This window comes from Streptococcus sp. NLN64, from assembly GCF_015831295.1.
Classification (GTDB): Bacteria; Bacillota; Bacilli; order Lactobacillales; family Streptococcaceae; genus Streptococcus.
The window spans coordinates 1-47,142 of the sequence record NZ_JADXDQ010000011.1; the positions used below are offsets into that span (position 1 = coordinate 1).

At 43.2% G+C, this 47,142-nt stretch carries 36 protein-coding genes, 1 tRNA gene and 2 rRNA genes; 37 read left to right on the forward strand and 2 right to left on the reverse strand.

What is annotated here, in order from left to right; all coding sequences use genetic code 11:
* The 22 genes from I2503_RS02780 to fusA form a co-directional block, all read left to right on the forward strand.
* Window positions 1–207 (forward strand): 23S ribosomal RNA (locus tag I2503_RS02780); the annotation flags it as partial.
* A gap of 427 nt (window positions 208–634) precedes the next feature.
* Window positions 635–750: ribosomal RNA gene (gene rrf, locus I2503_RS02785) — 5S ribosomal RNA — on the forward strand.
* Between the two features lie 9 nt (window positions 751–759).
* Window positions 760–833: transfer RNA gene (locus tag I2503_RS02790), tRNA-Asn, on the forward strand.
* A 180-nt stretch (window positions 834–1,013) separates the two neighbouring features.
* Entirely contained in the window at window positions 1,014–3,059 is a 2,046-nt protein-coding gene (locus I2503_RS02795; RefSeq protein ID WP_196966943.1) for a hypothetical protein, read from the forward strand.
* A gap of 364 nt (window positions 3,060–3,423) precedes the next feature.
* Window positions 3,424–3,906 (forward strand): LPKTxAVK-anchored surface protein, encoded by a 483-nt coding sequence (locus I2503_RS02800; protein ID WP_196966944.1) that lies wholly within the window; start codon window positions 3,424–3,426, stop codon window positions 3,904–3,906.
* Window positions 3,907–3,941: 35 nt separating this feature from the next.
* On the forward strand, window positions 3,942–4,622 hold the full coding sequence (locus tag I2503_RS02805; RefSeq protein ID WP_196966945.1) for a hypothetical protein: 681 nt from the start codon (window positions 3,942–3,944) through the stop codon (window positions 4,620–4,622).
* 106 nt (window positions 4,623–4,728) lie between these two features.
* Window positions 4,729–5,556 carry a class B sortase, LPKTxAVK-specific gene (gene srtB, locus I2503_RS02810; protein WP_196966946.1) on the forward strand — a complete coding sequence of 276 codons (828 nt, stop codon included), beginning with the start codon at window positions 4,729–4,731 and terminating at the stop codon, window positions 5,554–5,556.
* 371 nt (window positions 5,557–5,927) lie between these two features.
* The gene (locus tag I2503_RS02815) at window positions 5,928–7,193 is read left to right on the forward strand and encodes an LPKTxAVK-anchored surface protein (protein ID WP_196966947.1); all 1,266 of its coding nucleotides are present in this window, start codon (window positions 5,928–5,930) and stop codon (window positions 7,191–7,193) included.
* Window positions 7,194–7,297: 104 nt separating this feature from the next.
* Window positions 7,298–11,677, forward strand: a complete 4,380-nt coding sequence (locus I2503_RS02820; RefSeq protein WP_196966948.1) for a PolC-type DNA polymerase III — start codon at window positions 7,298–7,300, stop codon at window positions 11,675–11,677.
* A 14-nt stretch (window positions 11,678–11,691) separates the two neighbouring features.
* Complete coding sequence (locus I2503_RS02825) at window positions 11,692–12,930, forward strand: aminopeptidase (RefSeq protein ID WP_196966969.1); 1,239 nt, start codon at window positions 11,692–11,694, stop codon at window positions 12,928–12,930.
* Window positions 12,931–12,939: 9 nt separating this feature from the next.
* The gene (locus I2503_RS02830; RefSeq protein WP_196966949.1) at window positions 12,940–13,179 is read left to right on the forward strand and encodes a GlsB/YeaQ/YmgE family stress response membrane protein; all 240 of its coding nucleotides are present in this window, start codon (window positions 12,940–12,942) and stop codon (window positions 13,177–13,179) included.
* Between the two features lie 1,882 nt (window positions 13,180–15,061).
* The gene (gene rsmA, locus I2503_RS02835) at window positions 15,062–15,934 is read left to right on the forward strand and encodes a 16S rRNA (adenine(1518)-N(6)/adenine(1519)-N(6))-dimethyltransferase RsmA (RefSeq protein WP_196966950.1); all 873 of its coding nucleotides are present in this window, start codon (window positions 15,062–15,064) and stop codon (window positions 15,932–15,934) included.
* Window positions 15,935–15,942: 8 nt separating this feature from the next.
* Window positions 15,943–16,812, forward strand: a complete 870-nt coding sequence (gene rsgA, locus I2503_RS02840) for a ribosome small subunit-dependent GTPase A (protein ID WP_196092047.1) — start codon at window positions 15,943–15,945, stop codon at window positions 16,810–16,812.
* Window positions 16,809–17,474 carry a ribulose-phosphate 3-epimerase gene (rpe, locus tag I2503_RS02845; protein ID WP_196966951.1) on the forward strand — a complete coding sequence of 222 codons (666 nt, stop codon included), beginning with the start codon at window positions 16,809–16,811 and terminating at the stop codon, window positions 17,472–17,474. The genes rsgA and rpe overlap by 4 nt, the downstream gene beginning before the upstream one ends.
* Window positions 17,467–18,102 (forward strand): thiamine diphosphokinase, encoded by a 636-nt coding sequence (locus tag I2503_RS02850; protein WP_196966952.1) that lies wholly within the window; start codon window positions 17,467–17,469, stop codon window positions 18,100–18,102. The genes rpe and I2503_RS02850 overlap by 8 nt, the downstream gene beginning before the upstream one ends.
* A 3-nt stretch (window positions 18,103–18,105) precedes the next feature.
* Window positions 18,106–19,356: a DNA recombination protein RmuC gene (gene rmuC / locus I2503_RS02855; RefSeq protein ID WP_196966953.1), complete on the forward strand. Its 1,251-nt coding sequence runs from the start codon at window positions 18,106–18,108 to the stop codon at window positions 19,354–19,356.
* Window positions 19,346–20,290 (forward strand): 3'-5' exoribonuclease YhaM family protein, encoded by a 945-nt coding sequence (locus I2503_RS02860; RefSeq protein WP_196092051.1) that lies wholly within the window; start codon window positions 19,346–19,348, stop codon window positions 20,288–20,290. The genes rmuC and I2503_RS02860 overlap by 11 nt, the downstream gene beginning before the upstream one ends.
* Window positions 20,291–20,530: 240 nt before the next feature.
* Complete coding sequence (gene purR / locus I2503_RS02865) at window positions 20,531–21,367, forward strand: pur operon repressor (RefSeq protein ID WP_196092052.1); 837 nt, start codon at window positions 20,531–20,533, stop codon at window positions 21,365–21,367.
* Complete coding sequence (locus I2503_RS02870) at window positions 21,364–21,939, forward strand: hypothetical protein (RefSeq protein WP_196966954.1); 576 nt, start codon at window positions 21,364–21,366, stop codon at window positions 21,937–21,939. The genes purR and I2503_RS02870 overlap by 4 nt, the downstream gene beginning before the upstream one ends.
* A 239-nt stretch (window positions 21,940–22,178) precedes the next feature.
* Entirely contained in the window at window positions 22,179–22,592 is a 414-nt protein-coding gene (rpsL, locus tag I2503_RS02875) for a 30S ribosomal protein S12 (protein ID WP_135038061.1), read from the forward strand.
* A gap of 18 nt (window positions 22,593–22,610) precedes the next feature.
* Window positions 22,611–23,081: a 30S ribosomal protein S7 gene (gene rpsG, locus I2503_RS02880; RefSeq protein ID WP_135038063.1), complete on the forward strand. Its 471-nt coding sequence runs from the start codon at window positions 22,611–22,613 to the stop codon at window positions 23,079–23,081.
* Between the two features lie 342 nt (window positions 23,082–23,423).
* Window positions 23,424–25,502, forward strand: coding sequence for an elongation factor G (fusA, locus tag I2503_RS02885; protein ID WP_196966955.1), 2,079 nt, complete (start codon window positions 23,424–23,426; stop codon window positions 25,500–25,502).
* A 509-nt stretch (window positions 25,503–26,011) separates the two neighbouring features.
* On the opposite strand, the gene I2503_RS02890 is transcribed toward fusA, so the two are convergent.
* Complete coding sequence (locus I2503_RS02890; protein WP_196966956.1) at window positions 26,012–26,593, reverse strand: response regulator transcription factor; 582 nt, start codon at window positions 26,591–26,593, stop codon at window positions 26,012–26,014.
* A 252-nt stretch (window positions 26,594–26,845) separates the two neighbouring features.
* Here I2503_RS02890 and I2503_RS02895 point away from each other — a divergent pair, with 252 nt between their 5' ends.
* The 9 genes from I2503_RS02895 to I2503_RS02935 all read left to right on the forward strand — a co-directional run bounded on the left by I2503_RS02895 (window position 26,846) and on the right by I2503_RS02935 (window position 38,784).
* Window positions 26,846–28,045, forward strand: coding sequence for an MFS transporter (locus I2503_RS02895; protein WP_196966957.1), 1,200 nt, complete (start codon window positions 26,846–26,848; stop codon window positions 28,043–28,045).
* A gap of 349 nt (window positions 28,046–28,394) precedes the next feature.
* Window positions 28,395–29,480 carry a hypothetical protein gene (locus I2503_RS02900; protein ID WP_196092101.1) on the forward strand — a complete coding sequence of 362 codons (1,086 nt, stop codon included), beginning with the start codon at window positions 28,395–28,397 and terminating at the stop codon, window positions 29,478–29,480.
* Window positions 29,480–30,670, forward strand: a complete 1,191-nt coding sequence (locus I2503_RS02905) for an ATP-grasp domain-containing protein (protein ID WP_196966958.1) — start codon at window positions 29,480–29,482, stop codon at window positions 30,668–30,670. The genes I2503_RS02900 and I2503_RS02905 overlap by 1 nt, the downstream gene beginning before the upstream one ends.
* A 9-nt stretch (window positions 30,671–30,679) precedes the next feature.
* Complete coding sequence (locus I2503_RS02910; protein ID WP_196966959.1) at window positions 30,680–31,870, forward strand: biotin carboxylase; 1,191 nt, start codon at window positions 30,680–30,682, stop codon at window positions 31,868–31,870.
* Entirely contained in the window at window positions 31,860–33,035 is a 1,176-nt protein-coding gene (locus I2503_RS02915; protein WP_196966960.1) for an MFS transporter, read from the forward strand. Before I2503_RS02910 ends, I2503_RS02915 begins: the two co-directional genes overlap by 11 nt.
* 414 nt (window positions 33,036–33,449) lie before the next feature.
* Window positions 33,450–35,210, forward strand: coding sequence for a PTS mannitol transporter subunit IICB (locus I2503_RS02920; RefSeq protein ID WP_196966961.1), 1,761 nt, complete (start codon window positions 33,450–33,452; stop codon window positions 35,208–35,210).
* Window positions 35,211–35,235: 25 nt separating this feature from the next.
* A complete protein-coding gene (locus tag I2503_RS02925) occupies window positions 35,236–37,188 on the forward strand; it encodes a BglG family transcription antiterminator (RefSeq protein WP_196966962.1) in 1,953 nt (650 codons plus the stop codon).
* A gap of 2 nt (window positions 37,189–37,190) precedes the next feature.
* A complete protein-coding gene (locus tag I2503_RS02930) occupies window positions 37,191–37,628 on the forward strand; it encodes a PTS sugar transporter subunit IIA (protein ID WP_196966963.1) in 438 nt (145 codons plus the stop codon).
* Between the two features lie 13 nt (window positions 37,629–37,641).
* On the forward strand, window positions 37,642–38,784 hold the full coding sequence (locus I2503_RS02935) for a mannitol-1-phosphate 5-dehydrogenase (RefSeq protein ID WP_196966964.1): 1,143 nt from the start codon (window positions 37,642–37,644) through the stop codon (window positions 38,782–38,784).
* Between the two features lie 306 nt (window positions 38,785–39,090).
* Here I2503_RS02935 and I2503_RS02940 read toward each other — a convergent pair whose 3' ends face one another.
* Window positions 39,091–40,314 carry an MFS transporter gene (locus I2503_RS02940; RefSeq protein ID WP_196966965.1) on the reverse strand — a complete coding sequence of 408 codons (1,224 nt, stop codon included), beginning with the start codon at window positions 40,312–40,314 and terminating at the stop codon, window positions 39,091–39,093.
* Window positions 40,315–40,552: 238 nt separating this feature from the next.
* Between I2503_RS02940 and gap the strand changes: the two genes are divergently transcribed.
* The 6 genes from gap (at window position 40,553) to I2503_RS02970 (ending at window position 46,916) form a co-directional block, all read left to right on the forward strand.
* Window positions 40,553–41,560 carry a type I glyceraldehyde-3-phosphate dehydrogenase gene (gene gap / locus I2503_RS02945; RefSeq protein WP_196092111.1) on the forward strand — a complete coding sequence of 336 codons (1,008 nt, stop codon included), beginning with the start codon at window positions 40,553–40,555 and terminating at the stop codon, window positions 41,558–41,560.
* A 391-nt stretch (window positions 41,561–41,951) separates the two neighbouring features.
* Complete coding sequence (locus I2503_RS02950; protein ID WP_196092112.1) at window positions 41,952–43,151, forward strand: phosphoglycerate kinase; 1,200 nt, start codon at window positions 41,952–41,954, stop codon at window positions 43,149–43,151.
* A gap of 61 nt (window positions 43,152–43,212) precedes the next feature.
* Entirely contained in the window at window positions 43,213–43,749 is a 537-nt protein-coding gene (locus I2503_RS02955; RefSeq protein ID WP_196966966.1) for an aromatic acid exporter family protein, read from the forward strand.
* A gap of 69 nt (window positions 43,750–43,818) precedes the next feature.
* The gene (locus I2503_RS02960) at window positions 43,819–44,190 is read left to right on the forward strand and encodes a MerR family transcriptional regulator (RefSeq protein ID WP_196092115.1); all 372 of its coding nucleotides are present in this window, start codon (window positions 43,819–43,821) and stop codon (window positions 44,188–44,190) included.
* Between the two features lie 13 nt (window positions 44,191–44,203).
* Complete coding sequence (gene glnA / locus I2503_RS02965) at window positions 44,204–45,550, forward strand: type I glutamate--ammonia ligase (protein WP_196966967.1); 1,347 nt, start codon at window positions 44,204–44,206, stop codon at window positions 45,548–45,550.
* A 613-nt stretch (window positions 45,551–46,163) separates the two neighbouring features.
* On the forward strand, window positions 46,164–46,916 hold the full coding sequence (locus I2503_RS02970; protein ID WP_196966968.1) for a CPBP family intramembrane glutamic endopeptidase: 753 nt from the start codon (window positions 46,164–46,166) through the stop codon (window positions 46,914–46,916).
* Window positions 46,917–47,142 lie beyond the last annotated feature (226 nt).

A 47,142-nucleotide genomic window follows, 5' to 3' on the forward strand; every position in this document is an offset into this window, starting at 1 on the left:
CCAGTTGTCTCGCCAGAGGCACAGCTGGGTAGCTATGTAGGGAAGGGATAAACGCTGAAAGCATCTAAGTGTGAAACCCACCTCAAGATGAGATTTCCCATCAGCAATGAATAAGAGCCCTGAGAGAAGATCAGGTAGATAGGTTAGGAGTGGAAGTTGTGTGAGCAATGTAGCGGACTAATACTAATAGCTCGAAGACTTATCCGAAGTCAAGAAATGACAAACTCAAATGCAAGTTGAGGTTAGACTTGAGACTTTCTAAGTGGAGTTGAATACAGCCTCGCTTCTGTGGAAAAAAGATAAATCTTCCTAGTGTCTAAAGACACTTCGTCTGATTTCCTATTTTTCCTTTGAAGCGCCAGCAAGCTGGACGGCTTTAATATCCTGTATAGCTATTCAATTTTGAGTGTTCTTAACACTCAGAGATAGATTTTTCAAAAATAATTTGGATGAGATCAAGGAATCCAGTCGAGGTCAATCTAAGGATTACCGAGACAAGGAAAAGTCCAAATGATTCGAGAAAAATAAAATTTTAACATTTTTTTGGAAGATGGCAAGAAGTCAAGATGAGATAAATCTAAGGATTATCGAATCGCAGACGACACAGCCAGGGCCAAAAAAATAGAAAATTTAGTTAAGTGACGATAGCCTAGGAGATACACCTGTTCCCATGCCGAACACAGCAGTTAAGCCCTAGAACGCCGGAAGTAGTTGGGGGTTGCCCCCTGTGAGATATGGTAGTCGCTTAGCTTTTCTTTATCCGCCATAGCTCAGTTGGTAGTAGCGCATGACTGTTAATCATGATGTCGTAGGTTCGAGTCCTACTGGCGGAGTTCTGACCCCTTATGGGGTCTTTTTTGTCCAATTTTTTCATCGAATTTACAAGCTTTAAAGATAGGTTTCATTTTCATATTTGTTTGACTTCGCAAGAGGTCTTTTTTTGACTCTTGTTTTTCCTCCCTTTATAATAGTAGTAACGAATTGGTTTCGAAATTGAGAATCGAGGTGAGCATATGACGCAAGGAAGACGGAATAAGTCTAGATGGAATCGAAAAAAACAGGCTCAATTGACTGGCCTGGCTATAGTAGGATTGGCTTTGGGCACGGGAGCCTATGTTGTTCAAGCTACAGGACCGGATGCGGCCATTCGTAGCTTTTCGCAAGCTGTTCAGGCAGAGGACTATGAGAAGCTAGCTAAGCTCTTGTCTACGCCAAGTAGTAAGTGGACAAGCAAGGACGCTCAGGGCTTTGTGGGCTACCTTGAGGATAATGGTTTAAAAGTGGAAGACATTTTAGAGGAACTGAAGGATCAAAAGGCTGGAGCCAAGGTTTACCAAGATGCTGGTGGAAACAAGGTTTTGGGTTTGGTTGAGGATGGTAAGACACTTTTCTTTTTTGATACTTACCGCGTGTCCTCTTACCCTGTTGCGGTACAGGTAACCTCTAATCTCGAGGCCCTAACGATAGACGGCCAGACCGTGCCTAAAAACCAAGCCACTGATTTAGGACGTGTTAAACTTACCAATCAACCTCTAGCCCTTTTAGCCTCAACAGAGTTTGGTCGGCTGGATACAAATCTTCTTTTGCCTTTTGAAAAAGCAAAAAGCAACCAACTGGAGATGGATTTGACGGCTGTGGAAAAAGAGCTGGTTGCCACACTACCGGGCCAGGCAAGCGATTATTCCCAGGTCAAACTCATGGTGAATGGTAAAAAGGTTGCGGATGGATTGAGTAAAAAGTTGCTGTTGCTGGAAGATCAGAAACTGGAGATTCATGCTTCCTTCTATTATATGGGCAAAGAGTTTACTACTGAATCCAAAACGGTTGAAGTTTCGGCAGCAAGTGATCAAGTTGAGGTTGCCTTGGATTTTGGAGCTAGCGTCAAATCAGCCATGAAGGAAGCACAAGTTCAGGCTTCGGAGGAAGCTAAGGCTGCAGCAGCCAGTGTATCAGCGTCCCAAAGTCGAGAAAGGGCAGCACAGGCATCTGCCTCCCAAAGCAAAGAAGCGGAAGCTCGGAAATCTTCAAGCACTTCTAACTCCTCTAGTTCAAGTAGCACTAGCAGCACTTCTTCAAGTAGTGGGGAAGAAGAAACACAGACAAGCACATCAAGTAGTGGAAATGAAGGTGTGGTTTTAGACTCAGTTCCAACCAACTTAATCGGGCGCTGGCAGACTGAGGATGGCTTCCTTGAACTCAACGCAGATGGAAGTGGTCAGATTCAGTTAAATGGACGGACTGCTCGCTTCCAGATTAGCCAACTGCAAGACCAAGGACAAGGTGTCTATCAAATTCTTGAAGGGGATCAAGTATGGAATGTTATTAGTCCCGAATCCTGGATGATTGATGGAGGTCAAGATGTCGCAATCGGACTCCGCTTGAAAGATGGACGCTTAGAGACCCTTCGTTGGGTTCAGGACCGAGGCCCGGTTAGTGACTTTAGTCAAATCACAGCTAGTCAACGTTACCACCGACAATCAAAAGAAGGAACTAGCGCCTCAAGTAGCGAAGCAAGTTCAAGCAGTGCTGTGACTGCTGAAAGTTCTGTCGAGCAAAGCACAAGCTCTACAAGTAGCAGTTCTGCAAGTCCGAGCACCGCAAGTAACCAAGAGGAGAGGGATACTTCTTCATCCTCTAACTTTAGTTCAAGCAGTCAAGCAAGCGAGACTGAAACGAGCACGACAAGCAGCAACCAGGGGTCAAATCAAGAAGTTCAATGGAGCAATCAAAAACATCAAACCCTACAGAGCTATCTAGATAGCCTGGATTCAGGCAGCTATACCTGGGTCACCCCAAGTACTCTTGACGCTACTGATTCCAAGAAGGTGGATTTAGTTTTTGAGGATGGCCAGACCTTGTCTGACCAGGATCAAATTCTAGATATTTTTGATTACAGAGCCAATGAGGGGGATAGCACCTTCCGTTACTTCTTTATCAAAAAAGAAGATGGCAGTGTGCAAATCCTTCGCAGCCAGAATCTACAAGGGCCAAACTACCAAGTCGAAGTCGTTTCAGATAAACCTCTCACCCATTTATTCGAAGAATTGATCAAAAAGTAGGAAGATTTTCTTAAAATCAACTTAAAATACTTGACTTTCGAGAAGCAAGTTTATATAATCAATTTTGTTACAGATAAGTCGGAAATCCAGTAACACCAAGGGATTTCAACCCCTGGTTTACTTTCTAAAGCAACCTTAATTTTCATGAAAATTTCACGAAATCCATCCATATATGAGGTTCTTCGTAAAAATTTTTGATTTTAAGGAAAAGTTAAGAAAAAACTTGACATCCGATTTATTTATGTATACAATAGAATTGCTATAGATAGTGCTGTAGAGTTTCTTGTTGAAGAAACCTGCTGCGAAAACTGTCGAAGCAATAAATTTTTTAGAGTCATAAGACTTAAAAAAGAAAGGTTTTATTATGAAAAAAATTCTTACTTCAACACTAGTTCTTGCAGCAGCTGCTTTGACAGTGACAACAACTGTATTAGCTGTTGAGAATACTCCTGCACAAGATGCTTTTAATGCAAGCCAAGGATATACTCCAGAAGAAATCGCTGCATTCAAGAAGTATCGTGAGGAAGCTATTGATAATGGATATAACAAAGATCAAATTGACGCTATCAAAAAAGAAGCAGCTCAAAATGGTCGTACCATTGATCCATCTCTAGATCTTGAAAAACAAGTTGATCAAGTACGTGCAAACTCAGCTGATTACGATAACATCAAAGGTTCAACATACTCTTCAACTTCAGCCGAAGAGACTTCAACTTCATCATCATCTGATAACGCTTCAAAAGAAACAAAATCTACTGAAGTTGCTGTGAAGGAAGCTAAAAAAGCTGCTAAAGCTTCTGCAAAAGAAGGACAAAAAGTACTTCCTAACACAGCTGCAGTTAAATAATTTTTGAGTAAATATTTATAAAGAGGTAACGAACTATGAAAAAACTACTTTTCTCTACAGCTGCACTTGCAGCACTTGTATTAGGTGCGTCTGTCGTTTCTGCAGACGTTCAAACAGGAACTACTGAAGGTTCAACTAATGGACGTAACATGTATTCTCAAAATCCATTGAACCAAAAATCATATGTTTCACCACGTGATGCAATGGATGCAGCGACAATGGTTGTTGATGGACATGCAGAAGATATTGCTAACGAAGCTAAACAAACAGCTGCCGTTGTTGAAGCTCAGAAAGCTTTGGATTCAGCAGTGAATGCTGAAGCTAATCATCAGTATGCTGAAAATGTAGCCACAGCTCAAGCTAAGTATGATGAAACTCTTGAACAAGCTAAAAAAGAAACACGCAATAAATATTTAGCACAATTGAGCCAACGATACATTGAAGCTGCTAAAGCTCAAGGTAACTTCCATGAAGAATCACCTGAGCAAGCTAATAAACCAAACAAAATGCGTATCGAAGAAGATTACGAAAAGAATACAGGTAAGAAAATTAACCTTGATGACCGTTCAGAAGCATCTAAATCAACTGAAGAAGCTGTAAAATCTGCAGTTGAAGCAGCTAAGAAAGATGCAGCAAAAGCAGCTAAAGCAGGTAAAAAAGACGCAGCTAAGAAAGACGGACAAAAAGTTCTTCCTAACACTTCTGCTGTCAAATAATAAGACTGACAATCGAATAGATTAGTTGTGCTGAAAGCGAGAGACTAGGCAATGGATTATTCCGCTTTAGACTCTCGCTTTTCTTGTATTGTTTTAGAGGTTAGAAATGAAAAAACATTTACGTTCCCTTTTAGCTGGATTAATTCTTCTTTCAAGTCTTTTACTAATTCTCGTTGGTTGTAGTTCTTCTTCGTCAAACAGTAGCGAAGAGACTTCATCAAGCTCTCAATCACAAACAGAACAAGCAAAACAGGAATCTACTTACCAACCTACTGAGGAAGAAAAAGCTTATCTTCAAGCTCGGTTTGAGCCTTTGCTTGCTACCAATCCAGATACTATAGCTTATGTTTATGCACCAGGTACAAATTTGGATGAACCTGTTGTCCAGACTACAGATAATGAAACCTATTTGGACAAGACTTTTGATGGTGGTAATGAGCCATTTATGGGAACTGTCTTTATGGATATGGACAACAAAAAAGACTTTAGTGATCGTCTAACTTGGTTGTTCGGACATGCTCGAGGAAGTCAAGCTCCAGATAGTCGCATGTTTAACGATGTCAATTTTTACAGCGAGAAAGAATTCTTTGATGCTCATCCTTATGTAGTTGTTGAAACTCCAGAACGGACCTTCTATTATGAAGCAATCGCTATGATTATCGTTCCTGAAACCACTGCTTTTTATCGTACTTCCTTTGATTCTGATCAAGACTTTGTAGAACAGCTTGAAAATGTCTATAAAGACGCTCAGATTAAAAAAACAGGTGTGACTATGAAGGCGGATGATCGTTATTTGGTTCTTTCAACTTGTCGTGAGGAAGATCCTTCCATTCGTGCAAATCTTTATCTTCGCCAAATTCCAGACAGTGAAGTTCAAAGCTTTGTTCAAGAAAATGCTGAAAAATTGGTTTATACACCAACACGTGAAGAGTAATAATACATTAGATATTTATTCATAAATAACATGAAACTAGAGAGCCTATCCGCTTTCTAGTTTTTTTTTTGATGGGAAAGGTGTCAATTTTTAAAAGATAGGTAGTACGGTAGTACCAGTATATCAAGATGATGAATTTTGTCTAGACCATTGTGAAGTAATGGGGTTAGGACTAAATCACGCTTTACTCAATTAGGATTGGTCTTAAAGTTCATTTTGGATATAAGAAGAAAACGTATTTTTAAACTTGTCGTTTCATTTTTTAGCTTGTATTCAATTTAGTTTGTGCTACAATAGAATTGTAGTAGGTTGTTTCTTTTAGAGAAATCCTATAAATTGTTTATGGCTTTGGCCTAGAAAGTGAGAAGATTATGAAGAAAAAATTGTTGGTTTCGACCATGGCTCTTGCTGCAGTTGCGGTCGTAGCTGTAGCGACAGAACCTATCGCATCTGTTGGTGTAAATAATACTGTTGTAGCCAATGAAGTTTCTGCTTCAATGATTGTGAATCCTGTAGGAGTTGGTGATACTATTCTTTCTGGAACTGGTGTTGCTAATGATAACCTAACTATTCAAAACTTGGCAACGGGTCAATTCTATTCTGCAGTGGTAGCAGCTGACGGTACATGGAGTGTTCCTGTAGATGCAGCAGTGGAAGGTCAAAAATTCCTTGTAACAAGTAATTCACTTCCATTTACAAATCCTAAGAAAACTGTGCCTGTAGTGGTTGCTCCTGCAGAAGGTTCAAAACCAGAAGAAACAAAACCAGAAGAAACAAAACCAGAAGAAACAAAACCAGAAGAAACTGTTTCATTTGATGTCTATGATGTTAAAGCAGGTTCTGTAGTTGTATCTGGTAAGGGAGTTGCTGGAGAGAGCGTTTCTGTAGTGGCTCAATTACCAAACAACGCTACGAAAAACTATAGTGCTGTAGTTGACGCAGATGGTAATTGGAGTGTTTCTGTGGATGCAGCAGAAGGTGGAACTATTTATACTGCAATTGGATCAGTGACGCAAACCAACGTGTCAAAAGCTGTTGACGGAGTAAAACCAACACCAGAAGCGGGGACACCAGAAGCAGTGAAACCGGAAGCTGAAAAACCAGAAGCTGAAAAACCTGAAACAACAGTTGTATTTAATGTCTATGATGTTAAAGCAGGTTCTGTAGTGTTATCAGGTAAAGGTGCTGCTGGAGAGAGTGTATCAGTTGTGGCTCAATTACCAAACAAGTCTACTAAGAGTTATAGTGCTGTAGTTGATGCAGATGGCAATTGGTCAGTAGCTATCGATAAAGCTGAAGCTGGAACTGTTTATACTGCAATTGGATCAGTAACTCAAACATATGTTTCAAAAGCTGTTGATGGTGTTAAACCACAGCCAAATGTACCTTCATCATCTAATAAGAATGATAGCTCAAAAGATGCTAATAAGACATCATCAAGCAAGTCTTCATCAAGCAAGTCTTCTTCAACAAAGGCTTCATCATCAGCTACTTCTTCATCAAGTAAAGCATCTTCATCTGAAAAAGGTTCAAAAGAATCTAAATCAACTGACGCTGCTGTAAATGATGCTAAGAAAGCTGCTAAACCAGCTAAAGAAGGACAAAAAGTTCTTCCTAACACTGCAGCTGTAAAATAATTCTTGATTACTATCAGTAATTGAGTGGAAAGACCAGATTTCGTCTGGTCTTTTTTTGTCCTCATCCTTCCTCTGTGTTAAAATAGAGGGATACAGGAGGATGCATGGAAAATACATTTCAGCTTTTAATGAATCAGATTGCTTTGCCGGGGGAGTTCTTGCGTTCTTCCTTGTTTCAGGGGGCGGAGCTGGATTCGGTGATCCTACATGAGAAGAGTCGGGTTTGGGAGTTTACCTTTGTCTTTGATCGGGTTTTGCCGATTGAGGCTTATCGGGTTCTCAAGCAGCAATTATCAGAGGAGTTTTCCAAAACCGGTAATCAGGCACGTTTCCGGATTCGGGCGCGTGAGATAGTTTTAGAGCCGGGTTTAGTAGAGGCTTATTATCGAGAGGCTTTTGAAGAGGGGCCTTGTTCCAGTCAGGGATTCAAGTCTCTCTTTAAGGATTTAGAAGTAGTTTTAGATGAGGGAATTCTCTACCTCAAGGGGGCTGCTAATCTGGATATGGACCATTTTACCCAGAAGTATCTTCCGTGTTTGGAGGAGGCTTTGGAGGACTTTGGTCTGGGTCAGTTGACCTGCCAGCTTCAGGTGGAGGAAGCCTTATCTGAGGTGGAGCGGACTTTCTTTGAAGAGGAGCGGGCGCAAGCGCTTTTGGCGGCTCAGGAATCCTTGGCGTCTCTGGAAGAGTCTCTTCCTAAGGAAGCTCCAGCGCCTGCACCGGTTCCGGATTATTCGCAACGGTCGACGTCGACTGTGGCTTTGGACAAGTCTAAGATTACACCTATGATCGATGTGCAAGGGGAGGAACGGGGACTAACCTTTGAGGGTTATGTCTTCGCCTTGGAGCATAAGGTTATGCGGACGGGTCGAGTCTTGATTTCCTTCAAGATGACGGATTATACGTCGAGTTTTGCTTTGCAAAAATGGGCAAAAAATGAAGAGGAAGCTAAAAAGTTTGAGATGATCCGCAAAAACTCTTGGCTTAGGGTCCGGGGGAATGTGGAGTTGAATCAATACACGCAGACTCTGACCATGAATGTGCAGCAGGTTAAGGAAATTAGCCATCATCCTCGGAAAGATTTGATGCCAGACGGCGAAAAGCGGGTGGAATTTCACGCGCACACCAATATGTCGACCATGGATGCTCTGCCAGAGGTGGAGGAATTGGTGGCAACAGCCAGTCGGTGGGGTCATGAGGCCTTGGCCATTACGGATCATGGGAACGTGCAGAGCTTCCCGCATGGTTATAAGGCGGCTAAGAAGGCTGGTTTACGTCTGATTTATGGGATGGAGGCCAATCTGGTCGAAGACCGGGTTCCGATTGTATACAATGAGCAGAATCTTGAGTTGTCAGATGCGACTTATGTGGTCTTTGACGTGGAGACTACAGGTCTGTCGGCTGTCTACAATGATCTCATCCAGGTGGCGGCGTCTAAGATGTACAAGGGGAATGTGATTGCTGAGTTTGACGAATTTATCGACCCAGGTCATCCCTTGTCGGCCTTCACCACGAATTTGACTGGAATTACCAATGACCATGTGCGGGGGTCTAAACCTCTGGAGCAGGTTCTAAAGGAGTTCCAAGAATTCTGTGGAGATGCTGTTTTGGTAGCCCACAATGCAACCTTTGACGTGGGCTTCATGAATGTTAACTATGAGCGGCACGGCCTACCTTTGATTAGCCAGCCGGTGATTGACACCTTGGAGTTTGCGCGGAATCTGTATCCAGAGTATAAGCGGCATGGTTTGGGTCCCTTGACCAAGCGCTTCCAGGTTGCGTTGGAACATCACCACATGGCCAATTACGATGCGGAAGCAACCGGTCGCCTGCTCTTTATCTTTATCAAGGATGTAGCAGAAAAGTTTGGGGTTACCAATCTTGACCAGCTTAACAAACAGGTGATTAATCCATCCTCTTATCAGAAGGCACGGGTCAAACATGCAACCTTATATGTCCAGAACCAGACGGGCTTGAAAAATCTTTTCCAATTGGTTTCCTTGTCTAATACCCAATATTTTTCGGGTGTTCCACGGATTCCTAAGTCCGTATTGGAAGATTATCGGGAAGGCTTGCTGATGGGGTCAGCCTGTCAGGAAGGGGAGGTGTTTGACACCCTTCTCAGCAAGGGACTTGAGAAGGCGGTAGAAGTGGCTGCCCAATATGACTTTATTGAGGTCATGCCTCCTGCCCTTTACGCTCCGCTGTTGGCTCAGGAGCAGGTTCAGAGTGAAGCGGAGATTCAAGACCTGATTCGGCAATTGATTGAGGTTGGTCGTCTAGCTGGCAAGCCTGTTCTAGCGACGGGGAACGTCCATTACTTGGAGCCAGAGGATGCCATTTACCGTGAGATCATTGTTCGTAGTTTAGGCCAAGGAGCCATGATTAACCGTCCGATTGGCTACGGTGAGAAGGCAGAGCCAGCTCCACTACCCCAAGCTCATTTTAGGACAACCAATGAGATGTTGGATGACTTTGCTTTCCTAGGTCAGGAGTTGGCTTATGAGATTGTGGTGACCAATACTCAGAATTTCAGCCGTCAATTTGAAGCGGTGGAAGTTGTTAAGGATGATCTTTATACGCCTTATATTGAAGGGGCAGAGGAAGAAGTTGCCCGCTTGACGTATGAGAAGGCCTTTGAAATGTATGGGAATCCGCTCCCGGACATCGTCGATTTGCGGATTGAAAAAGAACTCAAGTCTATCTTGGGAAATGGCTTTGCCGTGATCTACTTGAGCTCGCAAATGTTGGTGCAACGGTCGAATGAGCGTGGCTACTTGGTTGGTTCCCGTGGTTCTGTAGGGTCCTCTTTTGTTGCGACTATGATCGGAATCACTGAGGTCAATCCCTTGTCGCCTCACTATTATTGTCCAGGTTGTCAGTATAGTGAATTTATCACGGATGGTTCGGTTGGTTCTGGATTTGACCTCCCTAATAAGGACTGTCCGGAGTGCGGTCTTCCTTTGAAAAAGGATGGGCAGGACATTCCCTTTGAAACCTTTTTGGGCTTTGATGGGGATAAGGTTCCCGATATTGATTTGAACTTCTCTGGAGACGACCAACCCAGTGCCCACTTGGATGTCCGAGATATCTTTGGAGCGGAATATGCCTTTCGGGCTGGAACGGTTGGTACGGTGGCAGATAAGACCGCTTTTGGTTTTGTCAAAGGCTATGAACGCGACTATCAAAAGATGTATTCGGAGGCCGAAGTTGAGCGCTTGGCGATTGGTGCTTCGGGGGTTAAGCGGACAACGGGGCAGCATCCGGGCGGGATTGTTGTAATTCCCAATTATATGGATGTCTATGATTTCACGCCAGTGCAGTATCCGGCGGATGATGTGACGGCGGAGTGGCAGACGACCCACTTTAACTTCCACGATATCGATGAAAACGTCTTAAAATTGGATATTCTGGGACACGATGATCCGACCATGATTCGGAAACTGCAAGACTTGTCCGGAATTGATCCGCAGGAAATTCCGGCGGATGATCCGGGAGTTATGGCCCTCTTCTCGGGAACCGAGATTCTAGGGGTAACGGAGGATCAGATTGGTACCTCAACGGGGATGCTAGGAATTCCGGAATTTGGAACCAACTTTGTCCGGGGAATGGTGGATGAGACCCATCCGACAACCTTTGCGGAGTTGTTACAGCTATCTGGTCTATCCCACGGAACCGATGTTTGGTTGGGAAATGCTCAGGACTTGATTCGCCAAGGAATTGCGGATTTGTCAACAGTTATCGGCTGTCGGGATGACATCATGGTTTACCTCATGCACAAGGGCTTGGAACCAAAGATGGCCTTTACTATTATGGAGCGCGTGCGGAAGGGACTTTGGTTGAAAATTTCCGAAGAAGAACGGAATGGGTATATCGAGGCTATGAAGGAGAACAATGTACCCGAATGGTATATTGAGTCCTGTGGAAAAATCAAATACATGTTCCCCAAAGCCCATGCGGCGGCCTACGTGATGATGGCCCTCCGGGTAGCCTACTTTAAGGTTCACCATCCCATCTATTATTACTGTGCCTATTTCTCGATCCGTGCCAAGGCTTTCGAGTTGAAAACCATGTCCGGTGGACTAGAGGCTGTCAAGGCTCGGATGGAAGACATCCGTGAAAAACGGAAAAATAACCAAGCTACCAATGTCGAAAACGATCTTTACACAACCTTGGAATTGGTCAATGAGATGTTGGAGCGTGGATTTGTCTTTGGCAAATTGGATCTTTACCGTAGCCAAGCGACTGAATTTTTGATTGATGGGGATACGCTCATCCCGCCCTTTGTTGCCTTGGAAGGCTTGGGAGAGAACGTTGCCAAACAATTGGTGGCAGCGCGTGAAGAAGGGGAGTTCCTCAGTAAGACGGAGCTTCGCAAACGCGGCGGCCTCTCATCTACCCTCGTCGACAAAATGAATGAAATGGGCATTTTAGGAAATATGCCTGAAGACAACCAATTGAGCCTTTTTGATGATTTGTTTTAGGCTCAAGAAAGGAAATAGGAATGGAAAATTTTGAAAATCTTTTGAAAAAGTATGCTCATCTCTTAATCAAACGTGGGCTAAATGTGCAAGAAGGACAAATTCTTTTAATCAATGCGGAAGTGGAACAGGCAGTCTTTACACGTATGCTTGTCGCGGAAGCCTATGCCCAAGGTGCAGGTCATGTCGTGGTTCAATGGAGCGATCAAGCCATCCAGAAAGAAGAGCTGCTCCATGCGGATGAGACGTTTTTGACAGAGATTCCGGATTATGTTATCGCCCGCATGAACTATCAAATTGAACACCGCGTGAGTCGTTTAGCACTTCGCTCCATCGATCCAGATGGTTTAGCAGGTGTTCCTGAGGACCGGATGGCGATGTCGGTTCGAGCAGCCAACCAAGCTTTGGCTCCCATGCGGGAAGCAACCCAATCCAACAAAGTTTCTTGGTTGGTAGCGGCAGCTGCTGGTCAAGCTTGGGCGGAGAAAGTATTTCCAGACTTGAGTTCAGAAGCCGCAGTAGAAGCACTTTGGGATCAAATTTTTAAAACTTGTCGAGTTTATGAAGAAGATCCAATCCAAGCCTGGATTGACCATGAAGAAAAATTGGAATCGAAGGCAGCCATTCTCAATGCTGAACAGTTTACAGCCCTCCATTACCAAGCTCCAGGCACAGATTTAATTTTGGGTATGCCTGAAAACCATCATTGGGAAAGTGCTGGTAGCCGGAATGAAGCAGGGGATTATTTCTTGGCTAATATGCCGTCTGAAGAAGTATTCTCTGCTCCAGACTATCGCCGAGCAGACGGCTATGTAACCAGCACTAAGCCTCTTAGCTACAATGGCACCATTATTGAAGGCATCAAGATTCACTTCCAAGATGGCCAGATCACCAAAGTAGAGGCTAGTCGCGGTCAAGAGACACTGGAAAAACTCGTCTTTGAAAATCGTGGGGCTCGTTCATTGGGAGAAGTGGCCTTGGTTCCACATCAAAGTCCAATTTCTCAATCAGGCATTATTTTCTACAATACTCTTTTTGATGAGAATGCTTCAAACCACTTGGCTATCGGTTCTGCCTATGCCTTTAGCGTTGAGGGTGGAACAGAGATGACTGTGGAAGAACGACAAGCAGCAGGTTTGAATCAGTCTGACGTCCACGTGGACTTTATGATTGGTTCAGGTCAAATGGACATTGATGGTATCCGAGCAGACGGTAGCCGTGTTCCAATCTTCCGTCAGGGTGAATGGGCTATTTAGGAGGATTTTATGATCGTTTCCCTTCTTACAGGTTTTTTGACAGGCCTAGTAGCTACAGCTTTAACCAATCGTGAAGACCGCATGGGCTGTATTGGCAATATCCTTGTTGGCTGGTTGGGCTCCTGGTTAGGACAAACCTTATTTGGCAACTGGGGCCCTCAACTTTGGGGAGTTCCCTTTGTCCCAGCCATCCTCGGATCTTGTATCCTACTCGTTCTTTTCGTCAGACGGAATGATTTTAGGGGATAGAGAGTGGGACAGAACTAAATTTATTAAAATTTAGTTCGTAGTCCCACCTCCGCAAAGTTGATTAGGTTGTTTTCGGAGCTTAACGGGCGAACGAAAACACCAATCAACCACTGCGTCAAAGTGGTTTTACTATCCAAATAGGAAAGTTGAGAATTTTGTATCAGTCTCCTACCAAAAGGGGAGCGACTATGTGATAAGTTATTCATAGGTTTTCCCTTTATTTCTTCGACGGAAGGTGGTAAACTAAAAATAGAAAAAGGGAATATATTTGTGAATTTTATTGTAATTTTCTTTCTATAATTACAATCTAATTCTTTAGCGCAGTGGTTGATTGAATTGCTCCATCGCTTTGATAGCTCTGAACAATTCTAATCAACTGTGCGGGGGTGTGACGACAAAATTGCATTTTTTCAAAATGACCAATTTCGGTCACACTCCCATCCCTCAGCAGAACCGTATAGAACGGTAGCTCAAGTGAAACAGTTAAGAAATAACCGTCTACCAGGCTAAAAGTACGACGGTTATTTCTTTTTGTTTTGATTGCGGTAGTCGAGATAGAGGCTAAGGATTTCGAATGCTATAAATAAAAAAGCAGTTCCTTAGCGAAACTGCTGTAGATACTTGTAGGCGAAAAATGAATTTGAGAATTCAAACCGATAATTTTTTGCCTTTGTCCAAACTATCTGCTATAGTTGTTATGAGAGAGGTTGAGTTCCCGCTCAACCTCAAGTAGACCGTTTTACGCTTAGCTATTGTTGATGATTGGTGAACCAACTCATCAACAAACGTCAAATTCTATTTGGAATTTGACTAAGCTATGCACTTGTCACAAGATAAAAAAGATCGTTTCATCTTGTGACTACGATTGGGACGAATGATATTCGACAGTTAGCCGCTAATCAATCAATCAAGTTCATAGCGGCTGGCTGTCATTTTTTATTTTTGTTGTTAATAAACGCCAAAATAAGTGATAATTGTGGGAGAATGTTCATCCCGAAAAGAAGTATGGTTCTAAAGTTATCTATTCTAGAAGTAAATTTTGTTACAGTGTGTAGTTGGTGTTTTCATATATTTTCCATGCTTGGAATAAATCTTCATTAGCGCGAAATAGAAAGTAACTTTAGATTCCGTATACTCCAAGTTTTCCCTTTACTTCTTCGACGGAAGGTGGTAAACTAAAATTAGAAAAAGGGATGAGTTGGTGCTCATCCCTCGGCAGAACCGTATAGAACGGTAGCTCAGCATGAAAAGTTAAGAAATAACCGTCAACCTCGCTAAAGTCAGACGGTTATTTCTTTTTGTTTTGGTTGTGGTAGTCGAGATAGAGGCTAAGGATTTCAATCAACAGGGAAAGAAATTCGATAGTCAATCCGACTAGGTAAAACCAGTCCAAAAGAAATTCTCCTCTCTATAGATTTTTGACAATGTGCTCATAGGCAACACCCCCTTCTATAGATATGGAGCTACCGTCTGCGCGTTATCCGAACACGCCTCGTTAGAGATACTTTTCTGCTGGTCCAGTATAGCACGGTAAGTGGTGCTTTAAACCTAAATGTTCTGAATGGTAGTCAATTTGTTCTGAACGGAAGAAAAAACAGATTTTTGTGATTTTTATTTAAGCATATAAACCTTAGGTTATGGTTTGTAATTGTTATCCATTTAATATTAAAAGAGATCTTTCAATGATCCCCTCCTTCTCGATTATTTATTGGCTCTGTTTGGTTTGGATTGGAGAATAGGGTATAATAGTAGTAAAAGATTTATACTCATTATATTTCAAAATATGTCTTTGTTAAGCCTCTTCGGTGAACCTCTAGTTCAACCTTCATCGGCTTGCCTAGACAGATTTCGAAATCTTTCGAGTAACAGATGGGATATAGATATGAGGATAGCAGATTATAGTGTGACGCGTGCTGTTTTGGAGCGTCATGGTTTTACCTTTAAGAAATCATTTGGGCAGAACTTTTTGACGGATACCAATATTTTGCAGAAAATTGTGGATACTGCTGAGTTGAGCAAGGAAGTGAATGTCATTGAAATTGGGCCAGGGATTGGGGCTTTAACCGAATTTTTGGCTGAACAAGCGGCTGAGGTGATGGCTTTTGAGATTGATGAGCGTTTGATTCCGATTTTGGGGGAAACCTTGGCAGACTTTGACAATGTTCAAGTGGTACAGGCTGATATTCTCAAGGTAGATTTGGCGGAGCAGCTAAGCCGTTTCCGCAATCCAGACTTGCCCATTAAGGTTGTTGCTAATTTACCTTATTACATCACGACTCCGATTCTCATGCATCTCTTAGAAAGTGGCATTCCCTTTGCGGAATTTATTGTTATGATGCAAAAGGAAGTGGCGGATCGCATTTCGGCGCAGCCGGGGACTAAGGATTATGGCTCCTTGTCGGTCGCTGTCCAGTACTATATGGAGGCCAAAGTGGCTTTCATTGTTCCACGGACAGTTTTTGTTCCTGCGCCGAACGTCGATAGTGCGATTTTGAAAATGACACGTCTCCCTCAACCGGCCGTAGAAGTTTCAGATGAGGATTTTTACTTTAAATTGGTCAAGGCCAGTTTCCACCATCGTCGGAAGACACTCTGGAATAACCTACAGGCTTATTTCGGTAAGGATCCAGAAACCAAGGACTGGCTTAGCCGTTCTTTGGAAGCGGCGGGGATTGCGCCAAGCGTGAGGGGTGAAACCCTAGGCTTGGAAGAGTTTGCCAGCCTAGCGAGAGCGCTTGAAGAGCAGAAAGGATAAGAAAGAATTTGCAAGGACGCATTATTAAGGCCTTGGCTGGTTTCTACTATGTAGAAGCGGAAGGTCAGGTCTATCAAACCCGAGCTCGGGGAAATTTTCGAAAAAAAGGCCAGACTCCCTATGTAGGGGATTGGGTAGAATTTTCTGCAGAGGAGCAATCTGAGGGGTATATTTTAGCGATTTCAGAGCGTAAAAATGAGCTGGTTCGACCACCGATTGTCAATATCGATCAGGCGGTTGTTCTGGTTTCTGTTCGGGAGCCGGATTTGAATTTGAATCTGTTAGATCGATTCCTAGTTTTGCTGGAGCACAAGGGGATTTCCCCCATTATCTATTTGACGAAAACAGATTTATTGGCGAATCCCGCAGAGCTGGATTCTATCCGAGAGGTCTATACTGGTATTGGTTATCCCATGGTCAGTCGACCAGAGGAGTTAGAGCCCTTGCTTCATGATAAGCTGACGGTCTTTATGGGTCAGACCGGGGTGGGGAAATCGACCTTACTGAATCGTTTGGCGCCGGGGCTGGATTTAGAGACGGGAGAGATTTCCTCCAGTCTTGGTCGGGGTCGCCATACGACGCGGGCTGTAACCCTTTACGATCTCTTTGGAGGTAAGATTGCGGATACTCCAGGTTTCTCTTCTCTTGATTATGAAATTAGTCAGCCAGAAGACTTGAACAATGCCTTTCCGGAAATTCGAAGGTTCAGCCATGACTGCAAATTCCGGACGTGTACCCATCGCCACGAACCAGCTTGTGCTGTACAACCAGCCGTGGAGGAAGGTGCTATTGCGACCTTCCGCTTTGACAATTACTTGCAGCTCCTGAGTGAAGTGGAGCAGCGCCGTGTGACCTACAAAAAGGGAGGAAAAAAATGAGAAAATTCTTCATTGCCCCATCGATTCTAAGTGCAGATTATGCGAATTTTGAGACCGATATGAAACGGATTGAAGCTAGCGGTGCGGAGTATGTGCATATTGACATTATGGATGGTCATTTTGTCCCCAATATTAGTTTTGGGGCAGGTGTGGTAGCCAGTCTCCGTCGTCACAGCCAACTCGTTTTTGATTGCCACCTGATGGTTAGCAACCCTGAGAGTCATCTGGAGGAGTTTGCGCGTGCGGGGGCGGATATCATCAGCATTCATGTGGAAGCAACTCCTCATATTCATGGAGCCTTGCAACGAATCCGGCAATTGGGGATGAAGGCCAGTGTGGTTATGAATCCTGGAACACCGGTTTCAGCCATCGAACATGTGCTGGGCTTGGTTGATCAAGTCTTGGTCATGACGGTTAATCCTGGTTTTGGAGGTCAAGCCTTTTTGCCGGAGACTTTGGAGAAGATTAGCCAGTTGGCAGCCTTGCGTGAGTCTAAAGGCCTAGACTTTGACATTGAAGTGGATGGTGGTATTGATGACAAGACGATTGGGCTAGCGGCAGAGGCAGGAGCCAATGTCTTTGTAGCGGGTAGTTACTTATTTAACGGGGGTCTGGAAGAGGGGGTGGACAAGCTCCGCCAGACGTTACGTGTAAATGACTAAGATTGTAATTGTCGCAGGAGGGCCTTTAGGGCTCTCTTTGCCACTTGAGGACCAGGTGACCATTGGGGTTGACCGGGGTTGTTTAACCTTATTGGAAGCAGGTTTATCGCTTGATTGGGCTGTTGGTGATTTTGATTCGGTGACGATTGAAGAGCGGAACCGTATTTTTGAGCATGCCCAGCATGTGGTGGAGTTGGCGGCAGAGAAGAATGATACCGATTTAGAAGTAGCCCTTCGGGTGGTGCTGGAATATTTTCCGCAGGGAGAAGTAACGGTTTATGGGGCCTTGGGAGGCCGCTTGGACCATAGTTTGGCCAATTTGTTTTGGCCTAGTCAGGCAGAATTCGCTCCTCTCCTAGATCGGGTTCAGCTGGTGGACGACCAGAATCGGGTCCTATACCGCGGTCCTGGCTGGCAGACCGTGGCGCCCCTAGTTGGATTCACCTATGTTTCCTTCATGGTGGAACCGGATAGCCCTTTTGAGATAGAGGGAGCTCGGTATCCGCTTAATGCCTCTAATTATTTTTATAAAAAAATTTATGGATCAAATGAGTTCTTAGACCGTCCGATTCGTCTGCGGGTGGAAAAGGGCTATGCTATTATCATCTATTCACGGGACAGGAGGTGAACCATGGAGCTGGTGCTGATACTATTAGGAATTGTGAATATTTTCTTGGGCTACCAGCTTTATCAAGCGTTGCAGCGGGGGCGCGAGGAGGAAAAGCGGGAATGGGATAACCACATTGACCGCTTGTCGGACCAACTAGATTTTCGTTTTACGGAGTTGGCCAAGGATGCCCAAGTACGTGAAGGTAAGTTGGAATTGCAGCTGACCGACCGTCTGGTTAGTCAGCAAGCCAACATCCAGGAAGAAATGCAGGACTTGCGAGCGGAGGTTCGGACCAGTCTGGCTCAAAATAGGGAGCAGACGGAGCAAGGAATGCGTCGCTTGCAGGAGTCTAATGAAGCCCGCTTAGAGGCTATGCGGCAAACCGTGGAAGAGAAATTGGAAACGACTCTGCAAAGTCGCTTGCGCACTTCTTTTGAAACCGTCTCCCAGCAGTTGGAGAGTGTGAATAAAGGCTTGGGTGAGATGCGGACTGTGGCTCAAGATGTGGGCAACCTCAACAAGGTCCTCTCCGGCAGTAAGAGTCGAGGAATTCTAGGGGAGATCCAGCTGGGTCAAATCTTAGAAGATATGTTGGCGCCGCATCAATATGAGCGGGAGTTTGCCTTAGTACCAGAATCACGAAATCGGGTGGAATACGCAATTAAGTTTCCAGGACCGTCCGGGCAGGAGGTCTACTTACCTATTGATGCCAAATTCCCTCTGGAATCCTTTTACCGTCTGGAAGAGGCTTTTGACCAAGGTGACAAGGAGGCGGTGGCCCAGGCACGTAAGGACTTGTTACGGGCGGTCAAGGGATTTGCGCGTGACATCAAAACAAAATACATTGCGCCACCGCGAACCACAGACTTTGGGATCCTCTTTCTACCAACGGAGGCCCTTTATGCAGAGCTGGTTCGAGATCCACTCTTTCTGGATCAGTTGCGCAAGGAAGAACAGGTGGTTCTGGCTGGACCATCGACCTTGGCAGCCCTGCTCAATTCGCTAGCTGTTGGATTTAAGACCCTTCACCTACAGCGCAACGCAGAGGATATCAGCCAAGTCCTGGCTGCGGTCAAAAAGGAATTTCAAAACTTTGGCCGGGTCTTGGACAAAACCCAAGAACAACTGCGCACCGCAAGCGGCAGTCTAGACCAATTGATAGGAGTCCGCAGCAGAGCCATTGAGCGCAGCTTGCGGCAGATTGAATTAGAAGAAGAACTAGACCTTGCCAACTTGCTCTCATGGACAGAGGAGGGAAAACATGAAAATTAATCAAATGAAAAAAGATGAGTTCTTTGAAGGATTTTACCTCATCAAAAAGGCAGATTTAAGGCAGACTCGGGCTGGAAAAAATTACTTGGCTTTCACTTTCCAAGATAATACAGGGGAGATTGAAGGCAAGCTTTGGGATGCTCAAGAGAAAAATGTGGAAGATTTTCAAGCTGGACGCGTGATTTTTATGCGTGGACGGCGGGAAGTTTACAACAATACTCCACAAGTTAATCAGCTTTCGATCCGCCTAGCTAGGGCTGGTGAACCAACAGATCCGGCTCTCTACAAGGAAGAGCCACCGGTAGACCCGGTCCAATTACGGGAGTATGTTTCGGAATGCATCTTCCAAATTGAAAATCCAGTCTGGCAGCGCGTGGTTCGGGCTCTTTTTCAAAAGTATGACCAAGCCTTCTATACCTATCCAGCAGCTAAGACCAATCATCATGCTTTTGAAACAGGATTAGCCTTTCACACGGTAACCATGCTGCGGCTGGCCCAGTCTATTGTTCAGATCTACCCTCAACTAAATTTGAGTTTACTGATTTCGGGCATTCTCCTACATGACTTAGCCAAGGTGCTTGAGTTGACAGGCCCAGACCATACTGAGTACACTGTACGTGGGAATTTGATTGGCCATATTGCCTTGATTGATGAAGAAATCACCAAGGTCTTGGTGGAGTTAGGTATCGACGATGAAAAGGAAGATGTTGTTCTTCTTCGCCATGTGGTCCTCAGCCACCATGGCTTGTTGGAATACGGTAGCCCGGTCCGACCACAGGTTATGGAAGCTGAAGTTATCCATATGATTGATAACATGGACGCCAGCATGATGATGATGACAAGCGCTTTAGACAAGGTAGGTCCTGGTGAAATGACTGCCCGTATTTTTGCTTTGGACAACCGAAACTTTTATAAACCGCTATTGGAAGACTAGCCCAGACGAAGTGGGATTTAGGCAGAGCAATGGTGGAACGGATGGTGATACCTGTCAAAGATTGTTCTTGGATTTCAGGGGATGCATAAATTCCGAAGGATGCTAGGGGAAAATAAGCGAAGTTTTCTATTTATTCTTCTTCAGCCCCTCCTGAAAGACCAGAGGAAATGAAAAAAAGCCGAACGTTTTTACATGTTATGTGATATAATTGTAAAAAACAAGAAAAAATAGGTTGAAGAAATGAAATTAAGAAGAAGTGAGCGGATGGTTGTGATCTCCAACTATTTGATTAACCATCCGTATGAGTTGACTGGTCTTAATACATTTGCGTCCAAGTATCAAACGGCTAAATCTTCTATTTCTGAAGATATTGTGATCATTAAGCGGGCCTTTGAAGAGATGGAAGTTGGTCATATCGAGACCATCACAGGTGCTGGCGGGGGTGTCATTTTCAAGCCTTCCATTTCTAAAGAAGAGAGTCTCCAGATTGGAGAAGAGTTGCGGGAGCAATTATCAGCCAGTGATCGGATTTTGCCGGGAGGTTATATTTACCTGTCCGATCTCTTGAGCAACCCAATATTGTTGAAGAGCATTGGTCGTATTATTGCCAAGGCCTTTCAAGATGAGCCTATTGATGCAGTGATGACCGTCGCGACCAAAGGGGTTCCCTTGGCCAATGCGGTAGCCAACGTCCTGAACGTACCCTTTGTCATTGTCCGGCGGGACTTGAAAATTACGGAAGGTTCGACGGTCAGCGTCAATTATGCGTCTGGTTCTAGCTCACGGATTGAAAAGATGTTTCTTTCCAAGCGGAGCTTGCCGGCTGGCAGCCGGGTACTGATTGTGGATGATTTCCTCAAAGGCGGCGGAACCATTCGTGGGATGATTAGCCTTTTGGATGAGTTTGATTCCAGCTTGGCAGGTGTTGCCGTTTTTGCTGACAATGCCCAAGAGAAGCGTGAAGCTTTTGATTACCGCTCCCTCTTACGGGTGACCAAGATTGACGTGGATGCGATGCAGGTAGATGTTGAACTTGGAAATATTTTTACAGAAAGTACAAATGAGGTTACAGAGTGAAGCAGTTTTTAGATCGGTTTGACCAGAGCTCCATTTGGGTGCGCATATTTATTTTGGCCCTCTTGATGCTGGTCTTGATGATGGGCTTAGCAGTTGCACGCAGCATGCAGCGAGGTCAACAATCCCAAACAAGAATCACAGCACCGTCCTCCTCCTCCTCTTCTTCCTCTAGCAGCAAATCGCCAGAAGAAGAAGCCTTTGAAGAGGCAGAGGATCTTGTGAAAAAAGTTGAAGAAGAGCAGAATGAGGGAAACCTACGTGCGGCTAAGGAAAAGGTTGATGCTCTTCCAGACGGAGATCGGAAAAATGACTTGAACAATCGGTTGCAAGCTGTCGCGACTGTCTTGGGCTTGGATCTTCAAACCTTGAGTTCTTCCTCAAGTTCACAAGAGGCAGCCCCAGCGCCTTCTTCTGCCGCGCCAGTTGCGCCGGCAGCGCCAGCGGCTAGCCAGGTAACCACCTATGTGGAGCAACCGCAGCCAGCTTACTCTGTTCCAACCTATGAGACACCGCAACCGGTGGTTCCGGCAACGGAGAGTACGACGGCAGGTGAAAGCACTGTTATAGAATAGGGAACAAGACTAGCTCTTTTGATGTCAGAGGAGCTAGTTTTTTGCGCTTTTTCTTTCTATTTTTATCAAAAAACAATTGACAGAAGCGGAAGGATTTGCTACTATAGTTGACGGTACTTTTTACTTTTGGTCTCTCAAAAGTGTACAGAGACGTGCTGACAAATGTTGCAAAAGTACACCGTCTCAGGGCTGTCACCGGTGCCTGATATCCAAAAATAAAAAATTACAGGAGAATGTAGATGCCTACAATTAACCAATTGGTTCGCAAACCGCGTAAATCAAAAGTAGAAAAATCTAAATCACCAGCTTTGAACGTTGGTTACAACAGCTTGAAACGTGTCCCAACTCGTGAAAACTCACCACAAAAACGTGGTGTTGCGACTCGTGTTGGTACCATGACACCTAAGAAACCGAACTCAGCTCTTCGTAAATTTGCTCGTGTACGTTTGAGCAACTTGATCGAGGTGACTGCTTACATCCCAGGTATCGGACACAACTTGCAAGAACACAGTGTGGTGCTTATCCGTGGTGGACGTGTAAAGGACCTTCCAGGGGTACGTTACCATATCGTCCGTGGTGCTTTGGATACAGCCGGTGTTAACGATCGTAAACAAGGTCGTTCTAAATACGGTACTAAACGTCCTAAAGGATAAGAAGGGGGATAAGAGAGAATGAGTCGTAAAAACCAAGCGCCTAAGCGCGAAGTATTAGCAGATCCACTTTACAATTCTAAATTGGTAACACGTTTGATCAACCGTGTTATGATGGACGGTAAACGTGGTACAGCGGCATCTATCGTTTATGGTGCCTTCGATCAAATCAAAGAAGCAACTGGTAATGATGCACTTGAAGTCTTCGAGCAAGCATTGGAAAACATCATGCCTGTTCTTGAAGTACGTGCGCGCCGTGTTGGTGGTTCTAACTACCAAGTCCCAGTTGAAGTTCGCCCAGAGCGTCGTACAACTCTAGGTCTACGTTGGTTGGTACAAATCGCGCGTGACCGTGGTGAGCACACAATGCAAGACCGTCTTGCAAAAGAAATCATGGACGCAGCAAACAACACTGGTGGAGCTGTTAAGAAACGCGAAGATACTCACCGTATGGCTGAAGCTAACCGTGCCTTCGCACACTTCCGCTGGTAAGATAGGATATTTTAGCGTTAAACAAATGCTAGCCAAAATAGGAAAATGGACGCAGCAATTTCGGTTGCTAGGAGATTTTATCTTTTTGGCAGACATTTGTAGCTAAAATTCAACTAAGATTAAGATACCAAGAGTGAGCCTGCCTACGAAAAATAGGAAATCGAAGCAGAATGCTTTGCGTTCAATGAGAGTTATCTTTTTTCGTTGCAAGCAGGCCACTCGGGTTCAATTAGAAGGTACGAGGATGTACCAGCATAATTCAGGAGAAGCGGGTGGGTCTTACCTATCTGCTTTTCTTGGAATATGGTATAATATTAAAAAAATAAATTATAGGAGAGACAAATGGCTCGCGAATTTTCATTAGAAAAAACTCGTAATATCGGTATCATGGCTCACGTTGATGCTGGTAAAACTACAACTACTGAGCGGATCCTTTACTACACTGGTAAAATCCACAAAATCGGTGAAACCCACGAAGGGGCTTCCCAAATGGACTGGATGGAGCAAGAACAAGAGCGCGGAATCACAATCACATCCGCTGCGACAACTGCTCAATGGAAAGACACACGCGTTAACATCATCGATACCCCAGGACACGTGGACTTCACAATCGAGGTACAACGTTCCCTTCGCGTTTTGGATGGTGCGGTAACCGTTTTGGATTCCCAATCTGGTGTTGAGCCACAAACAGAAACTGTATGGCGCCAAGCTACTGAATATGGTGTTCCACGTATCGTATTTGCCAACAAGATGGATAAAATCGGTGCGGACTTCCTTTACTCAGTAAGCACTCTACATGACCGTTTGCAAGCAAACGCACACCCAATTCAATTGCCAATCGGTGCTGAAGATGACTTCCGCGGAATTATTGACTTGATCAAGATGAAAGCTGAAATCTATACCAACGACCTTGGTACAGATATCCTTGAAGAGGACATCCCAGCTGAATACCTTGAGCAAGCAGAAGAATACCGTGAAAAATTGGTCGAAGCAGTTGCAGAAACTGACGAAGACTTGATGATGAAATACCTTGAAGGGGAAGAAATCACAAACGAAGAGTTGAAAGCAGCTATCCGTAAAGCTACCATCAACGTAGAATTCTACCCAGTTCTTTGTGGTTCTGCCTTCAAGAACAAAGGGGTTCAATTGATGTTGGATGCAGTCCTTGACTACCTTCCAAGCCCACTTGATATCCCAGCTATCAAAGGTATCAACCCAGATACTGAAGAAGAAGAAACTCGTCCTGCATCTGATGAAGAGCCATTTGCAGCTCTTGCATTCAAGATTATGACAGACCCATTCGTTGGTCGTTTGACTTTCTTCCGTGTATATTCAGGTGTCTTGAACTCAGGTTCTTATGTTATGAATACCTCAAAAGGTAAACGTGAGCGTATCGGACGTATCCTTCAAATGCACGCAAACAGCCGTCAAGAAATTGAAACAGTTTACGCTGGTGATATCGCTGCCGCTGTTGGTTTGAAAGACACTACAACTGGTGACTCATTGACAGATGAGAAAGCTAAAGTTATCCTTGAGTCTATCAACGTTCCAGAACCAGTTATCCAATTGATGGTTGAGCCAAAATCTAAAGCAGACCAAGATAAGATGGGGATTGCCCTTCAAAAATTGGCTGAAGAAGATCCAACATTCCGCGTTGAAACAAACGTTGAAACTGGTGAAACAGTTATCTCTGGTATGGGTGAGTTGCACTTGGATGTCCTTGTTGACCGTATGAAACGTGAATTCAAGGTTGAAGCGAACGTAGGTGCTCCTCAAGTATCTTACCGTGAAACCTTCCGTGCTGCTACTCAAGCACGTGGATTCTTCAAACGTCAATCTGGTGGTAAAGGACAATTCGGTGATGTTTGGATTGAATTTACACCTAACGAAGAAGGAAAAGGTTTCGAATTCGAAAACGCAATCGTCGGTGGTGTGGTTCCTCGTGAATTCGTACCAGCCGTAGAAAAAGGTTTGGTTGAGTCAATGGCTAACGGTGTTCTTGCAGGATACCCACTTGTTGACGTGAAAGCTAAACTTTACGATGGTTCCTACCACGATGTTGACTCATCTGAAACAGCCTTCAAGATCGCTGCATCTCTTGCATTGAAAGAAGCTGCTAAGACTGCTCAACCTGCGATCCTTGAGCCAATGATGCTTGTAACCATCACTGTTCCAGAAGAAAACCTTGGTGATGTTATGGGTCACGTTACAGCTCGTCGTGGACGTGTTGACGGTATGGAAGCACACGGTAACAGCCAAATCGTTCGTGCTTATGTACCACTTGCTGAAATGTTCGGTTATGCAACTGTTCTTCGTTCAGCATCACAAGGACGTGGTACCTTCATGATGGTATTTGACCACTACGAAGATGTACCTAAGTCTGTACAAGAAGAAATCGTTGCGAAAGCAAAAGGTGAATAATCACTAAAATAAAGAAAGAGGAAGATGAAGACTTCCTCTTTTTTGCTGCAAAAAAACCGAGAGTTTCCTCTCGGCAGAAAACCAAGTTTCCCTCAAAGTAGGATCGTGGAAGTTCAGTAAAGGTTTGGTTGTGGTTGCGGTCAAGATGTTTAGAAAACTAGCGTAATGGTCACAACCGAGGAAATAGAAATCACTTTGATAGGCTACTTGGTTTTCAAAGACAGTTTATCAGATGATTGGGGATTTGTAACAGGAATGTTCTAAAATGTCGTGAAAACGTCCTGAAATGCATGGAAGGGGTCTGGACTTCTGAGTTGTTCTGACTAAAATTTCTTGTATTTAATACTCATTACATTTCAAAATCTGAATGTGTTAATCCTCTTCGCCGAACCCTCAGTTCTGTCTTCATCGGATTGCCTTTTCAGATTTCGAACTGTTTCGAGTATAAGAATGTGACGTAAGATAAATGGATCAGAAATTTCCATTTGAGCCGGACATTCACTTTTGAACTATAAAATTCCCAACTCAATAGCCCGTAAGACGGAGCCTAAGCTAGAATTTGTTTCTAACTTGTCTTGAATATGGGTGAGGTGATTGTTTACTGTTCGACGGCTGATGTTTAGTAAGGCTGCAATTTCAGTTTGGGTATGATTTTGACGTAATTGATACAAGATGTCTATTTCTCGAGGCGTCAAGTTTGTTTGCAAATTGACAGTAGAATAAGGGAAGGATGGCAACCCAGAGAGAATATCTGAAATGCCGTTTGTTATTTCTTTCATGCTGAGATCTTGGTGGAGATACCCGTTTGCTGCACATTCTTGACTTTTTAAGAAATAGTATTCGCGATAATGAGTTGAAAAAAGTAGCACTGCTTGTTCAGGAAAATGTTGACGAATTACCTGGCAAGCAGAAAATGCCCGTCGTTCAGGTCGAGTTATCTCAAGGATAACCATTCTAGGATGTCTCTGGGCAATGATATCTAAATAACTATCAGTCCAATCCTTTAAGTATAGATCAAATGTTAGGTCTTTGTAGATGTGAGAGAGAGCTTGGGCTAAGAACTCACGACGGCCTATGAAGAGTATGGTCATAATATGCTCCTCCTAACGTACTATATTTATAATAGTGTATCACAAGGATTAGGAAATAAAAAGTTTATTTGTAAAACAATTCAGAATTTTGCACAAATGACTCATGACAGAAATCTTGGTGTTTGATACACTTAATTTCATATATTTCGATCAAGCTATTTTTGCTGAAGATATTTGGTGTTTTACTTGGAGGAAAAAAACTGCCATTTTATATGCAATTAGACTGTTTAGACTGGAAGGTGGTGACTTTACATGAAGAAGAAACGGGCTAATCTAACCCCTAATTTTTATCGACTTATCCTAAGTTCAGCGAGCAGGAATATTGCGGATTCTTTTTACCTGATTGCGTTATCACTTGGTTTAGTTCAGGTTTATCAGGTGGATGCTGCGAGTCTATCCCTCTTTACTCTAGTTGGGATGTTACCACGTTTGTTTGCAGCTGCTTATGGACCTTATTTACAAGCTATTCGAAGGAATCGCCTAGCAATATTGAGTTTGCAGTTGGTCCAGCTTGCCATCATGGCTGGTATTCTACTCTGTTTGCTACAGGCTTGGCCACTGCCATGGATGGTGAGTTTGAATTTTCTTTTTAGCTTTGTGACTGTCTGTTTGAATAACCTGCAGATGAAGGTCATTCCCTCTGTCCTGGATAATAATGATGAATTGCTTAACAAGTCAGTAGATATCCAATATTTGGCAGGAAATGTCTTGGATATTACCAGTAACTTTGTTGCATCTGTACTTTTAGGATTCATTTCTTACTTGGTCTTGATGCAGCTCAGTTTGCCCTTCTTTATCGCGGCCCTTTATTTCCTATTCCGCCTGCGTATTCCAGATTCTAGGGGGGATGAGATGGAGGAAGATGTTGAGGGAGTGAAAATCGATCGAGCTGCGTCATTTAAGGCTTTATCAGAATCTAAGGATTCTTTCTATATTGTTTTGACAGAAGCTGTCTTGAGTGGTGGAACGGATTTGTTGCTGACTCTTACACCGATTTACCTGATTTCTCAAGGTTATTCGGTAGCCTATCTGGGTTTGGTTTTAGGGCTACAACGTGGGGCAGATCTTCTGGGGGCAATCCTTGCACCTTACGTCAAGATGGATCCTCGAGTCTTTTTTCCTTTAGATTATATTTTGTCAGGGCTGTCCTTTGTTTTGGTATTTTTGATACCAATTCCTCAATTTAAACTGTTCTTCCTCTTCCTGGGATTTGTAATTATCGGGATCTCCGGGAATATGTTTAACAAACTAATTTATGCAAGTTACAATCATGATGAGCTATCCTTGGTGAATTCAGCTATTGTGACACTCTATACCTTCTTTGCCATTCTCAGCCTGTTAATCCCTAGCATATATGATAATATCCAAATACTTGGACTGGTCATCAATGGAGCGACCATCCTTGTAGGAATTTGGCTTTTTTCAAAAATATCTAACTTTGTATCGAAATGATTCAACTAGTTATTTATAGTATTATTTATCAGAAAGTTTTCACTAACTAAAATTAAGGGGGTGGTACTTGAGACCAGCCTCTTTGGAAATAAATCCTAGTGTAATGATTCAATTTTCGATGCTTTATGTTCTCCTATTGGGAGTGAATATTACTTTCCAGAATATGAATGATTCAAATTTTATGTAGAGAAAATACGCTCACCATTTCAAATTGATGGTCGCCACCCATCTATTACTCTAATTTCTGAAGTTTCAAAACACATTGTTAAAGAGATGGGGGAAGAGATCATGTCAAAAGGTCAGGGAGAGTTGTTTTCAATCAACTGTGTAAATGAAAAGGGGAGCATCAATGGGAAATGCTATCTTTCGTGACTTATTTCAAAAAGTCTATCAAGCTCAACAATTATCTTCTTCTCCACTTGTTCGCAGCGATGAGTATCTATTTACCTTCTCACCTATTCAAGACGAGGTTGGGAGTTTTACGACTAATGAGTCAGGTATTTTTATGAAGGAGCAAGCCTGCTTTCGTACAACCTATCCTTCAAATTTAGTCAATCCATTAGCAGCACCTTTTCAAAACTTAATTGGATTATTTTCGTTTGAGCCTGTTAGGTATGTGCAGATTATGCAGAAATTTGTGGACGAAATTTTGGAACTACAGGTTTCAAATGAGGATATTTTTGTTATTGCTCCCGATATTGAGGCTGTTCAAAAGGAACTGCAGCAGTTAGATGTTGGTCTTATAACGATTCCTAAGGACCGTTTGTATTGCAATCTGCCAATTGAAGGAACGCATTATTATGTAAAGTTTTGTATCCGATATCACGAAGGCTTGGTGACGATTATGAACTATGTTTTAGTGGATTACCATGGAAAGTCCTTGGTTAAATTGGACAGTGTCTTCTTTCCACGTCGGATGGAAATGATTCAAGAGGGTGTTGCTTCCATCTATGAAACTTGTGTGTGGAAGTCTCGCTATGAACGAATGTTTCAGGAGACTAATAGTCATAGCTTAACACACTTTATATTGAGTCAGAGCGAGGCGTTAACAGAACTTCTATCTGCGGTCGGAGATGCGGGGCATAAGAAACAGGCCTATGTGGTGAAGAAATTGGCGCGGGAGTTATTTGTTGAGATGGATTTAGCTGATTTAAGCTTTGAGTTGTTTATAGACGCTTTTCCTGAATTAAGCCCATTTTTGCATCCGATGTATCAGCAGTATCAATTGACAGTAGAAAATGCCTTAATGAGAATTCGGAGAAGTAAGAAAGTTATTTCGGCAGAATATGCCCTAAATACTTGGGGACTTCCTCTTAAACTTTTTCAAAAATGGATAGATCCTGAACTGGAGTTGGAACAACCGAAAGAGAATTTTGCTTATCATCGGGATTGGTCGCGGAATCAATATGCGAATCCGCTAGAAAGTTATCGCTAATGAGAATTGGATTATTGCACCCCTTTAGCTTGGGGTATACAACAATTTATGATTGTTTACAATCAGGAGATGATTATGCTCTATTTATTGATAGGGGTAAACGAGAGGCTTTTGAGAAGGAAAAACCTGCCAATGTAACTTTGGTTATGGTTGAAAATTATCAAGAAAATATTGAGATGGTTTGTGGAAACTGGCTAGAAAAGGAGCATTTGGATGCCTTGCTTGCCTTAGATGAATTTGATGTTGAAGTGGCAGCTCGCTTGAGGGAGAATTATGGAATTCCCGGTCAGAGTGCTGCATTGACCAAGGTTTTTCGAAACAAAAATGTGATGACCGAACGCGTACGGGAGTTAGGTTTCAGGGTTCCGAATAGTACTAGGGTTCAGTCATTTCAGGAAGCAGAAGAGTTTTTGAGAACTCATGGAAAAATAATTGTTAAGCCTTTAGCTGGCGCAGGTTCAGTAGACACATTTCCTTTAGAGGCAAGTGAGGGAGTAGGAAGACTTGAGGACTTGGATTTTCCATCTTTGCTCCTACAAGAGTATATTGAAGGAGATATTTACCATATTGAGGGTCTCCTTGCTTCTGGTCAAGTCATCTATTGTGAGCCTTCTCGCTATCTTTATAATCCATTACTTATAAAGGAAGGGATTTCGGCTGCTGCTGTTTCATTGGAGCAGAACCATCGTGACTATGCTCCCTTGAGAGACTATGCTATTCATTTGGCTAGGTCACTCGATTCCAAAGATACTTATTTATTTCACTTGGAAGTTTTTTATACTGGTGAAGAGATCATTTTCTTGGAGATTGCCTGTCGAATGGGAGGTGCACGGATTCGCCAAAATCTGGAAAGGAAGTTTGGGCAGGATCCCTTTGCTCTGTTACTGACTGCGGTAGGTAAGCATAATCTTCCTGAATTACCAGAGCATTTTCCGGCAGTAGGATGGCTGTTGACTGCTAAAAAATCAGGTGTACTACAACGAATTCCCGATTTAACACCTGAAAAATTAGAGGAGTTTGGAATTTATGATACGATTTTATATACGAAAATCGGTAGAAAAATCCAATCTGCCCAGCATAGTGCAGATGCAGTACAGGGACTGTCCTTCGTTGGAAAGGACTTTGAAACAGTTCGTCGCCAGCTATTAGCAGCTGAAGCTTGGTGTCTCCAAGAAACTCATTATTTTTAGGAGGTTCTCATGAAGTATTTTGTTTACCGCTATTCTCCTATTACTGTACAGGTTCCATATTCTGAAAATCTTGCAATTGTGTGTCCTCCTGCACTTCGATCGGCCTATGTCGATCGTGGCTTTCCCACAGAACAAATTTTTGTATTAGACGATTTCGAGCTTTGGACTCTTTTAGATTTTTTTGACAGCCGTTCGGATATCGAAGACCTTTTTACCCTGGATGAAGATCTCATGGATATTGTTGCGTTGGTTCATTCATTCCTGTCAAAAGAAAAAGGGCGGTGGCGTTTAGGTTTTCTGTACAAGGATAAAAAGCGCATGCGACAACAAGTAGAGGGACATGTAAATCAGCCCCGACTATTAAATCCACAAGAACCGTTACCATCTAATTTTATGGTAAAAGCCCGAAACGGGTCAGCCGCAAAAGGGGTATCTCGTTTAACTTCTCTCCCAGAAGGGTTTGATACAAGTCAACAACTCCTTGAAGAAGTTTTTGAACATGATTATATGTTTACTTGTGATGGACTGGCCATTGATGGGACTATTCGCTACTTCTACAGCCATGAATATCTTGGAACTGTCTTGGATAGTCGTGAAAAGTATTGCACGGTTATTCGGACAAACTCTCGGTATGCAGATTTAGATTTTATTCAGCGGTTACAACGGGAGACACAAAAAGTCTTAGAGGCTTTAGGGACTGAGCGCGTGCACCCTTTTCACGCTGAATTTTTTTACAACTCAAAAACGGATGAGCTCGCTTTTTGTGAAGTCGGTAAACGCTTTGGCGGTGGGAATATCCCACTTCTCATTGAAACTGCTTTTGGTGTAGATGTCCTAAAAAGGTACTGGGAACTTCAGTTAGAAACTGAACACATGGATGTGACACAAAGGGCTGATACGGAAAGAGGTATAGAAGAAGGAGAATCAAGCTCCGGTGGAAGACCTCCGATAGAGGATACGACTTCGAAGTTGGTCATTCCGGCAACTGTTGCTGCCTCCATTTTATTTCTACAAAATGGTAGAGAGCAAACGAAGCCGGAACCTCCCTATTCACTCACTTATTTCAGAGAATACCCTGACAGATATCGAGCAGCTAAGTCTGTTGGTGAACTACGATTTTTACTGAGCTTACTGTTGAAAAACGAAGACGAATGGCAAGAACTGTTACAGTGGTTAAGAGGATATCTGGATGAAAGCTGAACAACGAAATATTTTTCGCTTATTGGTGAGAGGGCAGATAAATCATTTTGGAAATGTCATTTTTGACTATGCTAACCGATTGTTGATCAGTCGCCATCCAGTTAGTGCTCCTTTTCTCATGATGCTGTATCAGTCCAGTGAATCTTTAGCCCAATTAATCTTCAATCTCCTTGGCGGACATGTTGCAGATTTTCACAATAGAAAAAGAATCCTCCTCGTGACAGACTTGATTGCAGCACTAGCAACGTTTGTTCTCTTTCTGGTTTATAACCCAGAAAATATATGGGCTTTGATTCTTGTAAATACCCTGTTAGCCATCTTATATAGTTTCAATTCGCCTGCCTATCGGGCGGTTATTCGAGATTTGTTATCTAAAACAGCTATCTTTCAATACAATTCATTATCCAAGTTGATCGCAGAAATAGTGAGTGTGGCATCTCCACTTCTAGCTCTAGTCGTGGTTTCCCAACTTGGATTTCGATATGCCATGCTCATTAACTCATTTTCATTTCTAGTTTCCGCATGGTGTGAACATCGTTTTGAAATCTTGCATAAGACCGAAAGTTCAAAATCAAAATTAGGACAGGGTCTGAAGGATGGTTTGGTCTACATCTATAAGGATAAACAAATATTTTATGTGCTCGTCACGGCGGCCCTGATTAATTTTCTAGATGCTATCTATACCTTTTATCTACCGTTTACACCGATTTTTTCAGGATTTGACAATATTTATGCCTATATTTTGATCGCACAGTCGGTTGGTAGCATTCTAGCCTCCCTGATTGTGACCTGGTTCGGTAAGAGGGAATTGGGACCAAATCACTATTTTTATTTTTTGATTATAGGGTCTCTAGCTTGGATTGGGTTAGGCTTCGTAGGACGGTCCCAATTATTGATTTTGGTGCTGTGTGGTATTTTTTCTGGAAGTGTAACCATCTTTAATATTTTCTTTATGTCACATATTCAGACAAGCATTCAACCCAATATGTTAGGACGCGTGTTTAGCATTATTTTCACAATGGTCGGAATCTTCGTTCCCCTAGGCAGTATGGTTGCCTCTTGGATTAACTTGCAAAATTGGTCCGTATTTATGTATATTGGATTTGCCCAGCTAATCCTTTGCTTTGGAGTACTAAGGCTGTTTACAAAGATGGCAAAGAGTTGAGGAAAAAAGAAGTAAACCTTACATCATAAAAAGATATTACCTTAGACATGAATGTGATTTTATAGTCTTTTAGTTTGCTTTTAGTACAAGGCGGCGATTCGTAGACAGCTCAAAATCTCTGGGGGAGATTTTGAGCTTGCCGATACAACTTTCGAAGAAAGTTTCAAATAAGTACGGCAAGACGAGCTAACACAGTAATAAAAGATAAACTAAAAGAGTATATGAAGCAATTCCCATTCTGATTTTGTAGCACTTATCAGTTTAAGAGGCACTTGGCTTTTTTCAAAAATAGTGAGAAATCGGTGAGTTCGCCGATTTTTTGCTGTGTCACAAAAAGTGTGACAAGATTTGAGTTCTCTGTCTGGTTTTTTGTCGGTATACTAAGGATAGAAATCAAAGATGGGAGGTCGTGTCATGGAATCGCAATCGTTTCGTGTACGTCTACAGAAGTTAGGGACAACCTTGTCCAATATGGTTATGCCTAACATTGGTGCTTTTATTGCTTGGGGTGTCTTAACCTCATTATTTATTGAGACAGGTTGGTTGCCAAATGAGTCTTTTGCGACAATTGTTGGGCCAATGATTACCTATCTCTTGCCTCTTTTAATTGGATATACTGGAGGTTTTAACGTCTATGGTCAACGGGGTGGGGTTGTTGGTGCTATCCTTACAATGGGGGTCATTGCAGGTACTACGGTTCCGATGTTCATTGGTGCCATGGTGGTAGGACCTTTTGGAGCTTGGGCGATTAAGAAATTTGACCAAGCTGTGCAGCCGAAGATTCGTCCAGGTTTTGAAATGTTGGTGAACAACTTCTCAGCTGGATTACTTGGATTTGCCTTAATGCTCTTATCCTTCAAGATTGTGGGGCCTTTTGTTGAGAGTATGACGGCGATGATCGGAGATGGGGTAGAAGCCATTGTGGCGATGAAACTCTTGCCTCTTGCCAATATCATCATTGAGCCAGCTAAGATTCTTTTCTTGAACAATGCGTTGAACCATGGAATTTTCACACCACTGGGTGCTGAGCAAGTGCTTGAGACTGGTAAATCCGTCCTCTTCTTGCTTGAAGCCAACCCTGGACCAGGTTTGGGTATCCTCCTAGCCTATGCCTTCTTTGGCAAGGGTTCTGCTAAATCTTCTTCCTGGGGTGCGATGATTATCCACTTCTTCGGTGGAATCCATGAAATTTATTTCCCATATGTGATGATGAAACCCGCCCTCTTCTTGGCAGCGATTGCCGGAGGTGTGTCAGGTACTTTTGCGTTCCAACTCTTGAATGCAGGTCTTGGTGCAGCAGCATCTCCAGGTTCCATCATTGCCATCATGGGGATGGTGCCTAAGGGAGATGGCTACCTTGCCAACCTCCTAGCTGTCTTGGCCGGCGTTTTTGCGGGTGCTCTAGCTTCCTTCTTATTCGCATCCCTTATTTTGAAAGCCGATAAGTCTGAAGGAGAAAGTTTGGAAGAGGCGCAAGCTGCTAGCAAGGCTGCCAAAGCAGCATCAAAAGGGCAGCCTTTAGCTCCGATTGCTGAGGAAATTTCTTCCGCAACAGTAAAACAAATCATTTTCGCCTGTGATGCAGGGATGGGTAGCTCCGCAATGGGGGCTTCTCTCCTCCGTGACAAGGTTAAAAAAGCTGGCTTGGATATTCCAGTTTCCAACAAGGCCATCTCATCCTTGGAAGACACAGAGAACACCTTGATTGTTACTCAAGAGGAATTGGCCGATCGTGCTGCTCAACGAACTCCACGGGCCATCCATGTTGCTGTAGATAACTTCCTAACCTCTCCAAAATATGATGATATTGTCAGCAAGTTGGCTGGAAAGCCAGCGGTCATTTTTGAAGCGGATCCACGACCAGAAGCGCAAGGGCAAGTAGACCTAAACTATGTGGATGAAGTGGTCTTCCCTTATGACCAAGCTCAAGGATCTGCAACCATGGGACAGGCAACGCTCAGTGCCATCTTTAAAAACCGTGGCATCGGAATTCCAGTTGCGACTGTACCTCTAGCAGATTTGGCTGAGCACAACGCTAAAAACATTTTATTGGTCAGCACAATTGCTAATCAGGCTGCAGTTCAACAAGCTGCTCCAGAAGCTCAACTCTTGGTGGTGGATAGCTTGGTAACCACTCCGGAATATGACAAAATGGTGGATCGCATCCATCAATAAGTAAAAAGTTTAGTATAATAAAGCTATGATACTAAGCAAACGTGAAGAAGACCTTCTGAAAGCTTTCCTCCAAGTAGGGAAGCTTTCCTTGAAGGAAATGACAGAAATTTTACAGGTTTCAACTCGAACGGTTTATCGAACCTTATCCGATTTGACTCCTTATTTGGAAACTAAGGGTATCGAACTTGTTAAGGATGGGAGAAAATACTATCTTGAGGGAGATTTGTCTCAACTGATTGATTTAGGTGGTCAAGAAGCCTATAGTCCTAGCCGCCGTCAACTTTTGATAACCTATGATCTTCTCTTGGCAGATCAGGCTTTGACCAATGACAGTCTGCAGGAGACCTATTTGGTCTCCAATGTGACTGTGATTCAGGATATTGCTGCTATAGAAGCTAGACTGAAAGATTTTCAACTCTCCCTATCCCGCTCTAAGGGCTATAGTTTGCTGGGAACTTCGTCTCAAAAACGCAGGATCTTAGCGATTCTTTTAGCCAATGCGATCAGTGTTCAAGATTTTTGGTCGGATAACTATCCTGAATTTTCTGTTTTAGACCCTGCTATTGTTTCGGCTTGTCGGACTACTTTTGAGAACTTAGCTTCGGTACTTGGGGAGGTAGATCCTAAGCTCAAGCAATTTCTGATTCTGCTTCTTTCTCTAGCAGATAATCAGGGGCAGTTGGATCAGCAGTTTGAGTTGTCCAAGGAAGCTTTAGAGTTTTCCCAGAAACTCTTTCGTCAGCTGTCGTCAGCGACCAAGCAGTTTTACAATTTACAGGAAATTATTTACTTTGCTTCCATGGTGGATGAATTGATTATCCGCCGTCAGGAAGTGCCACTCTTTCGAGAGAGTTTTGACAGTCGTTTTTATTACAGTGTCACTCAATTGATTGATTCGGTCTCGCGTTTCAGTAAAAGTGATTTTATGAAGGATCAATTGCTTTTTTCCTTTTTGTTTAATCATATAAGGTTGAGTTTAGCAGTCCCAGTCTTGTTTCCAGAGGGGAAAACGGCGAATATGGCCTTTTTGACCAGGCAGGGGAATCCCTTTTTACACCGACTGGTTAGTCTCTTGATACAGGAACTCTTTCCAACTTATATCCACAATGAGTATGAGTATGAATTGGTCACTCTGCACTTTGCCGCCAGCCTGCGGCGTAGTCCAGAAATTTTCCCGATCCGCTTATTGCTTGTGACGGATGAACGGCCCCTCTCAGCTAGCGTTTTGGTTTCCAAAATTAAAACTATCGCTCCCTTCGTCGAAGGCATTGAGGTGAGGAGTTCCAGCAAATTAGAGGGCTTAGAAATGGATGTTTATGACTATTGTTTGACCACTAAACCCCTCGCGCAGCAAGAATTTCAGTTGATATCGACCTTTCCGAGTACTCAGGAAATGCTAGACTTGCAGGAAACGCTGCAGAAGGTTCAGGAGAATCGCACGGTGCGGGAAAGAGTGGTGATTGAGGAGGAGAAGGCCTATGATTTGCCGGCTTATTTGGAAGCCAGCCGCCATCTCTTAGATCAATTTCGCTTGTTGGAATTGTCTTCACAACCCTCTTTTGAAAGGGCGGTGGAAATAGTTGTGGGACAGCTGGATGGGGTTTTGGATTCGCAGTATGTCAGCCAAAAGCTCTTGGATCGCTTTTATCAAAGTCCTTTGGCGATTCCGCAGACCAATCTAGCCCTCTTGCACACTCAAACGAGTCGGGTTGAGACCAGCCAATTTGTGATTGCTCAATTGTCTAATTCTGTCTATACTCCATCTATGAATCAGGAAGAGGAGGCGGTTCAGAGGCTACTGTTGATGCTGACTCCAGTAGGTGAGCGGGAAGAAATACGGGATTTAATGACGGCTATCAGTCAATCGATTATTGAAAACAAGCTCTACACAGAAATTTACCGGACAGGTAACCAGGAAATTTTGTATCAATTGTTGAATACAATCTTTGCAGAAAAAATGAAAAAAATCGGAGAATAATTATGGAACTTCAAAATAAGCTCATTCATTTAAAGCAAACTTTTGCCACTAAAGAAGAAGCCATTCGCTTTTGTGGACGCCAGTTGCAAGAGGCGGGTCATGTCGAAGAAGCTTACATCGAAGCAATGATTCAACGGAACCAAGACCTCTCCGTTTATATGGGGAACTTTATCGCGATTCCACATGGAACCGATGCGGCTAAGAAAGAAGTCTTATCATCTGGAATTACCATTGTCCAGGTTCCTGCAGGTGTGAATTTTGGAACGGAAGAGGATCCTAAGATTGCGACTATTTTATTTGGAATTGCAGGACTTGGGGATGATCATTTGGAAATGATTCAAAAAATATCCATCTTCTGTGCGGATGTCGATAATGTTGTGAAATTGGCAGATGCTCAAAGTGTGGAAGAAATCAAGCAACTTCTAGAAAGTGTAGCTTAGGGAGGGAAAAGCTATGAAAAAAGCAGTTCATTTTGGTGCAGGAAATATTGGTCGTGGTTTTATTGGTCAAGTATTAACTGATAATGATTTTGAAATCGCCTTTGTAGATGTCAATGAAGAAATCATCAATGCTCTTAATGAGAAACAATCTTATACGATAGAGATTGCCCAAGAAGGTCAGCCTAAGATTCAGGTTTCACGGGTTCGTGGGATTAACAACGGTCAGAACCCTGACCAAGTTATCCAAGCAATTGCGGAGGCGGACTTGGTGACAACTGCTATTGGTCCGAATATCCTTCCGTTTATCGCAGAAGTGATTGCGCGTGGTTTAGAGGAGCGTTTAGCACAGAATCATCATCGAAATGTGGATATTCTAGCTTGTGAAAATATGATTGGTGGCTCTAGTTTCCTAGCTAAGGAAGTGGATGGCTATCTATCTGAAGAAGGACGGGCTTATGTGGCTAAACATGTTGGTTTCCCAAATGCAGCCGTTGACCGGATTGTACCAGCTCAAAGTCATGAAGATCCTCTTTATGTAGTGGTAGAGCCATTTAAAGAGTGGGTTGTTGAAACCAAGGGAATGAAAAATCCAGAACTACGTTTAGAACAGGTTCATTATGAAGAGGACTTGGAACCTTTTATCGAACGCAAACTCTTCTCGGTGAACTCCGGACACGCGACTTCAGCTTATACTGGAGCTAAGGCTGGGGCTAAGACCATTCTGGAAGCCTTGCAAAACCCAGAGGTTAAAGGACAAGTTGAATCCGTTTTGGCTGAAATTCGCAGCCTGCTTGTAGCCAAATGGGGCTTTGAGGAGACTGGTTTGGAAGAGTATCATAAGGTCATCATCAGTCGTTTTGAAAATCCTTATATTGTTGATGATATTGCGCGTGTAGCACGAACACCTATCCGCAAATTGGGTTACGATGAGCGTTTTATTCGTCCAATTCGTGAATTGGCAGAGCGTAACTTATCCTACCAACACCTACTAGAAACCGTTTCTGCAGTCTTTGTCTATCAGGATGTAAACGACCCTCAATCCGTTGAATTGCAAGAACTCTTAGCTACAAAACCTGTCAAAGAAGTGGTTCTAGAAGTGACAGGATTAGAAGAAGGCGAAGTTTTAGAGGCCCTTATAGCCCAGTTGGAAAAATAAAGAACAGAACATAGAATGAGTCCCGTCACCCAGTAAACGTGTGACGGGTTTTTTTGTGGGTGAAATAGGGTTCAGACTTTGCTGACTTCGTTATTGAGAAAGGTACCATTTTCCTCAGGAATTAGTCTGGGATGTGAAAGTGGCCTGTTTAATTTTTCAAATATAGTCTTTTAGTTTGCTTTTAGTACAAGGCAGCGAGTCGTAGGCAGTACTAAAGTACGGCAAGACGAGCTAACACAGTAATAAAAGATAAACTAAAAGAGTATAATAAGAAAAAGGCAAAGGTCCCCCATAGGGGCCTATGCCTTATTTTGTTTTCTTGTAAGTTTCTGGGAGTGTGAGGATCATGGCGAGGTAGATCACAGGCACCGCGAGGTAAAAGAGGGCGGAAGGCCAGAAGCCGAGGTGGCCATAAATCCAGCTCCAGAAGTAGTTTAAGATTGTATAGAGTCCGTAGGTAATTCCCCAGATGATTCCGAACATGAGGGTCGCTTTTTGCGGATTCATATTAGGGAGTTCATGTGGGATATTGAGGTAGACGGCATATTGGTAAAAGATTAAGAAGCCGGTTGCGAAGAAGAAGAGGTAGCCAACCAAAGGTAAATGGAGGAGGGCGATACTACTAATTCCAGCGGCCATGGTTGCGATAGCCAAGATGCCAAGTTGGATTAAGTAAGGCTTGCGCGGTCGGTTAACAGGGCTCTTGAGACGAACCAGGGTTCCTGCGATCCCCCCACCGGAGATGGCACAAATCATGTAACCGGAAGTAAAGAAATCAGGGAATTCTTTAGCCAACTGTCCAGGGATTGAGTTAAGGGACATAACATAAAGAATCAAAAAGGCAGCAAATCCAACTGCAAAGCGCCAGACAAAAGGATCTTTGAGAGCTTGGCTATAGGAGTAGCTAGCAGCTGCATCTTGGGCTTGTGTGCTTCCTGTTTCGAAGTCTTGGGCCTTGAGCAGCCATACAATAAAGAGGACTAAGGCTACAAAGGCAACGGCTGAAAGGGTTAGACGCCAATCCAAGCGAAGGGTGTCTGCCCAGAAGACAAAGGCAATTGCAATAATAAAGGCACCGATGTTATAGCTGGCTGTTATCAAGGAGGAATAGAAAATCTTATTTTCTTGACTTACAAAGCGAACCACGATGGGGTTCATGTAGACCATAATCATGGAGCCACCTAAGGCCATGATCATGCGAGCCAAGATATAAAGCCAATAATTTGGCATCCAAACGGCTACTAAGGCAAAACAGAGTAGTCCGATGGCAATTTGGGCAGCGCGCTTAATCCCAAACTTGACAAGAATAGCCGCAGCTAAAAAGTTTGCGACAACGCGAGCAACGGTAATGGTATAGTTCACCATTTCAGAGATGGTTGGGTCAACACCTTTATCTCCGAAGAAGCTAGCCACAATTTGTGGACCCAAGGTCGAGCCACCAACCCAACTGGCGGCAAAGGTAATATAAGCAAGTAAGAGGGTGTAGAACATGAGAATACCCGTCTTTTTCGATATGGATTTACTTTCCATAAGAACCTCCTTTGTGAATGATAACGCTTACAGAAATAAATATAGCACCTTGACGGGGGAGAGTCAAAGAACTTGACTCGAAAAAAGCTTGGAGCATAGAGATTTTGGGAAGTCGTTATTCCCATCTTGCCTTTTTTCCAAATTCGGTATATAATAGATGTGTTGAAAGAGCTTGTAGGTTTACAAGTTACTCTTTTCACAATAAATCTTTTTGATTTTCATAAGGAGGAAATCACGAATGGTAGTTAAAGTTGGTATCAACGGTTTCGGACGTATCGGACGCCTTGCTTTCCGTCGTATTCAAGAAGTTGAAGGTGTTGAAGTAGTACGTATCAACGACCTTACTGATCCAGTTATGCTTGCACATTTGTTGAAATATGACTCAACTCAAGGTCGCTTCAATGGTACTGTGGAAGTTAAAGAAGGTGGATTTGATGTAAACGGAACTTTTGTTAAAGTTTCTGCAGAACGTGATCCAGAACAAATCGACTGGGCTAACGATGGTGTTGAAATCGTTCTTGAAGCAACTGGTTTCTTCGCATCTAAAGAAGGTGCTGAAAAACACCTTAAAGGTGGAGCGAAGAAAGTTGTTATCACTGCTCCTGGTGGAAACGACGTTAAAACAGTTGTATTCAACACTAACCATGACATCCTTGATGGTACTGAAACAGTTATCTCAGGTGCGTCATGTACTACAAACTGTTTGGCTCCAATGGCAAAAGCTCTTCACGACAACTTTGGCGTGAAACAAGGATTGATGACTACAATCCACGCTTACACTGGTGACCAAATGCTTCTTGACGGTCCACACCGTGGTGGTGACCTTCGCCGTGCACGTGCTGCTGCAGCAAACATCGTACCAAACTCTACTGGTGCGGCTAAAGCAATCGGTCTTGTTATCCCTGAATTGAACGGTAAACTTGACGGTGCTGCACAACGTGTTCCTGTACCAACAGGTTCTGTTACTGAATTGGTTGCAGTTCTTGATAAGAACGTAACTGCTGACGAAGTAAATGCAGCTATGAAAGCAGCTTCTAACGAGTCATACGGTTACACTGAAGACCAATTGGTATCACAAGACATCGTAGGTATGTCATACGGATCATTGTTTGACGCAACTCAAACTAAAGTGCTTGATGTTGACGGACAACAAATGGTTAAAGTTGTATCTTGGTACGACAACGAAATGTCATACACTGCTCAATTGGTACGTACTCTTGAGTACTTTGCAAAACTTGCAAAATAATCATTGAGTGAGAAAACCTGCCCTCGGGCAGGTTTTTTTGGCTCCTTGTCTTGTTGTGTGGAAGTTTATACTCGAAACAGTTCGAAATCTGAACAGGCAATCCGATGAAGGCAGAACTAGGGTTCGGCGAAGAGGATTAACACATTCAGATTTTGAAATGTAATGAGTATTAGGAGATGGAAAGTGAGGGGGAAGAGTGTTTCAGAGGAGTTTTCGTGCAGTTCAGTTTGCGATATTCAAAAGTAGAAGGGTTCAGCGGTTTTCCTTGAAAGGCTCAGATGTCGTCTTGTCGGAATGAAAAAGAAAGGACAAGTTTTTGTTTCCTTTCTCACAAATGCTTTAAGTGTGATATAATGGGATTGTATAAAAAATTAAAAGGGGTTTTTGTATCATGGCAAAAATGACTGTAAAAGACGTTGAATTGAAGGGCAAAAAAGTCCTTGTTCGTGTGGACTTTAACGTACCTTTGAAAGATGGCGTTATTACAAATGACAACCGTATCACAGCGGCCCTACCAACGATCAAGTACATTCTTGAGCAAGGTGGCCGTGCAATCTTGTTCTCTCACCTTGGTCGTGTGAAAGAAGAGGCTGATAAAGAAGGAAAGTCTTTGGCTCCAGTTGCAGCAGCACTTGCTGAAAAACTGGGTCAAGATGTTGTCTTCATTCCAGGTGCAACTCGTGGTGCTGAGTTGGAAGCAGCGATCAATGCGCTGGAAGATGGTCAAGTACTTCTTGTTGAAAATACTCGGTTCGAAGATGTAGATGGTAAGAAAGAGTCTAAGAACGATCCTGAACTTGGTCAATACTGGGCTTCTCTTGGAGACGGAATCTTCGTAAACGATGCCTTTGGTACAGCTCACCGTGCACACGCATCTAACGTGGGTATTTCTGCCAATGTAGAGCAAGCAGTAGCTGGTTTCCTTTTGGAAAACGAAATTGCATACATCCAAGAAGCTGTTGATAACCCAGTTCGTCCATTTGTAGCGATTCTTGGTGGATCAAAAGTTTCTGATAAGATTGGCGTTATCGAAAACTTGCTTGAAAAAGCAGATAAGGTCTTGATTGGTGGAGGAATGACTTATACCTTCTTCAAGGCTCAAGGTATTGAAATCGGTAATTCACTTGTTGAAGAAGATAAATTAGATGTTGCTAAAGCCCTTCTTGAAAAAGCGGATGGTAAATTGATCTTGCCAGTGGATTCTAAAGAAGCAAATGCTTTTGCAGACTACACTGAAGTTCGTGATACAGAAGGTGAAGCAGTTTCTGAAGGCTTCCTTGGTTTGGATATTGGTCCTAAATCAATCGCTAAATTTGATGAAGCTCTTACTGGTGCGAAAACTGTGGTCTGGAACGGACCAATGGGTGTCTTTGAAAACCCTGATTTCCAAGCTGGTACTATCGGTGTGATGGATGCTATTGTGAAGCAACCAGAAGTGAAATCAATCATCGGTGGTGGTGACTCTGCTGCTGCAGCCATCAACCTAGGTCGTGCAGATAAATTCTCATGGATCTCAACTGGTGGTGGTGCTTCTATGGAATTGCTTGAAGGTAAAGTACTTCCAGGTTTGGCAGCCTTGACTGAAAAATAAGAACACTAGAAAAGGTTGGGGAGGACGGTTGTCCTCCCCCTTTTTAATTGGGTGATCTTTTATGAATATACTACGTTATTTTAAACGCTATCGTTTTAACCCTAAGAAATTTCGGTTGGGCATGCGGACTTTCAAGACAGGTCTTGCAGTTTTCTTGGTCTTGCTCCTGTTTTACCTTTGGAGTTGGGAAGGAATGCAAATTGCGGCCTTGACGGCGGTTTTTAGCTTGCGGGAGGATTTTGATCAGAGCGTCCATTTTGGGATGTCCCGTATCATCGCCAACAGCATTGGTGGTTTTTATGCCCTTCTCTATTTTGTTTTGGAGCGGGTGTTCCCCTCGAATCCTCTGGTTCTGCTTTTGGGAGTTCCAATCGGTGTCATGTTAACTATCATGACTTGTGTTGCGACAAATACAGGTGGAGCCATTATTGGGGGGGCGGCTGCTTTTCTGATTATCAGTTTGTCCATTCCTTATGGAGATTCTGTACTCTACGTTTTTACCCGCGTTTTTGAGACTTTTTTTGGCGTTTTTATTGCCATTTTAGTCAATTACGATATGGATCGAATTCGAGCTATTCTCTTAAAAAAGCCACGTTAGATTTTCTGACATGACTTCTTGACAGATGCTTTCCCCCGCTTTATAATGGATAACAGAAAGGTTCCGATGATGAAAGAAAAAGAATTACGTCGCCATTTAGCCGTTTTTCCCATGTCAAGTGTAAGGAAGTTGACGGATCTCTCCGATCGTCAAATTCGGTACTATGAAGAACACGGTTTGGTCAAACCAGAGCGAAATGAAGGGAATCGCCGCCTTTTTTCTTTAAACGATATGGATCGTTTATTGGAAATTAAGGATTTGCTGGCGGAGGGTTATTCGATTGCGGAGATTAAGAAAAATTTTTATCAGAGGGAGCAAAAATCTCGGCAGAAGATGAGCGAAAAGGCTGTTCGAAGAGCCTTGCACAGGGACATTGTGCGGGAAGGGCCGTTTCAGTCTGGGCCGAGTCAGTTTGGTTCCTTAGGGCCTAACCATTTTTAAGAAGGAGTTTCCTATGTCTGTCACTGCAGAACAAATACGTCGAGAAGTCAAAGAGAAAAATGTAACCTTTATTCGGTTGATGTTTACCGATATTTTGGGAACGATGAAGAATGTCGAAATTCCGGCTACGGATGAGCAGTTGGATAAGGTCCTCAGTAACAAGGCTATGTTTGATGGGTCTTCGATTGAGGGATTTGTGCGAATCAATGAGTCTGATATGTACCTCTATCCAGATTTGGACACCTGGATTGTTTTCCCGTGGGGAGATGAGAATGGTAGTGTTGCAGGTTTAATTTGTGACGTCTATACGACAGAAGGAGAACCTTTTGCGGGAGATCCACGTTCCAATTTGAAAAAGGCTTTGAAGCACATGCAGGAAGTCGGTTTTTCTTCTTTCAATTTGGGGCCTGAGCCAGAGTTTTTCCTCTTTAAGATGGATGAGCAAGGCAAGCCAACCTTAGAAGTGAATGATAAGGGGGGGTATTTTGATTTAGCCCCAACAGACCTGGCGGACAATACCCGTCGTGAAATCGTGAATGTTTTGACCAAGATGGGGTTTGAAGTGGAAGCGAGTCACCACGAAGTGGCGGTGGGCCAACATGAAATCGACTTCAAGTATGATGATGTCTTGCGGGCTTGTGACAAGATCCAACTGTTCAAACTGGTTGTTAAAACCATTGCACGCAAACACGGCATGTATGCAACCTTCATGGCCAAGCCTAAACATGGGATTGCTGGTTCCGGTATGCATTGCAACATGTCTCTATTTGGTCCGGATGGTCAAAATGCCTTCTTTGATCCTGAAGACCCAAACGGCATGCAATTATCAGAAACCGCCTATCGTTTCTTGGGTGGCCTCTTGAAACACGCTTATCACTACACTGCTGTGATGAACCCGACCGTTAACTCCTACAAGCGTCTTGTACCTGGCTACGAAGCCCCTGTTTATATTGCCTGGGCAGGTCGAAATCGTTCGCCTCTTGTGCGCGTTCCGGCTAGTCGTGGAATGGGTACTCGCTTGGAGTTGCGTTCGGTGGACCCAATGGCCAATCCTTATATTGCAATGGCTGTATTGTTAGAAGTTGGTTTGGACGGAATCGCCAACCGAATTGAGGCGCCAGAACCAATCGAGTCCAACATCTATACTATGTCACCGGAAGAACGTAAGGAGGCTGGAATCACAGACTTGCCATCGACTCTTCACAATGCTTTGAAAGCCTTAACGGAAGATGAGGTCGTGAAAGCAGCTATGGGTGAACATATCTACACCAACTTCTTGGAAGCTAAACGTATTGAATGGGCTTCTTATGCGACCTATGTCTCTCGCTGGGAAATTGATAACTACCTAGAGTTGTATTAATGATTAATGGGCGATGATTGAAGGGGAGCCTTGGTCCTATTCCGATTCGCTTGAGACCTTCATTCAATAGTTGAAAGCTTTCCAGGCTCAGCAGTCTGGAAAGCTTTTTCCATAGAATCCGGAAAAGACCTGAGCTAGCTTTTTATACTCCCAATTTCAAAATCAGAATACTCGCGGAATTTCAAAAAATGAAGAGGGAAGCCGATGATGGTAGGTCAACAGGTCTGGGAGACCTGTTGGATATTAAGGATAGGGCGTGGAAACACGCAATGAATCAGTTCATCAAGGAGACTTGACAAAGTCAGATTTTGAAATTCAATGAGTGTTAGAATTTGATATAATGGGAAAAAGATTACTCAGGAGCCTAGAGGCAACTTGGTACGGAGAGAATGGCGATGGGCTACGAAAATTTCTGTTCTGAATACTTGTTGCGTTCGGGGTGACTTTGAGACTCATTGCAATGGCTCAGGATATATAGTCTTTTAGTTTGCTTTTAGTACAAGGCAGCGAGTCGCAGGCAGTACTAAAGTACGGCAAGACGAGCTAACACAGTAATAAAAGATAAACTAAAAGAGTATAGTATGCAATAGTAGGTAGATAGAAGGTGTAAGATATGCAAAAAATCTGGCAACAGATTCATCCTCCAATCTCACTGAAGTATTTAAATGGCTGGGATTTAGTGATTTTAGCACTGATTTTCTTTGGGGATGCCATCTGGATTTCAACGGAGGCTCTCATGGATGGTACAGCTGGAGATCCGGAGATGTTAAATGTTTCAGCGGCGGATAACTGGAATGCTATTCTGGGAATTTGTTGGATTTTGCTGGGAGCAGCTGCCTATCTCTGGTTCCGTCATTTTGATTGGAAACAGTTGAAAATGAAGCTGGAATGGTCTCTGTTTTGGAAGCCCATTCTCATTTATCTTGGAGCCGCTATTGTCTGCGATTTTTCCTTCTTGTTACTGGGCTTGATTCCAGCTCTTCAGTTGGAGTTCACGCCGCTGAACTACTTGTCAGATCTGCGCTTTGACTGGGAAACTTTGTGGGGTAATTTCACTTATTTAGATGTATCCACCATCCTCTTCTCTCTCGTGAATGGATTTTATGAAGAAGTTTTTTTCCTTGGCTTGCTTTTGTCGACAAGGATGGAGAGGAGAAGGTGGGTTCTTCTTTTTTCAAGTCTGGTTCGCGTTTCGTTTCACACCTATCAAACGATTCCAGTAGCTCTGGTGATTGGGATATCTTATGGACTCTTCTTTTACTATATCTACACCCGCAAAGACCAGAATATTCTTCAATGTTCTCTAGCGCATGCCTATGGAGATATGGTTGGCATCAATCTCTTTTTTCTTTTTGTTTCAATGTAAGAAATAAAAAGGATTTATCGAGTTAGGATATAGTCTTTTATTTGAAAATAACACAGTAAAAAAGCGCAAAAAAACACTATCTGTGTTATACTTAAGGTGAACATATTTAAAAATGTCTTAAGGATGTTGCCGCATCCCTAATGCTTTTACTGCTTCATAAGTTTGATGTGTTTTCAAAAGTTTGTAGACAATTCTTAGTATCTTATGAGCACAAGCGATAACAGCC

Excerpts from the sequence above, each read along its gene's own strand:
- I2503_RS02795 (WP_196966943.1), top strand. The coding sequence starts at position 1,014 with ATGACGCAAGGAAGACGGAATAAGTCTAGATGGAATCGAAAAAAACAG.
- I2503_RS02800 (WP_196966944.1), top strand. The coding sequence starts at position 3,424 with ATGAAAAAAATTCTTACTTCAACACTAGTTCTTGCAGCAGCTGCTTTG.
- I2503_RS02805 (WP_196966945.1), top strand. The coding sequence starts at position 3,942 with ATGAAAAAACTACTTTTCTCTACAGCTGCACTTGCAGCACTTGTATTA.
- srtB (WP_196966946.1), top strand. The coding sequence starts at position 4,729 with ATGAAAAAACATTTACGTTCCCTTTTAGCTGGATTAATTCTTCTTTCA.
- I2503_RS02815 (WP_196966947.1), top strand. The coding sequence starts at position 5,928 with ATGAAGAAAAAATTGTTGGTTTCGACCATGGCTCTTGCTGCAGTTGCG.
- I2503_RS02820 (WP_196966948.1), top strand. The coding sequence starts at position 7,298 with ATGGAAAATACATTTCAGCTTTTAATGAATCAGATTGCTTTGCCGGGG.
- I2503_RS02830 (WP_196966949.1), top strand. The coding sequence starts at position 12,940 with ATGATCGTTTCCCTTCTTACAGGTTTTTTGACAGGCCTAGTAGCTACA.
- rsmA (WP_196966950.1), top strand. The coding sequence starts at position 15,062 with ATGAGGATAGCAGATTATAGTGTGACGCGTGCTGTTTTGGAGCGTCAT.
- rpe (WP_196966951.1), top strand. The coding sequence starts at position 16,809 with ATGAGAAAATTCTTCATTGCCCCATCGATTCTAAGTGCAGATTATGCG.
- I2503_RS02850 (WP_196966952.1), top strand. The coding sequence starts at position 17,467 with ATGACTAAGATTGTAATTGTCGCAGGAGGGCCTTTAGGGCTCTCTTTG.
- rmuC (WP_196966953.1), top strand. The coding sequence starts at position 18,106 with ATGGAGCTGGTGCTGATACTATTAGGAATTGTGAATATTTTCTTGGGC.
- I2503_RS02860 (WP_196092051.1), top strand. The coding sequence starts at position 19,346 with ATGAAAATTAATCAAATGAAAAAAGATGAGTTCTTTGAAGGATTTTAC.
- purR (WP_196092052.1), top strand. The coding sequence starts at position 20,531 with ATGAAATTAAGAAGAAGTGAGCGGATGGTTGTGATCTCCAACTATTTG.
- rpsL (WP_135038061.1), top strand. The coding sequence starts at position 22,179 with ATGCCTACAATTAACCAATTGGTTCGCAAACCGCGTAAATCAAAAGTA.
- rpsG (WP_135038063.1), top strand. The coding sequence starts at position 22,611 with ATGAGTCGTAAAAACCAAGCGCCTAAGCGCGAAGTATTAGCAGATCCA.
- fusA (WP_196966955.1), top strand. The coding sequence starts at position 23,424 with ATGGCTCGCGAATTTTCATTAGAAAAAACTCGTAATATCGGTATCATG.
- I2503_RS02890 (WP_196966956.1), bottom strand. The coding sequence starts at position 26,593 with ATGACCATACTCTTCATAGGCCGTCGTGAGTTCTTAGCCCAAGCTCTC.
- I2503_RS02895 (WP_196966957.1), top strand. The coding sequence starts at position 26,846 with ATGAAGAAGAAACGGGCTAATCTAACCCCTAATTTTTATCGACTTATC.
- I2503_RS02900 (WP_196092101.1), top strand. The coding sequence starts at position 28,395 with ATGGGAAATGCTATCTTTCGTGACTTATTTCAAAAAGTCTATCAAGCT.
- I2503_RS02905 (WP_196966958.1), top strand. The coding sequence starts at position 29,480 with ATGAGAATTGGATTATTGCACCCCTTTAGCTTGGGGTATACAACAATT.
- I2503_RS02910 (WP_196966959.1), top strand. The coding sequence starts at position 30,680 with ATGAAGTATTTTGTTTACCGCTATTCTCCTATTACTGTACAGGTTCCA.
- I2503_RS02915 (WP_196966960.1), top strand. The coding sequence starts at position 31,860 with ATGAAAGCTGAACAACGAAATATTTTTCGCTTATTGGTGAGAGGGCAG.
- I2503_RS02920 (WP_196966961.1), top strand. The coding sequence starts at position 33,450 with ATGGAATCGCAATCGTTTCGTGTACGTCTACAGAAGTTAGGGACAACC.
- I2503_RS02925 (WP_196966962.1), top strand. The coding sequence starts at position 35,236 with ATGATACTAAGCAAACGTGAAGAAGACCTTCTGAAAGCTTTCCTCCAA.
- I2503_RS02930 (WP_196966963.1), top strand. The coding sequence starts at position 37,191 with ATGGAACTTCAAAATAAGCTCATTCATTTAAAGCAAACTTTTGCCACT.
- I2503_RS02935 (WP_196966964.1), top strand. The coding sequence starts at position 37,642 with ATGAAAAAAGCAGTTCATTTTGGTGCAGGAAATATTGGTCGTGGTTTT.
- I2503_RS02940 (WP_196966965.1), bottom strand. The coding sequence starts at position 40,314 with ATGGAAAGTAAATCCATATCGAAAAAGACGGGTATTCTCATGTTCTAC.
- gap (WP_196092111.1), top strand. The coding sequence starts at position 40,553 with ATGGTAGTTAAAGTTGGTATCAACGGTTTCGGACGTATCGGACGCCTT.
- I2503_RS02950 (WP_196092112.1), top strand. The coding sequence starts at position 41,952 with ATGGCAAAAATGACTGTAAAAGACGTTGAATTGAAGGGCAAAAAAGTC.
- I2503_RS02955 (WP_196966966.1), top strand. The coding sequence starts at position 43,213 with ATGAATATACTACGTTATTTTAAACGCTATCGTTTTAACCCTAAGAAA.
- I2503_RS02960 (WP_196092115.1), top strand. The coding sequence starts at position 43,819 with ATGAAAGAAAAAGAATTACGTCGCCATTTAGCCGTTTTTCCCATGTCA.
- glnA (WP_196966967.1), top strand. The coding sequence starts at position 44,204 with ATGTCTGTCACTGCAGAACAAATACGTCGAGAAGTCAAAGAGAAAAAT.
- I2503_RS02970 (WP_196966968.1), top strand. The coding sequence starts at position 46,164 with ATGCAAAAAATCTGGCAACAGATTCATCCTCCAATCTCACTGAAGTAT.